Annotated in this window: 61 protein-coding genes, 1 rRNA gene and 2 other annotated features; all 62 genes read left to right on the top strand. The window is 41.9% G+C overall.

Annotation, left to right across the window (positions count from 1 at the left end; all coding sequences use genetic code 11):
• Window positions 1-75 (top strand): 5S ribosomal RNA (rrf, locus tag M2369_RS19500); the annotation flags it as partial.
• A 177-nt stretch (window positions 76-252) separates the two neighbouring features.
• Window positions 253-717 (top strand): CtsR family transcriptional regulator, encoded by a 465-nt coding sequence (locus M2369_RS18930; protein ID WP_003217184.1) that lies wholly within the window; start codon window positions 253-255, stop codon window positions 715-717.
• A gap of 14 nt (window positions 718-731) precedes the next feature.
• Complete coding sequence (mcsA, locus tag M2369_RS18925) at window positions 732-1,289, top strand: protein-arginine kinase activator protein McsA (RefSeq protein WP_007496258.1); 558 nt, start codon at window positions 732-734, stop codon at window positions 1,287-1,289.
• Between the two features lie 4 nt (window positions 1,290-1,293).
• Window positions 1,294-2,385 carry a protein-arginine kinase McsB gene (gene mcsB / locus M2369_RS18920; protein WP_008345444.1) on the top strand — a complete coding sequence of 364 codons (1,092 nt, stop codon included), beginning with the start codon at window positions 1,294-1,296 and terminating at the stop codon, window positions 2,383-2,385.
• The gene (gene clpC, locus M2369_RS18915) at window positions 2,382-4,817 is read left to right on the top strand and encodes an ATP-dependent protease ATP-binding subunit ClpC (RefSeq protein ID WP_007496263.1); all 2,436 of its coding nucleotides are present in this window, start codon (window positions 2,382-2,384) and stop codon (window positions 4,815-4,817) included. Before mcsB ends, clpC begins: the two co-directional genes overlap by 4 nt.
• A gap of 93 nt (window positions 4,818-4,910) precedes the next feature.
• Window positions 4,911-6,290, top strand: coding sequence for a DNA repair protein RadA (radA, locus tag M2369_RS18910; protein WP_017359160.1), 1,380 nt, complete (start codon window positions 4,911-4,913; stop codon window positions 6,288-6,290).
• 2 nt (window positions 6,291-6,292) lie between these two features.
• Window positions 6,293-7,372, top strand: coding sequence for a DNA integrity scanning diadenylate cyclase DisA (disA, locus tag M2369_RS18905; protein WP_007496267.1), 1,080 nt, complete (start codon window positions 6,293-6,295; stop codon window positions 7,370-7,372).
• Between the two features lie 153 nt (window positions 7,373-7,525).
• A complete protein-coding gene (locus M2369_RS18900; protein ID WP_047946821.1) occupies window positions 7,526-8,626 on the top strand; it encodes a PIN/TRAM domain-containing protein in 1,101 nt (366 codons plus the stop codon).
• A 13-nt stretch (window positions 8,627-8,639) separates the two neighbouring features.
• Window positions 8,640-9,329 carry a 2-C-methyl-D-erythritol 4-phosphate cytidylyltransferase gene (gene ispD, locus M2369_RS18895; protein WP_008345432.1) on the top strand — a complete coding sequence of 230 codons (690 nt, stop codon included), beginning with the start codon at window positions 8,640-8,642 and terminating at the stop codon, window positions 9,327-9,329.
• Window positions 9,330-9,332: 3 nt separating this feature from the next.
• A complete protein-coding gene (gene ispF / locus M2369_RS18890; RefSeq protein ID WP_007496273.1) occupies window positions 9,333-9,809 on the top strand; it encodes a 2-C-methyl-D-erythritol 2,4-cyclodiphosphate synthase in 477 nt (158 codons plus the stop codon).
• 94 nt (window positions 9,810-9,903) lie between these two features.
• Window positions 9,904-11,355 carry a glutamate--tRNA ligase gene (gltX, locus tag M2369_RS18885; protein WP_039169429.1) on the top strand — a complete coding sequence of 484 codons (1,452 nt, stop codon included), beginning with the start codon at window positions 9,904-9,906 and terminating at the stop codon, window positions 11,353-11,355.
• Window positions 11,356-11,585 (top strand) — a binding site (T-box leader).
• Window positions 11,586-11,666: 81 nt separating this feature from the next.
• The gene (cysE, locus tag M2369_RS18880) at window positions 11,667-12,320 is read left to right on the top strand and encodes a serine O-acetyltransferase (protein WP_017366453.1); all 654 of its coding nucleotides are present in this window, start codon (window positions 11,667-11,669) and stop codon (window positions 12,318-12,320) included.
• Window positions 12,317-13,717: a cysteine--tRNA ligase gene (cysS, locus tag M2369_RS18875; protein WP_024718297.1), complete on the top strand. Its 1,401-nt coding sequence runs from the start codon at window positions 12,317-12,319 to the stop codon at window positions 13,715-13,717. The genes cysE and cysS overlap by 4 nt, the downstream gene beginning before the upstream one ends.
• Window positions 13,718-13,720: 3 nt before the next feature.
• Window positions 13,721-14,152, top strand: a complete 432-nt coding sequence (locus tag M2369_RS18870) for a Mini-ribonuclease 3 (protein ID WP_008345428.1) — start codon at window positions 13,721-13,723, stop codon at window positions 14,150-14,152.
• Window positions 14,136-14,885 carry a 23S rRNA (guanosine(2251)-2'-O)-methyltransferase RlmB gene (gene rlmB / locus M2369_RS18865; protein WP_017359163.1) on the top strand — a complete coding sequence of 250 codons (750 nt, stop codon included), beginning with the start codon at window positions 14,136-14,138 and terminating at the stop codon, window positions 14,883-14,885. The genes M2369_RS18870 and rlmB overlap by 17 nt, the downstream gene beginning before the upstream one ends.
• Before the next feature lie 2 nt (window positions 14,886-14,887).
• The gene (gene rae1 / locus M2369_RS18860) at window positions 14,888-15,400 is read left to right on the top strand and encodes a ribosome-dependent mRNA decay endonuclease Rae1/YacP (protein WP_007496285.1); all 513 of its coding nucleotides are present in this window, start codon (window positions 14,888-14,890) and stop codon (window positions 15,398-15,400) included.
• A 63-nt stretch (window positions 15,401-15,463) separates the two neighbouring features.
• Entirely contained in the window at window positions 15,464-16,120 is a 657-nt protein-coding gene (gene sigH, locus M2369_RS18855; protein ID WP_008345424.1) for an RNA polymerase sporulation sigma factor SigH, read from the top strand.
• A gap of 76 nt (window positions 16,121-16,196) precedes the next feature.
• Window positions 16,197-16,346: a 50S ribosomal protein L33 gene (rpmG, locus tag M2369_RS18850; protein ID WP_008356502.1), complete on the top strand. Its 150-nt coding sequence runs from the start codon at window positions 16,197-16,199 to the stop codon at window positions 16,344-16,346.
• Between the two features lie 34 nt (window positions 16,347-16,380).
• Window positions 16,381-16,557, top strand: a complete 177-nt coding sequence (gene secE, locus M2369_RS18845; RefSeq protein ID WP_008345422.1) for a preprotein translocase subunit SecE — start codon at window positions 16,381-16,383, stop codon at window positions 16,555-16,557.
• 171 nt (window positions 16,558-16,728) lie between these two features.
• Window positions 16,729-17,262, top strand: coding sequence for a transcription termination/antitermination protein NusG (gene nusG / locus M2369_RS18840; protein ID WP_003217197.1), 534 nt, complete (start codon window positions 16,729-16,731; stop codon window positions 17,260-17,262).
• 171 nt (window positions 17,263-17,433) lie between these two features.
• Window positions 17,434-17,859: a 50S ribosomal protein L11 gene (gene rplK / locus M2369_RS18835; protein WP_003216956.1), complete on the top strand. Its 426-nt coding sequence runs from the start codon at window positions 17,434-17,436 to the stop codon at window positions 17,857-17,859.
• 99 nt (window positions 17,860-17,958) lie between these two features.
• A complete protein-coding gene (rplA, locus tag M2369_RS18830; protein ID WP_017359164.1) occupies window positions 17,959-18,657 on the top strand; it encodes a 50S ribosomal protein L1 in 699 nt (232 codons plus the stop codon).
• Window positions 18,658-18,703: 46 nt separating this feature from the next.
• Window positions 18,704-18,844 (top strand) — a sequence feature (ribosomal protein L10 leader region).
• A 70-nt stretch (window positions 18,845-18,914) separates the two neighbouring features.
• A complete protein-coding gene (rplJ, locus tag M2369_RS18825) occupies window positions 18,915-19,415 on the top strand; it encodes a 50S ribosomal protein L10 (RefSeq protein WP_003217048.1) in 501 nt (166 codons plus the stop codon).
• A gap of 41 nt (window positions 19,416-19,456) precedes the next feature.
• Window positions 19,457-19,822 (top strand): 50S ribosomal protein L7/L12, encoded by a 366-nt coding sequence (rplL, locus tag M2369_RS18820; protein WP_008345418.1) that lies wholly within the window; start codon window positions 19,457-19,459, stop codon window positions 19,820-19,822.
• 96 nt (window positions 19,823-19,918) lie between these two features.
• Complete coding sequence (locus M2369_RS18815; protein ID WP_007496296.1) at window positions 19,919-20,524, top strand: class I SAM-dependent methyltransferase; 606 nt, start codon at window positions 19,919-19,921, stop codon at window positions 20,522-20,524.
• 255 nt (window positions 20,525-20,779) lie between these two features.
• Complete coding sequence (gene rpoB, locus M2369_RS18810) at window positions 20,780-24,361, top strand: DNA-directed RNA polymerase subunit beta (RefSeq protein ID WP_024425866.1); 3,582 nt, start codon at window positions 20,780-20,782, stop codon at window positions 24,359-24,361.
• A gap of 61 nt (window positions 24,362-24,422) precedes the next feature.
• Window positions 24,423-28,022: a DNA-directed RNA polymerase subunit beta' gene (gene rpoC / locus M2369_RS18805; protein ID WP_007496298.1), complete on the top strand. Its 3,600-nt coding sequence runs from the start codon at window positions 24,423-24,425 to the stop codon at window positions 28,020-28,022.
• 146 nt (window positions 28,023-28,168) lie between these two features.
• Window positions 28,169-28,417, top strand: coding sequence for a 50S ribosomal protein L7ae-like protein (locus M2369_RS18800; RefSeq protein ID WP_008345416.1), 249 nt, complete (start codon window positions 28,169-28,171; stop codon window positions 28,415-28,417).
• Between the two features lie 113 nt (window positions 28,418-28,530).
• Entirely contained in the window at window positions 28,531-28,950 is a 420-nt protein-coding gene (gene rpsL / locus M2369_RS18795) for a 30S ribosomal protein S12 (protein WP_003216962.1), read from the top strand.
• Between the two features lie 121 nt (window positions 28,951-29,071).
• Window positions 29,072-29,542, top strand: coding sequence for a 30S ribosomal protein S7 (gene rpsG / locus M2369_RS18790; protein WP_003216884.1), 471 nt, complete (start codon window positions 29,072-29,074; stop codon window positions 29,540-29,542).
• Between the two features lie 54 nt (window positions 29,543-29,596).
• The gene (gene fusA, locus M2369_RS18785; RefSeq protein ID WP_007496301.1) at window positions 29,597-31,675 is read left to right on the top strand and encodes an elongation factor G; all 2,079 of its coding nucleotides are present in this window, start codon (window positions 29,597-29,599) and stop codon (window positions 31,673-31,675) included.
• Window positions 31,676-31,792: 117 nt separating this feature from the next.
• Window positions 31,793-32,983, top strand: a complete 1,191-nt coding sequence (tuf, locus tag M2369_RS18780; protein WP_259255620.1) for an elongation factor Tu — start codon at window positions 31,793-31,795, stop codon at window positions 32,981-32,983.
• Between the two features lie 108 nt (window positions 32,984-33,091).
• A complete protein-coding gene (locus M2369_RS18775; protein WP_039169445.1) occupies window positions 33,092-34,051 on the top strand; it encodes an alpha/beta fold hydrolase in 960 nt (319 codons plus the stop codon).
• Between the two features lie 218 nt (window positions 34,052-34,269).
• Entirely contained in the window at window positions 34,270-34,578 is a 309-nt protein-coding gene (rpsJ, locus tag M2369_RS18770) for a 30S ribosomal protein S10 (protein ID WP_003156464.1), read from the top strand.
• Between the two features lie 37 nt (window positions 34,579-34,615).
• Window positions 34,616-35,245 (top strand): 50S ribosomal protein L3, encoded by a 630-nt coding sequence (rplC, locus tag M2369_RS18765; RefSeq protein ID WP_007496311.1) that lies wholly within the window; start codon window positions 34,616-34,618, stop codon window positions 35,243-35,245.
• A 27-nt stretch (window positions 35,246-35,272) separates the two neighbouring features.
• A complete protein-coding gene (rplD, locus tag M2369_RS18760; protein WP_007496312.1) occupies window positions 35,273-35,896 on the top strand; it encodes a 50S ribosomal protein L4 in 624 nt (207 codons plus the stop codon).
• Complete coding sequence (gene rplW, locus M2369_RS18755) at window positions 35,896-36,183, top strand: 50S ribosomal protein L23 (protein WP_003217016.1); 288 nt, start codon at window positions 35,896-35,898, stop codon at window positions 36,181-36,183. The genes rplD and rplW overlap by 1 nt, the downstream gene beginning before the upstream one ends.
• Window positions 36,184-36,211: 28 nt before the next feature.
• The gene (gene rplB / locus M2369_RS18750; protein WP_007496314.1) at window positions 36,212-37,045 is read left to right on the top strand and encodes a 50S ribosomal protein L2; all 834 of its coding nucleotides are present in this window, start codon (window positions 36,212-36,214) and stop codon (window positions 37,043-37,045) included.
• A gap of 57 nt (window positions 37,046-37,102) precedes the next feature.
• Window positions 37,103-37,381 carry a 30S ribosomal protein S19 gene (rpsS, locus tag M2369_RS18745; protein ID WP_003216920.1) on the top strand — a complete coding sequence of 93 codons (279 nt, stop codon included), beginning with the start codon at window positions 37,103-37,105 and terminating at the stop codon, window positions 37,379-37,381.
• A gap of 17 nt (window positions 37,382-37,398) precedes the next feature.
• On the top strand, window positions 37,399-37,740 hold the full coding sequence (rplV, locus tag M2369_RS18740) for a 50S ribosomal protein L22 (protein WP_007496316.1): 342 nt from the start codon (window positions 37,399-37,401) through the stop codon (window positions 37,738-37,740).
• A gap of 3 nt (window positions 37,741-37,743) precedes the next feature.
• On the top strand, window positions 37,744-38,400 hold the full coding sequence (gene rpsC / locus M2369_RS18735) for a 30S ribosomal protein S3 (protein WP_003217241.1): 657 nt from the start codon (window positions 37,744-37,746) through the stop codon (window positions 38,398-38,400).
• 1 nt (window position 38,401) lies between these two features.
• Window positions 38,402-38,836 (top strand): 50S ribosomal protein L16, encoded by a 435-nt coding sequence (gene rplP, locus M2369_RS18730; protein ID WP_003225801.1) that lies wholly within the window; start codon window positions 38,402-38,404, stop codon window positions 38,834-38,836.
• Entirely contained in the window at window positions 38,826-39,026 is a 201-nt protein-coding gene (gene rpmC / locus M2369_RS18725) for a 50S ribosomal protein L29 (RefSeq protein WP_003217155.1), read from the top strand. The genes rplP and rpmC overlap by 11 nt, the downstream gene beginning before the upstream one ends.
• A gap of 25 nt (window positions 39,027-39,051) precedes the next feature.
• Window positions 39,052-39,315 (top strand): 30S ribosomal protein S17, encoded by a 264-nt coding sequence (rpsQ, locus tag M2369_RS18720; protein WP_003216906.1) that lies wholly within the window; start codon window positions 39,052-39,054, stop codon window positions 39,313-39,315.
• Window positions 39,316-39,354: 39 nt separating this feature from the next.
• Complete coding sequence (rplN, locus tag M2369_RS18715) at window positions 39,355-39,723, top strand: 50S ribosomal protein L14 (RefSeq protein ID WP_003216882.1); 369 nt, start codon at window positions 39,355-39,357, stop codon at window positions 39,721-39,723.
• A 35-nt stretch (window positions 39,724-39,758) separates the two neighbouring features.
• Window positions 39,759-40,070, top strand: a complete 312-nt coding sequence (rplX, locus tag M2369_RS18710) for a 50S ribosomal protein L24 (RefSeq protein ID WP_007496325.1) — start codon at window positions 39,759-39,761, stop codon at window positions 40,068-40,070.
• A 25-nt stretch (window positions 40,071-40,095) separates the two neighbouring features.
• Window positions 40,096-40,635, top strand: coding sequence for a 50S ribosomal protein L5 (gene rplE, locus M2369_RS18705; RefSeq protein ID WP_003217159.1), 540 nt, complete (start codon window positions 40,096-40,098; stop codon window positions 40,633-40,635).
• A gap of 22 nt (window positions 40,636-40,657) precedes the next feature.
• Complete coding sequence (rpsN, locus tag M2369_RS18700; protein WP_008356542.1) at window positions 40,658-40,843, top strand: 30S ribosomal protein S14; 186 nt, start codon at window positions 40,658-40,660, stop codon at window positions 40,841-40,843.
• A 31-nt stretch (window positions 40,844-40,874) separates the two neighbouring features.
• Window positions 40,875-41,273, top strand: a complete 399-nt coding sequence (gene rpsH, locus M2369_RS18695; RefSeq protein WP_007496327.1) for a 30S ribosomal protein S8 — start codon at window positions 40,875-40,877, stop codon at window positions 41,271-41,273.
• A gap of 31 nt (window positions 41,274-41,304) precedes the next feature.
• A complete protein-coding gene (gene rplF, locus M2369_RS18690) occupies window positions 41,305-41,841 on the top strand; it encodes a 50S ribosomal protein L6 (protein ID WP_008345395.1) in 537 nt (178 codons plus the stop codon).
• Window positions 41,842-41,873: 32 nt separating this feature from the next.
• Window positions 41,874-42,236 (top strand): 50S ribosomal protein L18, encoded by a 363-nt coding sequence (rplR, locus tag M2369_RS18685; RefSeq protein ID WP_003216951.1) that lies wholly within the window; start codon window positions 41,874-41,876, stop codon window positions 42,234-42,236.
• Window positions 42,237-42,260: 24 nt separating this feature from the next.
• Entirely contained in the window at window positions 42,261-42,761 is a 501-nt protein-coding gene (rpsE, locus tag M2369_RS18680) for a 30S ribosomal protein S5 (protein ID WP_007496332.1), read from the top strand.
• Window positions 42,762-42,774: 13 nt separating this feature from the next.
• Window positions 42,775-42,957 (top strand): 50S ribosomal protein L30, encoded by a 183-nt coding sequence (rpmD, locus tag M2369_RS18675; protein ID WP_003217067.1) that lies wholly within the window; start codon window positions 42,775-42,777, stop codon window positions 42,955-42,957.
• Window positions 42,958-42,987: 30 nt separating this feature from the next.
• The gene (gene rplO / locus M2369_RS18670; protein WP_003216888.1) at window positions 42,988-43,428 is read left to right on the top strand and encodes a 50S ribosomal protein L15; all 441 of its coding nucleotides are present in this window, start codon (window positions 42,988-42,990) and stop codon (window positions 43,426-43,428) included.
• 1 nt (window position 43,429) lies between these two features.
• Window positions 43,430-44,722, top strand: coding sequence for a preprotein translocase subunit SecY (gene secY, locus M2369_RS18665; RefSeq protein WP_061417652.1), 1,293 nt, complete (start codon window positions 43,430-43,432; stop codon window positions 44,720-44,722).
• A 55-nt stretch (window positions 44,723-44,777) separates the two neighbouring features.
• Window positions 44,778-45,431 carry an adenylate kinase gene (locus tag M2369_RS18660; RefSeq protein WP_007496336.1) on the top strand — a complete coding sequence of 218 codons (654 nt, stop codon included), beginning with the start codon at window positions 44,778-44,780 and terminating at the stop codon, window positions 45,429-45,431.
• Window positions 45,428-46,174: a type I methionyl aminopeptidase gene (map, locus tag M2369_RS18655; RefSeq protein WP_017359166.1), complete on the top strand. Its 747-nt coding sequence runs from the start codon at window positions 45,428-45,430 to the stop codon at window positions 46,172-46,174. Before M2369_RS18660 ends, map begins: the two co-directional genes overlap by 4 nt.
• A gap of 310 nt (window positions 46,175-46,484) precedes the next feature.
• Window positions 46,485-46,703 carry a translation initiation factor IF-1 gene (gene infA, locus M2369_RS18645; RefSeq protein WP_003217190.1) on the top strand — a complete coding sequence of 73 codons (219 nt, stop codon included), beginning with the start codon at window positions 46,485-46,487 and terminating at the stop codon, window positions 46,701-46,703.
• Window positions 46,704-46,734: 31 nt separating this feature from the next.
• Window positions 46,735-46,848, top strand: a complete 114-nt coding sequence (gene rpmJ / locus M2369_RS18640) for a 50S ribosomal protein L36 (protein ID WP_003156543.1) — start codon at window positions 46,735-46,737, stop codon at window positions 46,846-46,848.
• Window positions 46,849-46,869: 21 nt separating this feature from the next.
• Window positions 46,870-47,235: a 30S ribosomal protein S13 gene (gene rpsM / locus M2369_RS18635; protein ID WP_003217023.1), complete on the top strand. Its 366-nt coding sequence runs from the start codon at window positions 46,870-46,872 to the stop codon at window positions 47,233-47,235.
• 20 nt (window positions 47,236-47,255) lie between these two features.
• The gene (gene rpsK / locus M2369_RS18630; RefSeq protein WP_003217231.1) at window positions 47,256-47,651 is read left to right on the top strand and encodes a 30S ribosomal protein S11; all 396 of its coding nucleotides are present in this window, start codon (window positions 47,256-47,258) and stop codon (window positions 47,649-47,651) included.
• Window positions 47,652-47,826: 175 nt separating this feature from the next.
• On the top strand, window positions 47,827-47,913 hold an 87-nt coding region (locus M2369_RS18625; RefSeq protein WP_259255623.1), incomplete at its 3' end, for a hypothetical protein.

Raw genomic sequence — 47,913 nt, 5'->3', positions numbered from 1 at the left:
GAACACGGAAGTTAAGCTCTTCAGCGCCGATGGTAGTTGGGGGTTTCCCCCTGTGAGAGTAGGACGCCGCCAAGCTTTTCAAAGGATCAGTTCCAATCGGAACTGGTCTTTTTTGTGTTTTTGGGACGTTTGGCACCAGATAAATGTGGAAATAATATTGTTAGTTGAGCGATTATCTTGAAAAATCGATCGAAAAAATTTATAGTAAGATTAAAGTCAAATATAGTCAAAGTCAATGGAGGAGGAGGCGGAGTGGCACAAAATATTTCTGATATCATCGAGCAGTATTTGAAGGAAGTCTTGGATCAGAATGGTCGAGAAATATTAGAAATTAAACGCAATGAAATTGCAGATAAGTTTCAATGCGTACCTTCACAAATTAACTATGTTATCAATACACGCTTTACGAGCGAAAGAGGTTATATCGTCGAAAGTAAGCGTGGCGGCGGTGGCTATATCCGTATCATTAAAGTCAAAATGAATGATGAAGTCGATTTATTGAACAACATTATTTCCCAAATATATCATCGTTTATCACAGGCTGCATCTGATCATATCATTATGCGTCTTGTTGAGAACAACATTTTATCCGAAAGAGAAGCAAAGATGATGATTAGTGTCATGGACCGTTCTGTTTTACACATTGATTTACCTGAACGAGATGAACTGCGGGCTCGGATGATGAAAGCGATGTTAAATGCTTTGAAATTAAAGTAAAGCGGGTGAAAAGATTGATTTGTCAAGAATGCAATGAGAGACCAGCCACTTTTCACTTTACGAAAGTAATAAATGGAGAAAAACAAGAAATGCATATATGTGAACAATGTGCAAAAGAAAACAGTGATTCATATGCTATGAGTGGAAACCAAGGTTTCTCGATTCACAACTTATTATCAGGATTATTGAATATTGATCCTAGCTTTACCACAAGTGCGAATAAAGGATCATCTATTTTTCAAGAGGCAAGAGAAGTGGATCAATGTCCTAAGTGTGGCTTAACTTTTCAGCAATTCAGGAAAACAGGCCGTTTTGGCTGTGCAGAATGTTATCGAACCTTTGATCAGTATTTAAATCCTGTTTTAAGGAAAGTCCATAGTGGAAATACAGTCCATAATGGAAAAGTCCCTAAACGAATTGCCGGCAGTCTGCATGTTCGCCGGAAACTTGAGTTAATGCAGCAAGAACTGAAGCAGCTGATTGAACAGGAAGAGTTTGAAAAAGCAGCGGAAGTTCGAGATCAAATTCGTGCATTAGAGCATGAGCAATCTCAGCAGAGGGAGGGAGATTAACGACATGTCGCTCCAGCATTTTATTCAAGACGCATTAAGTCAATGGATGAAACAGAAAGGACCAGAAAGTGACATTGTTCTAAGCAGTCGTATTCGGCTGGCACGCAATCTAGAGCATGTTCGTTTCCCAACTCAGTTTTCTCAAGAGGAGGCTGAAGCTGTTCTTCAGCAATTCGAGCAAAAGTTTGCGAGCCAGGAAGTGAAGGACATTGGAAACTTTGTTCTGATTCGAATGAATGACACGCAGCCTTTGGCTAAAAGGGTACTTGTTGAAAAGCACTTGATTAGCCCCAATTTAGCAGAATCAAGATTTGGCGGCTGTTTGCTTTCAGAAAATGAAGAAATCAGTGTCATGCTGAATGAGGAAGACCATATTCGTATTCAATGCTTGTTCCCAGGATTTCAGCTGGCTAATGCACTAAAAGCAGCTAACCAAATAGATGACTGGATTGAAGAGCAAGTGGATTATGCGTTTTCAGAAAAGCGAGGATACTTAACGAGCTGTCCGACCAATGTAGGTACAGGTATTAGGGCTTCAGTCATGATGCACTTACCAGCACTAGCCCTGACAAGACAAATGAATCGCATTATTCCTGCAATTAATCAATTAGGTCTTGTGGTCAGAGGAATTTATGGTGAGGGTAGCGAAGCAATAGGAAACATCTTTCAAATTTCAAATCAAATGACACTGGGTCAATCAGAAGAAGATATTGTAGATGACTTGAATAGTGTGACAGCGCAGCTCATTGAACAAGAGCGATCTGCACGTAAGGCATTATATCAGACGTCTAAAATTGAACTTGAAGACAGAGTGTACCGTTCCTTGGGGATTTTGGCTAATTGTCGCATGATTGAATCTAAGGAAACGGCTAAGTGTTTGTCAGATGTGCGACTTGGAATTGATTTAGGTATCATTAAGGGACTTTCAAGTAATATACTGAATGAACTCATGATTTTGACACAGCCTGGCTTCCTTCAGCAATATTCAGGAGGAGCCTTGGAACCAAATGAAAGAGATATAAAACGAGCAGCAATTATCAGAGAAAGGCTGCGCTTAGAAATGCATAGGAATGGACAGGAGGATGAAACGATATGATGTTTGGAAGATTCACTGAAAGAGCTCAAAAGGTATTAGCACTTGCACAAGAAGAAGCCATTCGCCTAGGCCATAAGAACATCGGAACAGAGCATATTTTACTTGGTCTTGTACGTGAAGGTGAGGGCATCGCCGCAAAAGCATTAGAAGCACTGGGCCTTGTTTCAGATAAAATCCAAAAAGAAGTCGAGAGCTTGATTGGAAGAGGGCAAGAGGTGTCTCAAGCTATTCCTCATTACACACCTAGAGCGAAGAAGGTTACGGAGCTTTCTATGGATGAAGCGAGAAAGCTTGGTCATTCCTATGTAGGGACAGAACATATTCTTTTAGGTCTTATTCGTGAGGGAGAGGGTGTAGCTGCCCGTGTCTTAAATAACCTCGGAGTGAGCTTAAATAAAGCACGCCAGCAAGTATTGCAGCTTCTAGGCAGCAATGAAACGGGTGCATCTGCGGCAGGATCTAATAGCAATGCCAATACACCAACTTTAGATAGCTTGGCAAGAGACTTAACGGCTATTGCGAAAGAGGACAGCTTGGACCCTGTGATTGGCCGCAGCAAAGAAATTCAGCGTGTCATAGAGGTCCTAAGTAGAAGAACAAAGAATAACCCTGTCTTGATTGGAGAGCCTGGTGTTGGTAAAACAGCGATCGCAGAAGGTCTCGCACAGCAAATTATTCACAACGAAGTGCCTGAAATTCTGCGTGATAAACGAGTCATGACACTTGATATGGGAACCGTTGTAGCGGGAACGAAATATCGTGGTGAATTCGAGGATCGTTTGAAAAAAGTCATGGACGAAATCCGTCAGGCTGGAAATATCATTCTCTTCATTGATGAGCTTCATACACTGATTGGTGCAGGTGGAGCAGAGGGTGCGATTGATGCCTCTAATATTCTAAAACCATCTTTAGCACGTGGTGAGCTTCAATGTATCGGGGCAACAACGTTAGATGAGTACCGTAAATATATTGAAAAAGATGCTGCACTTGAACGTCGATTCCAGCCAATTCAAGTGGACCAGCCATCTGTCGATGAAAGTATTCAAATTTTAAGAGGGCTTAGAGACCGTTATGAAGCACATCACCGTGTGTCTATTACAGATGAAGCCATTGAGGCGGCGGTAAAGCTTTCTGATCGTTATATCTCCGATCGTTTCCTTCCAGATAAGGCGATCGACTTAATTGATGAGGCGGGTTCAAAAGTTCGCTTACGTTCTTTCACAACACCGCCTAATCTAAAGGAACTTGAGCAAAAGCTGGATGAAGTACGCAAGGAAAAGGATGCAGCTGTTCAAAGTCAAGAATTTGAAAAAGCCGCTTCTCTTCGTGATACGGAGCAACGTTTGCGTGAAAAGGTAGAAGTGACGAAGAAATCTTGGAAAGAAAAGCAGGGACAAGAGAATTCAGAGGTTTCTGTGGATGATATCGCAATGGTTGTTTCTAGCTGGACGGGAGTACCTGTTTCAAAAATTGCTCAAACAGAAACAGATAAGCTTCTAAACATGGAACAATTGCTCCACTCTCGCGTCATTGGACAGGATGAAGCAGTTGTTGCTGTTGCAAAAGCTGTAAGACGTGCCCGTGCTGGACTAAAAGATCCGAAACGTCCGATTGGCTCCTTTATTTTCTTAGGGCCAACAGGTGTTGGTAAGACTGAGCTTGCAAGAGCACTCGCCGAGTCTATCTTCGGTGATGAAGAAGCGATGATTCGTATTGATATGTCTGAGTACATGGAAAAACACTCGACTTCAAGACTTGTTGGATCACCTCCAGGCTATGTGGGCTATGATGAGGGCGGTCAGCTGACTGAAAAAGTGAGAAGAAAGCCGTATTCTGTCGTGCTTCTAGATGAGATTGAAAAGGCGCACCCTGATGTGTTTAACATCTTACTTCAAGTGTTAGAAGATGGTCGTCTCACTGATTCTAAAGGTCGTACTGTTGACTTTAGAAATACGATTTTGATTATGACTTCAAACGTTGGAGCTAGTGAGCTGAAGCGCAATAAATATGTTGGCTTTAACGTGCAGGATGAAAGTCAAAATTACAAAGATATGAAAGGCAAAGTTATGGGTGAGCTGAAACGTGCGTTTAGACCGGAGTTCATCAACCGTATTGATGAAATCATTGTCTTCCACTCACTCGAAAAGAAACATCTAAAAGAGATTGTGTCTCTCATGTCTGATCAATTGACAAAACGACTAAAAGAGCAGGACCTTTCAATTGAATTGACGGAAGCAGCAAAAGCCAAGATTGCCGACGAAGGCGTAGATCTTGAGTATGGTGCTCGTCCGTTAAGAAGAGCGATTCAAAAGCACGTCGAGGATCGACTTTCTGAGGAATTGCTGAAAGGCAATATTGAAAAGGGCCAACATATCGTATTAGATGTAGAAGATGGAGAAATTGTCGTAAAAGCAACGGCTGCTACGAACTAATATAGTAAGAAAAAAGTGTGAGGCATACCAGTAAGTTGGATGCCTCCCTTTACTTATTTTCTGACCAGTATAAGGAGTTGTATTCTTCAATCTATGGCTAAGTCAAAATCAAAATTTATATGCCAATCGTGCGGTTATGAGTCAGCCAAATGGATGGGGAAATGTCCCGGCTGCGGCACTTGGAACAGTATGACAGAAGAGGTCGTTCGTAAAGAGCCGGCAAATCGTCGAAGTGCGTTTAATCATTCTGTTCAAACCATTCAAAAACCTTCACCTATATCTGCAATTGAAACATCCGAAGAACCCCGAATTAAAACGAATTTAGAAGAATTTAACCGAGTATTAGGAAGTGGAATTGTCAAAGGTTCACTCGTTCTTATTGGCGGTGATCCTGGGATTGGGAAGTCCACACTATTATTACAAGTTTCAGCACAGCTATCAGATCAAAATCAGAATGTGTTGTACATATCTGGTGAGGAATCAATCAAACAAACGAAGCTTAGGGCGGACCGTCTCGGTATTGAAAGTGCCTCTTTACATGTTTTGGCTGAAACCGATATGGAGTATATAACGTCTGCTATACAAGAGATGAAACCCGCTTTTGTTGTGGTCGATTCAATTCAAACCGTTTATCAAAGCGATATCACGTCAGCTCCTGGATCTGTTTCTCAGGTGAGGGAATGCACTGCCCAGCTGATGAAAATTGCCAAGACGAATGGTATTCCTATTTTTATCGTTGGTCACGTGACGAAGGAGGGCTCGATTGCTGGGCCGCGCCTTTTAGAGCATATGGTAGATACAGTTCTTTATTTTGAAGGGGAGCGTCATCATACGTTTCGTATTTTAAGGGCAGTGAAAAACCGTTTTGGTTCAACGAATGAATTAGGAATTTTTGAAATGAGAGAGGAAGGGCTCACAGAGGTATTAAACCCATCAGAAATCTTCTTAGAAGAGCGGTCAGCAGGTGTATCTGGATCGTGTGTTGTTGCCTCAATGGAAGGAACAAGACCTGTTCTAGTGGAGATACAAGCACTTATTTCACCGACGAGCTTTGGGAATCCACGGAGAATGGCTACTGGCCTTGATCATAACCGAGTGTCATTGCTTATGGCCGTTTTAGAAAAACGGGTAGGGCTGCTACTGCAAAACCAAGATGCCTACTTAAAGGTCGCAGGTGGTGTGAAACTTGATGAACCAGCGATTGACTTGGCTATTGCCGTCAGTATTGCATCAAGCTTTAAAGATGCAGCGCCGCATCAAGCAGATTGCTTTATAGGAGAAGTGGGTCTGACGGGAGAAGTCAGAAGAGTATCAAGAATTGAACAGCGTGTGCAGGAAGCTGCTAAACTAGGATTTAAGCGAATGTTTATTCCTCAGGCGAATATAGATGGATGGAAAAAACCGAGAGGGATTGAGTTAGTCGGTGTAGAAAATGTAGCAGAGGCACTTCGTATTTCACTAGGGGGATCATAGAAATGGAAAAAGAGAAAAAAGGAGCGAGAGAAGTCGATCTCTTAGATATTGTCCAGTTTGTGGCACCGGGGACACCCCTGCGGGCAGGGATTGAAAACGTCCTAAGAGCCAATACTGGAGGGCTCATTGTTGTTGGTTATAACGATAAAGTGAAAAGTGTGGTAGATGGAGGATTTCATATTAATTCTGCTTTCTCCCCAGCACATTTATATGAATTGGCGAAAATGGATGGGGCGATTATTTTAAGTGACTCTGGTCAAAAAATCTTGTATGCGAATACACAGCTCATGCCGGATGCAACCATTCATTCATCAGAAACAGGCATGAGACACCGAACGGCTGAACGTGTAGCAAAGCAGACAGGTTGCTTAATCATTGCCATTTCTGAACGTCGGAACGTCATTACCTTATACCAAGGGAATCGACGATATACGTTGAAAGATATTGGTTTTATTTTGACGAAGGCCAACCAAGCGATACAAACACTTGAGAAATATAAAACCATTTTAGATCACGCCATTTCTGCGTTAAGCGCCTTAGAATTTGAAGAGCTTGTGACCTTTGGTGATGTATTATCCGTGCTACATCGTTATGAAATGGTACTTAGAATCAAAAATGAAATCAATATGTATATCAAAGAGCTTGGGACAGAAGGACACTTGATCCGTCTGCAAGTCAATGAGCTGATTACAGATATGGAGCAGGAAGCGGCGTTATTTATTAAAGATTACGTGAAAGAAAAGATCAAAGATCCATATGTGCTGCTGAAACAGCTCCAAGATATGTCGAGCTTTGAACTTTTAGATGATTCCATTTTGTACAAGTTACTCGGCTATCCAGCATCTACAAATATTGACGAATATGTGTACACTAGAGGATACAGATTACTTCATAAAATCCCTAGACTGCCTATGCCAATCGTTGAAAACGTGGTCGAAGCATTTGGTGTGCTAGATCGAATTATGGAAGCAGATGTACAAGATTTGGATGAAGTAGAAGGAATTGGAGAAGTAAGAGCGAAAAAGATAAAAAAAGGATTAAAAAGACTGCAAGAAAAACATTATATCGACCGTCAGCTATAAAAAGAGAAATTTTTCTTAAATACGGTTAAAAATGGATGAATATGGGTATATTAATGATGGTTTTGTTTTCTGTTCATGATGATAGGAAACTTAAGCATATATCAATGTCAGATGAAGGTGGATTGACAGATGAAAAATAAAGGAGGTGAAGGTATGTTAAAAAGAATCGTTCAGGCGTTTTTTATCATTTTCGGTGCAGTTGTAGGGATTTTTATCATTCCAGAGTTATTTCTGCTGTTAAATTTGAAGGACATACCTTTCATAACAAATGCTTACTCTTCAGCACTAATAGGAGCCGCTGTGTTCTTTATCATTGGTAAATGGTGCACAGGCTATGTGGTTAATTGGGTGAAATGGATCGAGGATTCTCTATTGAAGGCGCCTCTTCCTGATCTTATATCTGGAAGTTTCGGTTTAGTATTTGGACTTATTCTAGCATATCTTATTGTAAACGTGATCCCGCTAAACAATATCCCATATCATATTTTTGGTACCATTATTCCGATTTTCCTGGCTTTCTTTTTAGGATACCTTGGATTTCAGGTAGGGTTTAAGAAGAAGGATGAAATGATGGGGCTGTTCTCCCGATCTGCAAAGGTCACAAAGAAAAAAGGAGCAGCTGATGATGAACCTGAAATAGAAGATAAAAAGCTGAAAATTTTAGACACAAGTGTTATCATTGATGGAAGAATCGCAGATATTTGTCAAACTGGATTCCTAGAAGGTGTGATGGTCATTCCTCAATTTGTACTCGAGGAATTACAGCATATTGCAGACTCTTCTGATGTATTAAAGAGAAATAGAGGCCGAAGAGGTCTTGATATTTTAAATCGTATCCAAAAAGAACTGGATATTAAAGTTGAAATTTACGAAGGTGACTTTGAAGATATTCAAGAGGTTGACAGCAAGCTTGTGAAACTCGCTAAGTTAACTTCAGGTGTTGTTGTGACAAATGATTTTAATTTAAATAAAGTATGCGAACTTCAAAAAGTAGCAGTGTTAAACATCAATGATCTAGCCAATGCAGTCAAACCGGTTGTGCTGCCTGGGGAAGAAATGAAGGTACAGGTCATTAAAGATGGGAAAGAGCATAACCAAGGTGTTGCTTACTTAGATGACGGTACGATGATTGTGGTCGAAGAAGGACGCAATTATATTGGAAAAGACATTGATGTGCTCGTCACGAGTGTGCTGCAAACTGCTGCTGGAAGAATGATTTTTGCGAAGCCAAAACTTCTGGAGAAGGCGCTCTAAAGGGAGAACGAACATGTATTATGAAGTAGTTATTCCGGCTGCGGGGCAGGGGAAGCGAATGAAGGCCGGCCGCAATAAACTTTTTATTGAATTGAAAAGAATGCCGGTCATCATCCACACACTGAAGGTGTTTGACGCTCATTCACAATGCAGACGCATGATCTTAGCGATCAATGAAGAAGAGCGTCGTGACTTTGAAAGGCTACTGAAGGTACACGCTTTTCAAACGCCTGTTTCACTTGTCACTGGCGGTGAAGAACGGCAGCAAAGTGTATACGAAGGATTGAAGGCTGTGCAAGATGCGGACATCGTGCTTGTTCATGATGGCGCAAGGCCTTTTATTAAGCATACACAGATTGACTTGCTCGTTAAAGCAGCGATTGAAAAAGGCTCCGCAGTCGTAGCGGTACCAGTGAAAGACACAATCAAACGCGTTCAAGAAGGCAAAGTGGAACAAACCATTGAACGTCAGAGCTTGTGGGCAGTCCAGACCCCACAAGCTTTTCGTCATTCTATTTTAAAAGAAGCGCATGAACATGCGGAGCGGACAGGCTTTCTTGGAACAGATGACGCCAGTCTTGTGGAACAATTACACGGTGAGAGTGTGTATATTGTTCAAGGAGACTATACCAATATTAAACTGACAACACCGGATGATTTATTGGTTGCCAAGGCAATTATGGATGCGGAAAGAGGGTACTAGAACATGTTTAGAATAGGACAAGGTTTTGATGTGCATCAATTAACAGAGGGAAGACCTCTTATTATTGGCGGTGTGACGATCCCTTATGAAAAGGGTCTACTTGGGCATTCAGATGCGGATGTACTGCTTCATACTGTGGCGGATGCCTGCCTAGGTGCGATTGCAGAAGGAGATATCGGCAGACATTTCCCAGACACGGATCCAGAGTTTAAAGATGCAGACTCTTTTAAATTACTTCAACACGTGTGGGCACTTGTAAAAGAAAAAGGCTATACACTGGTGAATATCGATTGCACGATCATGGCGCAAAAACCAAAGATGGCACCATACATTCAGCCAATGTGTGAGAAAATCGCAGAAGCCCTTGAGGCAGATGTCACACAGGTGAATGTCAAAGCAACAACAACAGAGAAACTTGGATTTACAGGAAGAGGCGAAGGAATTGCCTCTCAAGCAACCGTACTTCTTCAGAAAAAGTAAAATCCGTTTTGATGAGAATGGGTTTTGATGATAAAATACGTTTATAAAAAATTGGTGTCAGACAACATGATGCAGATGAAAGGAAGTTAAACTCATGGGAAATGAAGTGCGTGTTCGTTATGCACCGAGTCCAACTGGTCATTTACATATTGGGAATGCTAGAACGGCTCTTTTCAATTATTTGTTCGCACGCAGCCAAGGCGGCAAATTTATTATTCGAATCGAGGATACGGATCAAAAGCGTAATGTAGAAGGCGGAGAAGAAAGCCAGCTTCGCCACCTGCAATGGCTCGGGATTGATTGGGACGAGAGCATTGATAAAGATGGTGGCTACGGTCCTTACAGACAATCAGAGCGTAATGATATTTACAAAAAATATTATGACGAGCTGCTAGCGAAAGACTTGGCGTATAAGTGCTATTGTACGGCTGAAGAACTAGAAGAAGAGCGTGAAGCACAAATTGCCCGCAGTGAAATGCCTCGATATTCTGGTAAATGCAGTCATTTATCAAAAGAAGAAGAGGACAAGCTGATTGCTGAAGGAAGAGAGCCAAGCATCCGCTTCCGAGTGCCTAAAGGAGAAATCATCAAATTTGACGATATGGTCAAAGGCGAGATTTCATTTGAAACAGACGGCATCGGTGACTTTGTTATTGTGAAGAAAGATGGTACGCCAACGTATAACTTCGCTGTAGCGGTGGATGATCATTTGATGAAAATGACTCACATTCTTCGTGGTGAGGATCACATCTCGAATACACCTAAACAAATTATGGTCTTCAATGCATTTGGCTGGGATGTTCCGCTGTTCGGACATATGACGCTGATTGTAAACGAGAACCGCAAGAAATTAAGCAAGCGTGATGAATCAATTATCCAGTTCATCGAACAGTATAAGAACTTGGGCTATTTACCAGAAGCTTTGTTTAACTTCATTGCACTGCTTGGATGGTCTCCAGTTGGTGAAGAGGAACTATTTACAAAAGAGCAGTTCATCGATATTTTCGATGTCAATCGACTTTCTAAGTCACCAGCTCTATTTGATATGCATAAACTAAAATGGGTGAATAACCAATACGTGAAAGCACTTGATCTTGATCAAGTTGTGGCACTTACACTTCCACATCTTCAAAAGGCAGGCAAGGTAAGTGAGCAGCTGACAGAAGAAGAAAACACGTGGGTGCGCAAACTCATTTCTCTATACCACGAGCAATTGAGCTACGGAGCAGAAATTGTTGAGTTAACAGAGTTGTTCTTTAAGGAACAAATTGAGTATAATCAAGAGGCAAAGGAAGTTCTTGCAGAAGAGCAAGTACCAGAAGTGATGGCTTCGTTTGCAGGTCAGCTTGAACGTCTTGAGTCTTTCACACCTGATGAAATCAAAGCTGCCATTAAAGCGGTACAAAAAGAAACAGGGCATAAAGGTAAGAAACTATTCATGCCAATTCGTGTGGCTGTCACTGGACAAACGCATGGCCCAGAGCTTCCGCAAAGTATTGAACTACTAGGTAAAGAGACGGTATTAAACCGCATTAAACAAATATAAGGAAAATCGTTGCGAGGGAGAAGTACAATGTTATCGTCCATCACAGAAAGAGTCTTCACCGGCTGAAAGAGACTTATGGGCAGACGTTGGAAATGCACCCTCAAGACCCTTGAGGAACACGTATGTTAGTATGCAAGGGCGGTACCCTCCGTTATGGGATGAAGTTGAGAAGGCTGCGAAATGAGGGCTTTCTAAACAGAGTGGAACCGCGTTTTCAAAACGTCTCTGTCATATGGCAGAGGCGTTTTTTATTTGTCCAAAAAAGAGAGTAAGTCCTAAGAGAGATTGATGGGGAAGAACGGGGGGAGCATGTGTTTTTCAAAATGCTGAAAGAAGATATTGATACTGTGTTTGATCAAGATCCTGCTGCTAGAAGCTATCTTGAAGTAGTGCTAACCTATTCAGGGCTTCATGCGATTTGGGCTCATCGTGTTGCGCATGCATTTTACAAGCGTAAGCTGTATTTTCTTGCGCGGATCATTTCTCAGGTCAGCCGGTTTTTCACAGGGGTTGAGATTCACCCAGCAGCAACCATCGGCCGGCGGTTCTTTATTGATCACGGCATGGGCGTCGTGATTGGGGAAACATGTGAAATTGGCGATAACGTCACTGTTTTCCAAGGCGTGACATTAGGGGGAACAGGGAAAGAAAAGGGAAAGCGGCATCCAACTATTTTGGACGATGCCCTGATTGCGACTGGTGCTAAGGTGCTCGGTTCCATTACCGTAGGAAAAGGGTCCAAGATTGGTGCGGGGTCTGTTGTGTTAAAAGACGTACCAGACCATTCCACTGTTGTAGGTATACCTGGGCGAGTGGTCGTTCAAAATGGAAAGAAAATCAATCGTGATCTCAATCATCAAGATTTGCCAGATCCAGTTTCTGATCGTTTCAAAGAATTGGAGCGAGAAATGGAAAAGCTAAAACGTGAGCTGGCTTCATTGAGCAGAAAGGAAGAACAATCATGACAATCAATATTTATAATACATTGACACGTAAGAAGGAAGAGTTTGTCCCACTTGAACCAGGAAAGGTCAAAATGTATGTATGCGGACCAACCGTGTATAACTACATTCATATCGGGAATGCAAGACCGGCCATTGTATATGACACGGTACGTAAGTATTTAGAATATAGCGGCTATGATGTGAATTTCGTATCCAACTTTACTGATGTGGATGATAAACTCATCAAAGCAGCAAATGAATTAGGCGAGGATGTCCCAACGATTGCTGATCGATTTATCCAAGCATACTTTGAGGACGTCAGTGCATTAGGCTGCAAAAAAGCAGACCTTCACCCGCGAGTGACAGAAAATATGGATGATATCATTGCGTTTATCGCCACATTGATTGAAAAAGGCTACGCCTATGAAGCAGATGGTGACGTGTATTACAGCACACGCTCATTTGAAGGCTACGGAAAACTGTCTCACCAATCGATTGATGAATTAAAGACAGGTGCCCGTATTCGTGTAGGTGAGAAGAAACGAGATGCGCTGGACTTTGCTTTATGGAAGGCTGCAAAGGACCAAGAAATCTCATGGGATAGCCCGTGGGGCGAAGGACGCCCAGGCTGGCACATCGAGTGCTCTGCGATGGTCAAAAAGTATTTAGGCGATACGATTGACATTCATGCTGGCGGACAGGATTTAACGTTCCCTCATCACGAGAATGAGATCGCTCAATCTGAGGCTTTGACAGGCAAACCTTTTGCAAAGTATTGGATGCATAACGGATATATTAATATTGAGAATGAAAAAATGTCAAAATCACTAGGCAACTTTGTGCTCGTGCATGACATTGTGAAAGAACAAGATCCTGACGTACTTCGATTCTTTATGTTGTCGGTTCACTACCGTCATCCAATTAACTACTCAATGGACTTACTAGAGAGTACAAAGAGTGCGTTTAACCGACTCAAAACGTCGTATGCTAATTTACATCATCGCCTTGAAAGCAGCACGAATATCACAGAAGATAACACTGAATGGTTGACAAAGATTGAAGAGCAGCGTGCGACATTTATTTCTGAAATGAATGATGACTTCAATACGGCAAATGCCATCTCTGTTTTATTTGAACTAGCGAAACAAGCGAATTACTATATGGAAAATGATCATACTTCCGAGGAAGTGATCAAGGCATTTATTGGCTTGTTCCAAGAAATCACATCCGTCCTCGGCTTCTCACTAGAAGAAAAGCACACGCTTGACGAAGAGGTAGAAGCATTAATTGAGAAGCGGAATGAAGCTAGAAGGAATCGTGACTTCGCATTGTCTGATCAAATTCGTGACCAGTTAAAGAGCATGAATATTGTATTGGAGGACACTCCTCAAGGTACGCGCTGGAAAAGAGGAGAATAGGTCATGTTGAATTTTGAAAAGCTGAAAGACGGAAAACAGTTGAACGGACTTGCGCTTGCTTATATGGGTGATGCCATTTTTGAAGTATACGTGAGGCATCACCTCCTCCAAACGGGGGCGACCAAACCAAATGAGCTTCATAAACGTGCAAGTAAGATCGTTTCAGCTAAATCTCAGGCCGCTATTTTATTTGAGCTTCAGCAGAAGGGCTTTTTCACAGAAGCGGAAGAAGCGGTGCTGAAAAGAGGAAGAAATGCAAAATCAGGCACAGTGCCTAAAAACACAGACGTTCAAACGTATCGTTATAGTACAGCGTTTGAAGCGCTCATGGGTTATTTATTTATTGAGAAGCAGGACGAACGCTTAGAAGAGTTGATTAGTCAGGCGATTGAAATCGGAACGTCAGGGAGGAAGACAAATGAGTCAGCAACATGATTATGTGATTGGGAAAAATGCAGTGATTGAAACACTGAAGTCAGATCGGGAGTTATACAAGCTCTGGATGGCAGAAAACACTGTAAAAGGACAAGCCCAGCAGGTCATTGAACTCGCGAAAAAGCAAAATATCACCATTCAGTATGTTCCGAGGAAAAAGCTTGATCAGATGGTAACAGGTCAGCACCAGGGAATCGTTGCACAAGTAGCAGCATATGAATATGCAGAATTGGACGATCTGTATCAAATTGCTGAAAAGCGGAATGAACAACCATTTTTCATCATCTTAGATGAAATTGAAGATCCGCACAATTTAGGGTCGATCATGCGTACGGCCGATGCTGTTGGTGCACATGGAATCGTCATTCCAAAACGACGAGCGGTAGGCTTGACGACAACTGTTGCGAAAGCATCTACTGGAGCCATTGAACATATCCCGGTCGCAAAAGTAACCAATCTTTCCAGAGCTCTTGATGAAATGAAAGAAAGAGGAATCTGGGTCGCAGGAACAGATGCATCTGCGAAGCAGGACTACAGACAATTTGATGGCACGATGCCTCTCGCTCTTGTCATTGGCAGTGAAGGAAAAGGAATTGGCCGATTGATTAAGGAAAAATGTGATTTCTTGATTAAATTGCCAATGGCCGGGAAGGTCACTTCATTAAATGCATCAGTTGCCGCTAGTCTATTGATGTATGAAGTGTATCGAAAACGTTATCCGTTAGGAGAATAGAGATGGACATCCTCTTAGTCGATGGATACAACATGATAGGTGCATGGCCTCGTTTGCAGCACTTAAAAGAAAACAGCTTTGAAGAAGCCAGAGACGTGCTGATTCAACATTTAGCAGAATATCAAGCATATACAGGGTATCGAGTCATTGTCGTATTCGATGCCCATATGGTCAAAGGAATCGAAAAGAAGCGGACAAACCACCGAGTAGAGGTCATCTTTACAAGAGAAAATGAAACGGCTGATGAGCGGATTGAAAAACTGGCACAAGACTTGAATAACATTCGGACGCAAATTCATGTGGCGACCTCTGATTATACAGAACAATGGGCGATTTTTGGACAGGGTGCACTTCGTAAGTCAGCACGAGAGCTCTTAAGAGAGATAGAAGTGATTGAACGAAAGATTGAAACACGTGTCAAAAAGATTACTTCTGATAAACCAGCATCTAAAATTGAATTGTCAGAAGATGTATTGAAAACGTTTGAAAAATGGCGGCGGGGAAACTTGGAATAGCTTGACGATATTTCAACCATTATTGTATAATATTTCTATCTAGGTGCGGTCGGGGGGATCGAAGTGAATCTAAACAACAGCAAGGGTAAGTCCATCAGAGAGCAATTTTGCCAGTTGGAAGATGAACAAGTCATTGAAAGGGTTCATGTCGGAGATAGTGATGCGCTAGATTATTTAATAACGAAATACCGCAATTTTGTACGTGCGAAAGCAAGATCTTATTTCTTGATTGGAGCGGATCGAGAGGACATTGTCCAAGAGGGGATGATCGGACTTTATAAGTCTATCCGCGATTTCAGAGAGGACAAGCTTACTTCATTTAAGGCTTTTGCAGAATTATGTATTACCCGCCAAATTATCACCGCAATTAAAACAGCTACTCGCCAAAAACATATCCCGTTAAATTCCTATGTATCATTAGACAAGCCGATATACGATGAAGAATCGGACAGAACATTATTGGACGTCATTTCCGGTGCTAAAGCGCTTAACCCAGAAGATTTAATCATTAGCAAAGAAGAATTTGATGATATTGAAATGAAAATGGGTGAATTACTAAGCGAGCTGGAAAGAAAGGTACTTGTGCTTTATCTTGATGGCAGGTCCTATCAGGAGATTTCTGAAGATTTAAACCGTCATGTGAAATCAATTGATAACGCACTCCAAAGAGTAAAGAGAAAATTAGAGAAATATTTAGAGCTGCGCGAGATCAGTCTCTAATCAAACCTATATTGACAGCTTTTTCGACACTGTGATAAGGTACTAAGGAAATGATGTCGAGAAAATAGGTGTAAATATGAGGAAAAAGATTACTCTAGCCTGTAAAGACTGCGGAAGCCGCAATTATACGACAATGAAAAGTGTTGCTTCAGCAGCTGAAAGATTAGAAGTTAAGAAATATTGCAAGACTTGTAATTCACATAAAACACATTTAGAAACGAAGTAGGATTTGCGTTCTTTAATCTGTGGAGGTCTTTTACATGCGTATTATCAGTTTCTTAAAAAGTGTCGGGAAAGAAATGAAAAAGGTCAGCTGGCCAAAGAAAAACGAAATGGTCCGCTACACGATCACTGTTATTTTAACAGTCGTATTTTTTGCCATCTTTTTCTCTTTTCTTGATATAGGAATCTCACAATTAATCGAATTAATTCATTAATACTTGAATAATGGTCTGCTGAACGTGCTATAATAGATCATAATATGACTTGCCAAAAAACCCGTTTTACGGGTTTTTTCAATTGCTTGAAAATATTTACCGGTACTCGAGATTCGTCAAATAGACATTACGAAATGTGGGGAGGGAAGGACTAAATAGTCCTGAACGAAAATGGAAAAGAATTGGTATGTTGTGCATACGTACTCTGGCTATGAGAACAAAGTGAAAGCGAACTTGGAAAAGCGTGTTGAATCAATGGGCATGCAGGATAAAATTTTCCGCGTTGTTGTACCAGAAGAAGAAGAAACGGACATTAAAAACGGTAAGAAAAAAGTAGTGAAAAAGAAAGTATTCCCTGGATATGTGCTAGTAGAAATCGTCATGACTGACGATTCTTGGTATGTCGTTCGTAATACACCAGGTGTGACAGGATTCGTTGGATCAGCTGGATCAGGCTCTAAGCCGACAGCGTTATTACCTGGCGAAGCGGAAACCATTCTGAAGAGAATGGGACTTGAAGAGCGCAAGACAGAAATCGACTTTGAACTAAAAGAAACAGTCAAGGTCATCGATGGACCATTTGCTAACTTCACAGGCTCTATCGAAGAGATTGATTATGATAAAAGCAAAGTCAAAGTATTCGTTAATATGTTTGGTAGAGAAACTCCTGTGGAACTTGAGTTCACACAGATCGATAAATTGTAATTTAAAAGAGCTTGAAATGAGTGTATAGAAGTGGTAATATAGCAAAGGTACGTCTTGAGTTCGCTCAAGATCGCTAGCTAGTTATTTCGTCATTCATATAAAGAATGAAGTTGTTGAGTGGGAGGGGGATTCCCCTATTACCACATCACGGACTTTAAGGAGGTGTGTCTCGTGGCTAAAAAAGTAGTAAAAGTTGTTAAATTGCAAATTCCTGCTGGAAAAGCTAACCCAGCTCCACCAGTTGGACCTGCACTAGGTCAAGCCGGTGTTAATATCATGGGATTCTGTAAGGAGTTTAACGCTCGTACAGCTGACCAAGCTGGTCTTATCATTCCTGTTGAAATTTCGGTTTTTGAAGACCGTTCATTTACATTTATTACTAAAACTCCACCTGCTGCAGTATTACTTAAAAAAGCAGCTGGTATTGAGTCTGGTTCTGGTGAACCTAACCGTAATAAAGTGGCAACTGTTAAGCGTGATAAAGTACGCGAAATCGCGGAAACAAAAATGCCTGACTTAAACGCTGCTAGCGTTGAATCAGCTATGCGCATGGTTGAAGGTACTGCACGCAGTATGGGTATTGTCATCGAAGATTAATTTTTTGTCTTGTTGGGTTGCGAGTTTGGTTTTGACAAGTTCGCAACCCTTATTCGTGGGAGGTTATTCCGCTAAAACCACATAAGGAGGATTTTTATAATGGCTAAAAAAGGTAAAAAGTATGTAGAAGCTGCTAAGCTGATCGATCGTACAAAAGCGTATGATGTTGCTGAAGCTGTTTCTCTTACAAAAAAAGCAAATACAGCGAAATTTGATGCGACTGTAGAAGTTGCTTTTCGTTTGGGCGTAGACCCTCGTAAAAACGATCAACAAATCCGCGGTGCAGTTGTACTTCCTAATGGAACTGGTAAAACTCAACGCGTTCTTGTGTTCGCTAAAGGCGAAAAAGCAAAAGAAGCAGAAGCTGCTGGAGCAGACTACGTTGGAGATTCTGATTACATCACTAAAATCCAACAAGGCTGGTTCGAATTCGATGTAATCGTTGCGACACCTGACATGATGGGTGAAGTTGGTAAGATCGGTCGTGTACTTGGACCAAAAGGTCTTATGCCAAACCCTAAAACAGGAACTGTAACTTTCGAAGTAGAAAAAGCAATCAATGAAATCAAAGCTGGTAAAGTAGAATACCGCGTTGATAAAGCTGGTAACATCCACGCGCCAATCGGAAAGGTTTCTTTCGAGGACGAAAAGCTTGTTGAGAACTTTGCAACAATCTATGACACAATCCTTAAAGCAAAACCTGCAGCGGCTAAAGGTGTATACGTGAAAAACGTTTCTGTTACATCTACTATGGGCCCTGGCGTGAAAGTGGACCCATCTTCTTTCTCTGCAAAATAATTCTTGACTTGTCACAACCGTTTTGATAATATCAAAATGTTGTAAAATAGAATAATCATTTATACCGTAGACAGCAGGGGCCTTATGGCTTAATTAACCCGCCGAGGTGTATATGTCACAGTCTTACGTTAACGTATGCTTGTATATACAGCCTCCATGTCTTAATGGAGGCTTTTTATATGGAGAACCGTTCGTTAGGAACGTGATGGCCTGATCGGTATAAGTGTTACACAAAGAATTGTACAGGAGGTGTAACCATGAGCAATGCAATCGATACTAAAAAAGTTGTCGTTGATGAAATTACTTCTAAATTTAAAGACAGTATGTCTACTGTAATCGTAGATTACCGCGGTCTTTCAGTTTCTGAAGTGACTGAACTTCGTAAACAGCTTCGTGATGCTGGCGTAGAATTCAAAGTTTACAAAAATACTTTGACTCGCCGTGCAGTTGAACAAGTTGAACTAACGGGTTTAAACGATTTCTTAACAGGTCCAAACGCTATCGCATTCAGTAACGAAGATGTTATCGCACCTGCGAAAATCATCAACGAATTTGCGAAAAGCCACGAAGCTTTAGAAATCAAAGCTGGTGTTATCGAAGGAAACGTAGCGACTGTAGAAGAAGTGAAGGCTCTTGCGGAACTTCCGTCTCGCGAAGGCTTACTTTCTATGTTGCTTAGCGTTCTTCAAGCTCCAGTTCGTAACCTTGCTCTTGCTACTAAAGCAGTTGCAGATCAAAAAGAAGAACAAGGCGCTTAATGCGTACTTGACGTAAAAAACTTAAAATGGAGGAATTACAAATGGCTTTAAATATCGAAGAAATCATTGCTTCAGTTAAAGAAGCAACTGTACTTGAGTTAAACGACTTAGTAAAAGCAATCGAAGAAGAATTTGGCGTAACTGCTGCTGCTCCTGTAGCTGTAGCTGCTGGTGGCGGTGCTGCTGCTGAAGAAAAAACTGATTTTGATCTAGTACTTGCTGGTGCTGGAGACCAAAAAATCAAAGTTATCAAAGTGGTTCGTGAAATCACTGGTCTTGGCTTGAAAGAAGCTAAAGAACTTGTTGACAACACTCCAAAACCACTTAAAGAAGGTATTGCTAAAGAAGAAGCTGAAGAACTTAAAGCTAAGCTTGAAGAAGTTGGCGCTTCTGTAGAAGTTAAGTAATCTTCGCCTAATCTTTTGGGAAAGCTCGCTTTTACTGGCGGGCTTTTTCTTTTCTTATCTCCTGAAACGATTGAATCCAGAGGAGGTCCATTCACCATGAGTGACCACTATTATACGGAAAAGCCATCAGTGAAAAGCAATAAACAGACATGGGACTTCACCTTGAGAAACCGTAGCTTTACTTTTACAAGTGACAGTGGAGTGTTTTCTAAGAAAGAAGTCGACTATGGTTCGAGGCTTTTAATTGAAGCTTTTGAAGAACCTGACTTGGATGGCGACGTCTTAGATGTCGGTTGCGGTTATGGACCGATCGGCTTATCGTTAGCAAACGAAATGACAGGCCGCACCATTCATATGATTGATGTGAACGAAAGAGCAGTCGAACTTTCAAAGGAAAACGCTAAGCATAATCGCATTGATAATGTCCGCATCTATCAAAGTGATTTGTTCTCGAATGTTCATTCATCAGCTGCTTTTGCCTCTATACTGACCAATCCCCCAATACGGGCAGGGAAGAAAGTAGTACATGCGATCTTTGAAAAAAGTGCTGATCATTTATTGCCGGAAGGTGAGTTGTGGGTGGTTATTCAGAAAAAACAAGGTGGGCCATCTGCGATTGAGAAATTAGAGCAACTTTTTGGAGAAGTGACGGTCGTTATGAAAAAAAAGGGCTACTATATTATCAAAGCTAAAAAAGTTTGACGCAGTTTCCTAGCTGTGTTAACATTATAAAATGCCAATGTGTATATTTTGCTTGATAGGCTTAAAAAACAACTATTTTGTATAAATTATGCATACTTGGGAAAACTAATAAAATCGGTATTTGTTTTTGGATGTGGTTTTCTTATTTTAGAAACCCTTTTTTCTTTTGTCTTGTAAAAGTATTTCTTTACTGACATTTGAAAGACAGAAATACTTTTTACACATATAATACGCATGATTTGAGGGGTGAATCAGTTGACAGGTCAACTAGTTCAGTATGGACGACACCGCCAGCGCAGAAGCTACGCACGCATAAGCGAAGTGTTAGAATTACCAAATCTCATTGAAATTCAAACCTCTTCTTATCAGTGGTTTCTTGATGAGGGTCTTAGAGAGATGTTTCAAGATATATCCCCAATTGAGGATTTTACTGGTAACCTTTCTCTTGAATTCATTGATTACAGCCTAGGGGATCCTAAGTATCCTGTAGCAGAATCAAAAGAACGTGATGTAACTTACTCTGCTCCACTAAGAGTAAAAGTTCGTTTAATTAACAAAGAAACTGGAGAAGTAAAAGACCAAGATGTGTTTATGGGTGATTTCCCAATCATGACAGACACAGGTACTTTTATCATTAATGGTGCGGAACGTGTAATCGTTTCTCAGTTAGTACGTTCTCCAAGTGTATATTTCAGTGGTAAAGTAGACAAAAACGGTAAAAAAGGTTTTACTGCGACTGTCATTCCAAACCGTGGCGCATGGTTAGAATACGAAACTGATGCGAAGGATGTAGTCTATGTACGCATCGATCGCACACGTAAGTTGCCGGTTACGGTTCTTTTGCGTGCTCTCGGCTTCAGCTCTGATCAAGAGATTCTTGACCTCATTGGCGAGAATGAATACTTACGCAACACGTTGGAAAAGGACAATACAGAGAATGCCGATAAAGCACTTCTCGAAATCTACGAGCGTCTTCGTCCCGGAGAGCCGCCAACTGTTGAAAATGCGAAAAGCTTGCTAGACTCTCGCTTCTTTGATCCGAAGAGATATGACTTAGCAAATGTTGGACGCTACAAGATTAATAAGAAGCTTCATATTAAAAATAGACTATTCAATCAAAAATTGGCTGAAACGCTAGTTGATCCTGAAACAGGTGAAATCCTAGCAGAAAAAGGTCAAATTTTAGATAGAAGAGTGCTTGATAAAGTTCTTCCATACTTAGAAAACGGCATCGGATTTAGAAAGCTTTATCCAAATGGTGGCGTAGTAGAGGATGAAGTAGAACTTCAATCTATCAAGATTTATGCACCAACTGATCAAGAAGGCGAGCAAGTGATCAACGTGATTGGTAATGCATATGTAGAGGAAGCTGTGAAGAACATCACGCCTTCTGACATCATTGCTTCAATCAGTTACTTCTTTAACCTGCTTCATGGAGTAGGTGACACAGATGATATCGATCACCTTGGTAACCGTCGTCTGCGTTCTGTAGGTGAACTTCTGCAAAACCAATTCCGTATTGGTTTAAGTAGAATGGAGCGTGTTGTTCGTGAAAGAATGTCGATTCAAGACACGAACACGATCACACCTCAGCAGCTGATCAACATCCGTCCTGTGATCGCTTCTATCAAAGAGTTCTTTGGTAGCTCTCAGCTTTCTCAGTTCATGGATCAAACAAACCCGCTTGCTGAATTGACACACAAACGTCGTCTATCAGCGCTTGGACCGGGTGGTTTGACACGTGAGCGTGCAGGAATGGAAGTTCGTGACGTTCACTATTCTCACTATGGTCGTATGTGTCCGATTGAAACACCAGAGGGTCCAAACATTGGTTTGATCAACTCTCTATCTTCATTTGCGAAAGTGAACCGCTTCGGATTTATCGAAACACCTTACCGTCGGGTTGATCCTGAAACAGGTAAAGTGACGCCGAGAATCGATTACTTAACCGCTGATGAAGAGGATAACTACGTTGTAGCACAAGCGAACGCTCAGCTAGCTGATGATGGTTCGTTTATCGATGATAACATTATCGCTCGTTTCAGAGGGGAAAACACCGTTGTTCCTCGAAACCGCGTTGACTACATGGACGTTTCGCCGAAGCAGGTTGTTTCTGCAGCGACAGCATGTATCCCATTCTTAGAAAACGATGACTCTAACCGTGCTCTAATGGGAGCGAACATGCAACGTCAGGCTGTGCCTTTGATGCAGCCGGAATCACCGATTGTTGGTACAGGTATGGAGTATGTATCAGGTAAAGACTCTGGTGCTGCTGTGATCTGTCGTTACCCAGGTGTTGTAGAACGTGTTGAAGCGAAGAATATTTGGGTTCGCCGTTATGAAGACGTTGACGGACAACAAGTCAAAGGAAACCTAGACAAATACAGCTTGCTGAAATTTGTCCGCTCTAACCAAGGGACTTGCTACAACCAGCGCCCAATTGTAAGTGTTGGAGATGAAGTCGTCAAAGGAGAAATCCTTGCAGACGGTCCTTCTATGGAAAAAGGTGAATTGGCTCTAGGACGTAACGTCATGGTCGGCTTCATGACTTGGGACGGTTACAACTATGAGGATGCGATCATTATGAGTGAGCGCCTTGTAAAAGATGACGTCTACACTTCTATTCATATTGAAGAATATGAATCAGAAGCTCGTGATACAAAGCTTGGACCAGAAGAAATTACGCGTGATATTCCAAACGTTGGGGAAGATGCTTTACGCAACCTTGACGAGCGTGGAATCATCCGTATTGGTGCAGAAGTAAAAGACGGAGACCTTCTTGTCGGGAAAGTAACGCCTAAAGGTGTAACAGAACTAACAGCTGAAGAACGTCTATTACATGCAATCTTCGGTGAAAAGGCTCGTGAAGTACGTGATACCTCTCTACGTGTACCACACGGCGGCGGCGGAATCATCCATGATGTCAAAGTCTTTAACCGTGAAGATGGAGATGAATTACCACCAGGTGTTAACCAGTTAGTCCGTGTATACATCGTTCAGAAGCGTAAAATTTCTGAAGGTGACAAAATGGCCGGACGACATGGTAACAAAGGGGTTATCTCTAAGATTCTTCCAGAAGAAGATATGCCGTATCTTCCAGATGGAACACCGATTGATATCATGTTAAACCCTCTAGGGGTACCATCTCGTATGAATATCGGTCAGGTACTTGAGCTTCATATGGGTATGGCTGCACGTTACCTAGGCATCCACATTGCGTCACCAGTATTTGATGGTGCGCGTGAGGAAGATGTTTGGGAAACGCTTGAAGAAGCAGGTATGTCCCGTGATGCGAAAACAGTCCTTTATGACGGTCGAACTGGTGAACCATTCGATAACCGTGTATCAGTCGGAATCATGTACATGATCAAACTGGCTCACATGGTTGACGATAAACTTCACGCTCGTTCAACTGGACCATACTCACTTGTTACGCAGCAGCCACTGGGCGGTAAAGCACAGTTTGGTGGACAGCGTTTCGGAGAGATGGAAGTATGGGCACTTGAAGCTTACGGTGCAGCATATACACTTCAAGAAATCTTAACTGTAAAATCGGATGACGTTGTGGGTCGTGTGAAAACATACGAAGCGATCGTCAAAGGGGATAACGTACCTGAACCAGGTGTCCCTGAATCATTCAAAGTATTAATTAAAGAACTTCAAAGTTTAGGTATGGATGTGAAAATCCTATCTGGCGATGAAGAAGAGATAGAAATGAGAGATTTAGAAGACGATGAGGAAACGAAGAAAGCAGACGGATTAGCGTTATCTAATGACGAAGATGCTGCAGACCTCGCACCTGTCGATCTTGAACGTGACGCAGTCACAAAAGAATAGCAGAAACGATTAGAGCAAGTGACTAGGGTATAACCCGAAGATTAAAAGGGAGGTAGGCCCCTTGCTAGATGTGAACAATTTTGAGTATATGAACATCGGTCTCGCATCACCTGATAAAATCCGTTCTTGGTCTTTTGGTGAAGTGAAAAAGCCTGAAACGATTAACTATCGTACACTGAAACCGGAAAAAGATGGTCTCTTTTGTGAACGTATCTTCGGACCGCAAAAAGACTGGGAATGTCATTGTGGAAAGTATAAACGCGTTCGTTATAAGGGTGTTGTATGTGACCGTTGTGGTGTAGAAGTAACACGGGCAAAAGTCCGTCGTGAGAGAATGGGGCATATCGAACTGGCTGCCCCAGTTTCCCACATTTGGTATTTCAAAGGTATCCCAAGCCGTATGGGTCTTGTTCTAGATATGTCACCACGTGCGTTAGAAGAAGTGATTTACTTCGCTTCTTACGTCGTGACTGATCCGGGCAACACACCGCTTGAGAAGAAACAACTTCTTTCTGAGAAAGAATTCCGTGCTTATTTAGATAAATACGGTAACACCTTCCAAGCAGCTATGGGTGCAGAAGCAATTAACAAACTTCTTCAAGATATCGATCTTGTGAAAGAAGTAGATACACTCAAAGAAGAACTAAAAACAGCTCAAGGACAGCGTCGTACACGTGCGATCAAACGCCTTGAAGTGTTGGAAGCTTTCCGTAACTCAGGAAACAAACCGTCTTGGATGATCCTTGATGTACTTCCGGTTATTCCACCAGAATTACGTCCAATGGTTCAGCTTGATGGCGGACGTTTTGCTACTTCTGACTTGAACGACCTTTATCGTCGTGTCATCAACCGTAACAACCGTCTGAAACGTTTATTAGATCTTGGCGCGCCAAGCATCATCGTTCAGAACGAGAAGCGTATGCTTCAAGAAGCTGTCGATGCCTTGATTGATAATGGACGTAGAGGCCGACCAGTAACAGGACCAGGAAATAGACCATTGAAATCTCTTTCTCACATGCTGAAAGGGAAACAAGGGCGTTTCCGTCAAAACTTGCTTGGTAAACGTGTTGACTATTCTGGACGTTCCGTTATCGTCGTTGGACCACATTTGAAAATGTATCAGTGTGGACTTCCGAAAGAAATGGCTCTTGAACTATTCAAACCATTCGTGATGAAGGAGCTTGTTGAAAAAGGATTAGCTCACAACATTAAGAGCGCGAAACGTAAGATTGAGCGCGTGCAGCCGGAAGTTTGGGATGTTTTAGAATCAGTGATTCGTGAGCATCCAGTCTTACTAAACCGTGCACCAACTCTTCACAGACTTGGTATTCAAGCGTTTGAACCTACACTTGTGGAAGGACGCGCAATTCGTCTGCATCCACTTGTATGTACTGCCTACAACGCTGACTTTGATGGTGACCAAATGGCGGTTCACGTACCATTATCTGCTGAAGCTCAAGCTGAAGCTCGTATCTTAATGCTTGCTGCTCAAAACATTTTGAACCCGAAAGATGGAAAACCTGTTGTTACGCCATCTCAGGATATGGTGCTAGGTAACTACTACCTTACACTTGAGCGTAAAGGTGCTATCGGAGAAGGTATGGTCTTCAAAGATACGAACGAAGCCCTTCTAGCTTATCAAAATGGGTATGTGCATCTTCATACACGTGTAGCTGTTGCAGCTAACTCGTTGAAGAATGTGACATTCACTGATGAACAGCGTTCTAAATTGTTGATTACAACAGTTGGAAAACTAATCTTTAACGAAATCTTACCGGAATCATTCCCTTACATGAATGAGCCGACAAAGAGCAATATTGAAGAAAAAACGCCTGACCGCTTCTTCCTTGAAAAAGGTGAAGATGTCAAAGCTGCGATCGAGAAACAAGAAATCAATGCGCCGTTCAAAAAAGGTATTTTAGGTAAAATCATTGCGGAAATCTTTAAGAGATTCCATATCACTGAAACATCTAAAATGCTTGACCGCATGAAAAATCTTGGTTTCAAATACTCTACTAAAGCGGGTATTACGGTTGGGGTGTCTGATATCGTCGTATTAGATGATAAACAGAAGATCCTCGAAGAAGCGCAAGCAAAAGTAGATAACGTCATGAAGCAATTCAGACGTGGTTTGATTACTGAAGAAGAGCGTTACGAGAGAGTCATTTCGATCTGGAGTTCTTCTAAAGATGTCATCCAAGGTAAACTGATGAAGTCCCTTGATGAAGTCAACCCTATCTACATGATGAGTGACTCTGGAGCGCGTGGTAACGCATCTAACTTCACTCAGCTGGCTGGTATGCGTGGTCTGATGGCCAACCCGGCTGGACGTATCATTGAACTTCCGATCAAATCTAGTTTCCGTGAAGGTTTAACCGTATTGGAATACTTTATTTCCACTCACGGAGCGCGTAAAGGTCTTGCCGATACAGCTCTTAAAACAGCTGACTCAGGTTACCTCACGCGTCGTCTCGTTGACGTTGCACAGGATGTTATCATCCGTGAAACAGATTGCGGTACAGACCGTGGAATCTTGGCGAAGTCCATTAAAGAAGGAAATGAAATTATTGAGAAACTTGAAGAACGTCTTATCGGACGTTTTGCAAGAAAACCAATTGTTCATCCTGAAACGGGCGAAGTCATTGTTGGCGAAAACGAACTAATTGATGAAGATAAAGCACTTGAAGTAGTTGAAGCAGGAATCGAGGAAGTATGGATCCGTTCTGCATTTACATGTAACACGCCTCATGGTGTATGTAAACGATGCTACGGCCGTAACCTTGCAACTGGTACTGACGTTGAAGTCGGTGAAGCAGTTGGAATCATCGCTGCACAATCGATCGGTGAGCCAGGAACACAGCTTACAATGCGTACGTTCCATACCGGTGGGGTAGCAGGAGACGATATCACTCAAGGTTTACCTCGTATCCAAGAGTTATTTGAAGCGCGTAATCCGAAAGGGCAGGCAACCATTTCTGAAATTGATGGTGTCGTTGCTGAAATTAACGATGTTCGTGACAAGCAACAGGAAATTGTGGTTCAAGGCGAAGTTGAAACTCGCTCTTACACAGCTCCTTACAATGCACGTCTGAAAGTTGTTGAAGGTGACAAAGTCACTCGTGGTCAAGTACTGACAGAAGGTTCAATCGATCCGAAAGAACTTCTTAAAGTGACTGATATGACAGCTGTTCAAGAATATCTGCTTCATGAAGTACAAAAAGTATACCGTATGCAAGGGGTAGAAATCGGAGATAAGCACGTAGAAGTAATGGTTCGCCAAATGCTTCGTAAAGTGCGTGTCGCTGATGCAGGGGATACAGATGTATTACCAGGCACACTTCTTGATGTACACCAATTCACAGAAGCGAACAAAAAAGTACTATTCGAAGGCAAACGTCCTGCAACAGGCCGTCCAGTTCTTCTTGGTATTACAAAAGCATCGCTTGAAACAGACTCATTCTTGTCTGCAGCATCCTTCCAAGAAACGACTCGTGTCCTAACAGATGCGGCGATCAAAGGAAAACGTGATGAACTGCTTGGCTTGAAAGAGAATGTCATCATCGGTAAACTTGTTCCTGCTGGAACTGGAATGCCAAACTACCGTAAAGTTAAGCCGGTTTCACAAGTGCAGCCGTCTGACGATATGGTTCCTGTAGAGTAATCTTTCTCTTAAGATTTCTATAAAAATCATCAAAAAATGGTGAAGGATGTCAAGATTATCTGTCAAACGATATTGACATCCTTCTGCCATGATGATAATATAACCAAGGTGCTCAAAATAAAACCTGTTACTTTGGAGGATATTCGATGTCTTATGATAAAGTATCACAGGCTCAATCCATTATTATTGGTACGAAGCAAACAGTAAAAGCTCTGAAACGAGATTCAGTGAAGGAAATCGTCGTAGCGAAAGATGCTGATCCTGCTTTAACCGCTAGTGTAATGAAACTAGCGCAAGAGAAGGGTGTAGACATTTTAGTGGTAGATTCCATGAAAAAGCTCGGCAAGGCCTGCGGAATTGAAGTTGGGGCAGCAGCTGTTGCCATTATGTTATAGCGTACTTGTTTTGTTTTTGCATGCTTAAAATGCAAAAGCATTGTTTTTTGCCTTTTGATGAACCACCTGGGTATGTGGGTTATAAAAAAAGTAATGAAGGGAGGAATAACAACATGCCTACAATTAATCAGCTAATACGCAAAGGACGCGTGAGTAAAGTTGAAAACTCAAAGTCTCCTGCACTTAACAAAGGATACAACAGTTTCAAAAAAGAGCACACTAACGTAACATCTCCACAGAAGCGCGGGGTTTGTACTCGTGTCGGTACAATGACACCGAAAAAACCAAACTCAGCACTACGTAAATATGCTCGTGTACGTTTGTCTAACCTGATTGAGGTAACAGCTTACATTCCTGGTATCGGACATAACCTACAAGAGCACAGTGTAGTACTTATCCGTGGCGGACGTGTAAAAGACTTACCGGGTGTACGTTACCACATCGTTCGTGGTGCGCTTGATACTGCCGGAGTTGACGGTCGTATGCAAGGACGTTCTAAATACGGAACAAAACGCCCTAAACAAAGCAAATAATATAAACAAACATAAGGGTTTTTAGAAGTTGAGTTCAGATCAGTGGAGTCAGACAGCTGACAATGAAATTGAGATGAAAGACAGATAGAAATCCTTTTAAAAGAGAAGGGAGGCTATTCAGATGCCACGTAAAGGTCCTGTAGCAAAAAGAGACGTTTTGCCAGATCCAATTTACAATTCTAAACTTGTATCTCGTTTGATCAACAAAATGATGATCGACGGTAAAAGAGGAAAGTCACAAACTATTCTCTACAAGTCATTTGATATCATCAAAGAACGTACTGGTAATGAAGCGATGGAGGTTTTCGAACAAGCCTTGAAAAACATCATGCCAGTTCTTGAAGTTAAAGCACGTCGTGTAGGTGGAGCTAACTACCAAGTTCCTGTAGAAGTTCGCCCAGATCGTCGTACGACTTTAGGTCTTCGCTGGTTAGTAAACTACGCTCGTCTTCGTGGAGAAAAAACGATGGAAGAGCGTCTTGCTAACGAAATCCTTGACGCAGCTAACAACACTGGTGCTGCTGTTAAGAAACGTGAAGATACACACAAAATGGCAGAAGCGAACAAAGCATTCGCTCACTACCGCTGGTAGGATTTATACCAAACTAAAAAAACTATTCCCTAATAAGGAAGGAGAAATTACCCAATGGCAAGAGAGTTCTCCTTAGACAAAACTCGTAATATTGGTATCATGGCTCACATCGATGCCGGTAAAACGACAACGACTGAGCGTATCTTGTACTACACTGGTCGTATCCATAAAATTGGTGAAACTCACGAAGGAGCTTCACAAATGGACTGGATGGAGCAGGAGCAAGAACGTGGTATTACAATCACTTCTGCTGCTACTACAGCACAATGGAAAGGTTACCGTGTAAACATCATTGATACACCAGGACACGTAGACTTCACTGTTGAAGTTGAACGTTCTTTGCGTGTACTTGATGGTGCGGTTGCTGTTCTTGATGCACAATCAGGTGTAGAGCCTCAAACTGAAACAGTTTGGCGCCAAGCAACAACTTACGGAGTACCTCGTATCGTATTCGTTAACAAAATGGATAAAACTGGTGCGGACTTCCTTTACTCTGTAAGCACATTAAGAGATCGTCTTCAAGCGAACGCTCATGCAATTCAATTGCCGATCGGCGCTGAAGATCAATTCGAAGGAATCATCGACCTTGTAGAAAACGTAGCATACTTCTACGAAGATGACCTTGGAACTCGCTCTGATGCACAAGAAATCCCTGCTGAGTATAAAGACAAAGCTGAAGAGCTTCGCAGCAGCTTGATTGAAGCTGTCGCTGAGCTTGATGAAGAGCTTATGGAAAAATACCTTGAGGGTGAAGAAATCACAATTCCTGAATTGAAAGCTGCAATCCGTAAAGGAACTTTGAATGTTGAATTCTACCCAGTTCTTGTTGGATCTGCTTTCAAAAACAAAGGTGTTCAGCTTGTACTTGACGCTGTGCTTGACTACCTTCCTGCACCAACTGATGTTGCTGCAATCAAAGGTACATTGCCAGATACAAATGAAGAGGTTGTACGTGAGTCTACTGATGACGCACCATTCGCAGCTCTTGCATTTAAAGTTATGACTGACCCTTATGTTGGGAAACTAACTTTCTTCCGCGTATACTCTGGAACACTTGATTCTGGTTCTTACGTGAAGAACTCTTCTAAGAACAAGCGTGAGCGTGTTGGACGTATCCTTCAAATGCACGCAAACAGCCGTGAAGAAATCTCTACTGTATATGCAGGGGATATCGCAGCAGCTGTTGGTCTTAAAGATACATCTACTGGTGATACTCTTTGTGACGAGAAAAATCTTGTTATCCTTGAGTCTATGGAATTCCCAGAGCCAGTTATCGATGTAGCTATCGAGCCTAAATCTAAGGCTGACCAAGATAAAATGGGTATCGCTTTAGCTAAACTAGCTGAAGAGGATCCAACATTCCGTACACAAACAAACACTGAAACTGGTCAAACGATCATCTCTGGTATGGGTGAGCTTCACCTTGATATCATTGTTGACCGTATGAAGCGTGAGTTCAAGGTTGAAGCTAACGTAGGAGCTCCTCAAGTTGCGTACCGTGAAACATTCCGTTCTAGTGCAAAAGTTGAAGGTAAATTCGTACGTCAGTCTGGTGGACGCGGTCAGTTCGGACACGTTTGGATCGAATTCGAACCAAACGAAGAAGGCGCAGGCTTCGAATTCACAAATGCAATCGTCGGTGGGGTTGTTCCACGTGAATACATTCCAGCAATTCAAGCAGGTCTTGAAGATTCACTAGAAAATGGTGTATTAGCTGGATTCCCATTAATCGACATCAAAGCAAAATTATTCGATGGATCTTACCACGATGTTGACTCTAACGAAATGGCGTTTAAAATTGCTGCATCTATGGCATTGAAAAATGCTGTCAGCAAATGTAACCCAGTTCTACTTGAGCCAATGATGAAAGTAGAAGTCGTTATCCCAGAAGAATACATGGGAGACATCATGGGTGATATCACATCTCGTCGTGGACGTGTAGAAGGTATGGAAGCTCGCGGTAACGCTCAAGTTGTTCGCGCTATGGTTCCACTTTCTGAAATGTTCGGATATGCAACTGCACTCCGTTCTAACACACAAGGACGCGGTACTTTCACTATGCACATGGATCACTACGAAGAAGTGCCTAAGAGCATCAGTGAAGAAATCATCAAAAAAAATAAAGGTGAATAATTGATTTTGCCTTTAAACTAAAGTATAACTACTATTGAAGATCAGAAAGTGAGAGGTAACTCTTCACTTTCTATCACTCATACCAAATACAATGAACCTTTAAGGAGGATTTTTAGAATGGCTAAAGAAAAATTCGACCGTTCCAAATCGCATGCTAACATTGGTACAATTGGACACGTTGACCATGGTAAAACAACTCTAACTGCTGCTATCTCAACAGTTCTTCATAAGAAATCTGGTAAAGGTACAGCTATGGCTTATGACCAAATCGATGGTGCTCCAGAAGAGCGCGAGCGTGGAATCACAATCTCAACTGCACACGTTGAGTATGAAACTGAAACTCGTCACTATGCACACGTAGACTGCCCAGGACACGCTGACTATGTTAAAAACATGATCACTGGTGCTGCTCAAATGGACGGCGCGATCTTAGTAGTATCTGCTGCTGATGGTCCAATGCCACAAACACGTGAGCACATCCTACTTTCTCGTAACGTAGGTGTTCCTTACATCGTAGTATTCCTTAACAAATGTGACATGGTTGACGATGAAGAGTTACTTGAACTTGTTGAAATGGAAGTTCGTGACCTTCTTTCTGATTATGACTTCCCTGGTGACGATGTACCAGTTATCAAAGGTTCTGCTCTTAAAGCTCTTGAAGGTGATGCTGATTACGAAGCAAAAATCTTCGAACTTATGGATGCGGTTGATGAGTACATCCCAACTCCAGAGCGTGACACTGAGAAGCCATTCATGATGCCAGTTGAGGACGTATTCTCAATCACTGGTCGTGGAACAGTTGCTACTGGTCGTGTTGAGCGTGGACAAGTTAAAGTCGGTGACGAAGTTGAAATCATCGGTCTTCAAGAAGAAAACGGTAAAACAACTGTTACAGGTGTTGAAATGTTCCGTAAACTTCTTGACTATGCTGAAGCTGGTGACAACATCGGTGCACTACTTCGTGGTGTATCTCGTGAAAATATCCAACGTGGTCAAGTACTTGCTAAACCAGGTACAATCACTCCACATAGCCGTTTCAAAGCTGAAGTTTATGTACTTTCTAAAGAAGAGGGTGGACGTCACACTCCATTCTTCACTAACTACCGTCCGCAGTTCTACTTCCGTACAACTGACGTAACTGGTATCGTACATCTTCCAGAAGGTACTGAAATGGTAATGCCTGGCGATAACACTGAGATGGAAGTTGAACTTATCTCTACTATCGCTATCGAAGAAGGAACTCGTTTCTCTATCCGTGAGGGTGGACGTACTGTAGGTTCTGGCGTCGTTTCTACTATCATTAAGTAATAACAGTTAAAAGAGACTCCTTGCAAAAGGGTCTCTTTTTTTGCTTTTCCAGTGCATAACGGCTACTATAAGCTATAGAATCTAAATGGAACCGAGAGGATCACTGGAATGGCGAAGACAATGTTGAAAAAGTGGCCGATTGGCGGGCTTGATCAATGGATTATGATAAAAGAAGATCAAGCAGAAAAAACAAAACCTGTTTTATTATTTTTACACGGTGGCCCAGGCTCAGCTCAAATGAGTTATATCGATTCCTTTCATAAGGAACTTGATCAAGACTTCACTGTTGTTCATTGGGACCAGCGCGGTGCAGGACTGTCTTATCAAAAAAACATTCCTGAGTCTTCTATGACCATTGGGCAATTCGTAGAGGATACGATTGAGCTTACAGAAAAACTACTTTCTTATAATGATCAAACGAAATTATACATTGCGGGTTATTCATGGGGATCATTAATTGCGATACAAGCTGTACATAAACGACCAGATTTGTATCATGCCTATTATGGAATTAGTCAGGTGGTTGATGTATTAAAAGAGGATATTGTATCGTACGAACTTCTTCTAAAAAAATATCAAGGCAAGCATTTCTTCACTAGATGTCTAAGATTGCTGACACCACCCCCTTGGAAACGCACCTCTGCTCATGCTTTGTTCTCTCTATACAAAGAGTTCGCAAAAGTAGGGCTCACGCATAGGTGGAAGCCACTTTTTCAAATGCTGTATGCATTTCTCGTTAGTAAGCATTATCAGCTAAAAGATAAGTGGAAATTCCTTATGGGACAGAAGTATAGCCAGGATATGCTGTGGGACGAGCTGATGAACGAAAGCATTCAATACCGAGTTTCTTCTATATTAATACCCTGCTACTTTATCATCGGGGAACATGACATGATTACACCAGCTGCTGTATCAAAACCATATGTTGATCAACTTACAGCACCAATAAAAGAGTGGTTTACTTTTAAAGAATCTGCGCATTCTCCGCATATTGAAGAGCCAGAAGAATTTATTCGTATCGTCAGGAAGACAGCTACACATCATCTTCAGGGAAAGCTTGATTTATAGGCTGAACCCCTGTATAATATGAAAAGTGTGCAAATCATAAATTTATCCGATTTATTATTGCAACACGCAGGCCAATTTGGTACAATAGTGCATGTTGGTCTTTGACTGCGATGAAGTGAGAGGTTGCTGACACACCCGGCCGCTTTGCCATGGCAAGGTGATCAGGTTTTTCTCACGGAGAACTGTCTAACGTAAGTAGGCGAAAAGGAGGGAAAATAATGGCAAAACAAAAAATTCGTATTCGTTTAAAAGCATATGATCATAGAATTCTTGATCAATCTGCTGAGAAGATTGTTGAAACGGCTAAGCGTTCTGGTGCTAGTGTATCTGGTCCAATCCCGCTTCCAACTGAAAAATCAGTTTACACAATCCTTCGTGCGGTGCATAAGTACAAAGATTCTCGTGAGCAATTCGAGATGCGTACTCACAAACGTCTAATCGACATCGTGAATCCAACTCCGCAAACAGTTGATGCACTTATGCGTTTAGATTTACCATCCGGTGTAGATATCGAAATCAAACTTTAATTCAAATAGAAAACACATATTATAGGAGGTGTGACGAATGACCAAAGGAATCTTAGGTAGAAAAATTGGTATGACGCAAGTATTCGCAGAAAACGGTGATCTTATCCCTGTAACTGTTGTTGAGGCTGCTGCTAACGTTGTTCTTCAGAAGAAGACTACTGACACGGATGGCTATGAAGCAATCCAAATCGGTTTTGACGACAAACGTGAGAAGCTTTCTAACAAACCAGAGAAAGGCCACGTTGCTAAAGCGGAAACTGCTCCTAAGCGCTTCGTAAAAGAATTACGCGGTGTGGAGTTAGATGCGTATGAAGTTGGTCAGGAAGTCAAAGTTGATATTTTCGCAAATGGAGATATCGTAGATGTAACAGGAACATCAAAAGGTAAAGGATTCCAAGGGGCTATCAAACGCCACGGACAATCACGCGGACCAATGACTCACGGTTCACGTTACCACCGTCGTCCTGGTTCAATGGGACCTGTTGATCCAAACCGAGTATTCAAAGGTAAACTTCTTCCAGGACGTATGGGCGGAGAGCAAATCACTGTCCAAAACCTTGAGATCGTTAAAGTTGATGCAGAACGCAATCTTCTATTGATCAAAGGAAACGTACCAGGAGCTAAAAAATCTCTAGTAACTGTAAAGAGTGCAGTTAAAACTAAATAACTCTCTTAGGAAAGGAGGAAACAAGTCATGCCAAAAGTAGCATTATTTAACCAAAACGGTTCTACTAACGGTGAAATCGAATTAAACGCTTCTGTGTTTGGAATTGAGCCAAACGAAAGCGTAGTATTCGATGCTATTCTTATGCAAAGAGCTTCCTTACGTCAAGGAACTCACAAAGTAAAAACTCGTTCTGAAGTACGTGGCGGAGGTCGTAAACCTTGGAGACAGAAGGGTACAGGTCGTGCTCGTCAAGGTTCTATCCGTTCACCACAATGGCGCGGAGGCGGTATCGTATTCGGTCCAACACCACGCAGCTATTCTTATAAATTACCTAAAAAAGTTCGCCGCTTGGCTATCAAGTCAGTATTGTCTTCTAAAGTAATCGACAACAACATCATCGTTCTTGAGGATCTTACTCTTGATGCAGTGAAAACGAAAGAATTCGCAGGCATCCTTAAAGGGTTATCTGTTGAGAAGAAAGCGTTGATCGTCACTGCGGATGCAAACGAAACAGTTGCTTTATCTGCTCGTAACATCCCTGGAGTAACAGTTGTTGAAGCTAACGGTATCAACGTTCTTGACGTTGTCAACCACGACAAACTTCTGATCACTAAAGCAGCGGTTGAAAAAGTAGAGGAGGGACTTGCATAATGAAAGATCCTCGTGATGTTCTAAAGCGCCCTATCATTACTGAACGTTCTGCTGATCTAATGACAGAGAAGAAGTACACGTTCGAAGTTGATGTCAGAGCTAACAAGACAGAAGTGAAAGACGCTGTTGAAGAAATCTTTGGAGTGAAAGTTGAGAAAGTCAACGTTCAAAACTACAAAGGTAAATCAAAACGCGTTGGACGCTACACTGGTATGACTAGCCGTCGCAGAAAAGCGATCGTGAAATTAACTGCTGACAGCAAAGAAATCGAAATTTTTGAAGCGTAAATCTTAAAAAGAAGGAGGGAAATTCAAAATGGCGATTAAAAAGTATAAACCAACCAGTAATGGTCGTCGTGGCATGACTACTTCAGATTTTGCTGAAATCACGACTGACAAACCAGAAAAATCGTTGCTTGCACCGCTTCACAGAAAAGGCGGACGTAACAACCAAGGTAGATTGACTGTTCGTCATCAAGGTGGCGGTCACAAACGTCAATACCGTATCATCGACTTTAAGCGTGATAAAGACGGTATACCTGGACGCGTTGCTACAATCGAGTATGATCCAAACCGTTCAGCGAACATCGCTCTTGTAAACTATGCAGATGGTGAGAAACGTTACATTCTTGCTCCGAAAGGAATCCAAGTTGGTACTGAAGTTACTTCTGGACCAGAAGCTGACATCAAACCAGGTAATGCTCTTCCACTTATCAACATTCCAGTTGGTACAGTTGTGCATAACATTGAATTAAAACCAGGTAAAGGTGGACAATTAGTTCGTTCTGCTGGTACTTCTGCTCAAGTTCTAGGTAAAGAAGGTAAATACGTTCTTGTACGTTTGAACTCTGGTGAAGTACGCATGATCCTTTCTGCTTGCCGTGCGACTATCGGTCAAGTTGGAAACGAACAACACGAACTAATCAACATCGGTAAAGCTGGACGTTCTCGCTGGAAAGGCGTACGCCCAACAGTTCGTGGTTCTGTAATGAACCCTAACGATCACCCACACGGCGGTGGTGAAGGACGCGCTCCAATCGGACGTAAATCACCAATGTCTCCATGGGGTAAACCGACTCTTGGATTCAAGACTCGTAAGAAAACCAACAAGTCTGATAAATTCATTGTACGTCGTCGTAAAAACAAGTAACGGGGTTGTCTACGGTTCATTTAGGACCGTAGTTCAATCACGAAGGGAGGTTCCACAATGGCTCGCAGCTTAAAAAAAGGACCATTTGTTGATGATCATTTGATGGCTAAAGTCGAGAAATTGAATGAAACTGACAAAAAGCAAGTCGTAAAAACTTGGTCTCGTCGTTCTACAATTTTCCCACAATTCATCGGTCACACAATCGCTGTCTATGACGGACGCAAACATGTACCTGTTTTCATTTCTGAAGATATGGTAGGTCACAAATTGGGCGAATTCGCACCAAGCCGTACTTACAAAGGTCATGCTAGTGACGATAAAAAAACAAGACGCTAATGAGAGGAGGCTTTTAAATGCAAGCTAAAGCTGTCGCAAGAACAGTCCGTATTGCTCCTCGTAAAGCACGTCTAGTAATGGACCTGATCCGAGGTAAGCAAGTAGGAGAAGCAGTTTCTATCTTAAACCTTACGCCTAAGGCTGCTTCACCAATTATTGAAAAAGTATTAAAATCTGCTATCGCAAATGCTGAGCACAACTACGAGTTGGACGCTAACAGCCTAGTGATTACTCAAGCATTCGTTGACGAAGGTCCAACACTTAAGAGATTCCGTCCACGTGCTATGGGTCGTGCGAGCGCAATTAATAAACGTACTAGCCACATTACAATCGTTGTATCAGAAAAGAAGGAGGGATAATCCGTGGGTCAAAAGGTAAATCCAGTAGGTCTTCGTATTGGCGTCATTCGTGATTGGGAATCTAAATGGTTCGCAGGAAAAGATTACGCTGACTTCTTACATGAAGACTTGAAAATCCGTGAATTCATCAGCAAGCGTTTGTCTGACGCGTCTGTTTCTAAAGTAGAAATCGAACGTGCTGCAAACCGCGTAAATATCACAATCCACACGGCTAAACCAGGTATGGTAATTGGTAAAGGCGGATCTGAAGTTGAAGCACTTCGTAAAGCTCTTAACAGCCTAACTGGCAAACGTGTACACATCAACATTCTTGAAATCAAGAGAGCAGATCTTGATGCTCAGCTAGTTGCTGAAAACATCGCTCGTCAACTTGAAAATCGTATTTCATTCCGTCGTGCACAAAAACAAACAATCCAACGCACAATGCGTGCTGGAGCACAAGGAATCAAAACAATGGTTTCTGGTCGTCTTGGCGGTGCAGATATTGCTCGTTCTGAATATTACAGTGAAGGTACTGTTCCATTGCACACACTTCGTGCTGACATCGACTATGCTACTGCTGAAGCTGATACTACTTATGGTAAGCTTGGCGTAAAAGTATGGATCTATCGTGGAGAAGTCCTTCCAACTAAGAAGAATACTGCGGAAGGAGGAAAATAATATGTTATTGCCAAAACGCGTGAAGTATCGCAGAGAACATCGTGGAAAAATGCGTGGTCGTGCAAAAGGCGGCACTGAAGTACATTTCGGTGAGTTCGGTATCCAAGCTCTTGAAGCTTCTTGGATCACTAACCGTCAAATCGAAGCTGCTCGTATTGCTATGACTCGTTACATGAAACGTGGCGGTAAAGTTTGGATCAAAATTTTCCCTTCTAAGCCATACACAGCAAAACCTCTAGAGGTCCGCATGGGTTCCGGTAAAGGTGCTCCAGAAGGCTGGGTAGCTGTAGTAAAACCGGGCAAAGTTTTATTTGAAATTTCTGGTGTGTCTGAAGAAGTTGCTCGTGAAGCTCTTCGTCTTGCATCTCACAAATTGCCAATTAAAACGAAGTTCGTAAAACGTGAAGAAATTGGTGGTGAATCAAATGAAAGCTAATGAAATTCGTGACCTTACCACTGCTGAAATTGAACAAAAAGTAAAGTCTCTTAAAGAAGAACTTTTCAATCTTCGTTTCCAATTAGCGACTGGGCAGCTTGAAAACACTGCTCGCATTCGTGAAGTGCGTAAATCAATCGCACGCATGAAAACTGTGATTCGTCAAAGAGAAATCGCTGCTAATAAATAATAATTAGAGGGGAGGCCCCGCAAACATGAGCGAACGTAACCAACGTAAAGTGTATCAAGGTCGTGTTGTTTCTGACAAAATGGATAAAACCATCACTGTTGTAGTTGAAACATACAAAAAGCATTCACTTTATGGCAAACGTGTAAGATACTCTAAAAAGTTCAAAGCACATGATGAAAACAACCAAGCAAAAATCGGAGACATCGTAAAGGTCATGGAAACTCGTCCATTATCTGCGACTAAACGCTTTCGTCTAGTTGAAGTTGTCGAAGAAGCTGTTATTATCTAATAAAGTTCGGATTTCTTTTTCCGAAGGGAGGTAACATTAATGATTCAACAGGAGACTCGTTTAAAAGTAGCTGACAACTCTGGCGCACGCGAAGTACTAACGATTAAAGTTCTTGGTGGCTCTGGACGTAAGACGGCTAACATCGGTGATGTCATTGTTTGTACGGTTAAACAAGCAACACCAGGAGGCGTTGTCAAAAAAGGTGAAGTTGTGAAAGCAGTTATCGTTCGTACTAAGAGCGGAGCTCGCAGAAACGATGGATCTTACATCAGTTTTGATGAAAATGCATGTGTCATCATCCGTGACGACAAGAGCCCACGTGGAACTCGTATCTTCGGACCAGTAGCACGTGAACTTCGTGAAAACAACTATATGAAAATTGTTTCTTTAGCACCAGAAGTACTTTAATGAATACAATCCGCGACTCAAGGAGGTGCGATTAAATGCATGTTAAAAAGGGCGATAAAGTAGTGGTTATCTCTGGTAAAGATAAAGGTAAACAAGGTGTCATCCTTGCTGCTTTCCCTAAAAAGGACCGTGTTTTAGTAGAAGGTATTAACCTTGTGAAAAAACACTCTAAACCAACCCAAGCTAACCCTCAAGGCGGAATTTCTGAACAAGAAGCGCCGATCCACGTATCAAACGTAATGCCGCTTGATCCTAAAACGGGTGAAGTGACACGTATTGGATATAAAGTTGAGGACGGAAAGAAAGTCCGTGTAGCGAAAAAATCTGGGCAAGTTCTAGATAAATAGTAAATAAGGAAGGGAGGTCTTTCTCATGAACCGCCTTAAAGAAAAGTATGTAAAAGAAATTACACCTGCATTAGTTTCTAAGTTTGAATACAAATCAGTAATGCAAGTGCCAAAAATCGAAAAAATCGTGATCAACATGGGTGTTGGTGACGCCGTTCAAAACGCTAAAGCAATCGATACTGCTGTTGAAGAATTAACGTTTATCGCTGGTCAAAAACCTGTCGTTACTCGTGCGAAGAAGTCTATTGCTGGATTCCGTCTACGTGAAGGAATGCCAATCGGTGCGAAAGTAACACTTCGCGGAGAGCGCATGTACGATTTCCTTGATAAACTTATTTCTGTATCTTTACCACGTGTACGTGACTTCCGCGGGATTTCTAAGAAATCTTTCGACGGTCGTGGAAACTACACGCTTGGTATTAAAGAACAGTTAATCTTCCCAGAAATTGATTACGATAAAGTAACAAAAGTCCGCGGTATGGATATCGTTATCGTTACGACTGCCAACACGGATGAAGAAGCACGTGAGTTATTAACTCAAGTAGGTATGCCGTTCCAGAAATAATCAATGAAAGGGAGGCGAAATCGTGGCTAAAAAGTCTATGATTGCGAAACAACAACGCAAACAAAAGTTTAAAGTTCAAGAGTATACGCGCTGCGAACGTTGTGGACGTCCACATTCAGTAATTCGCAAGTTTAAACTTTGCCGTATTTGTTTCCGCGAACTTGCATATAAAGGACAAATTCCTGGCGTTAAAAAAGCCAGCTGGTAATCCCCATAAATGGGAAGGAGGTTATTAAATAATGGTTATGACAGATCCGATTGCAGATTTGCTGACTCGTATTCGCAATGCGAACATGGTACGTCATGAGAAGCTAGAAGTACCGGCTTCAAAAATCAAAAGAGAAATTGCTGAAATCTTAAAGCGTGAAGGTTTTATCCGTGACGTTGAGTACGTCGAAGACAGCAAACAAGGAATTATCCGTTTGTTCCTTAAATACGGCCAAAACAACGAACGTGTTATCACTGGTCTTAAAAGAATCAGTAAACCTGGTTTACGCGTATATGCGAAATCAAATGAAGTACCACGTGTACTTAACGGACTTGGAATCGCAATTATTTCTACATCACAAGGTGTTTTATCGGACAAAGAAGCCCGTGCTAAACAAGCTGGTGGAGAAGTACTTGCTTACGTATGGTAAAAATAGTTTAAGATGAATGGAGGTGCTTGGTATGTCTCGTATAGGTAAAAAGCTAATCGAGATCCCTTCAGGAGTAACTGTGACAAACAACGATAACACAGTGACAGTAAAGGGACCAAAAGGTGAACTAACTCGTGCATTTCACCCTGATATGGAAATTAAAATTGAGGACAACGTCTTAACTGTAAGCCGTCCGTCTGAAAATAAAGAACACCGTGCATTACATGGTACAACACGTAGCTTAATTGCAAACATGGTTGAAGGTGTATCTAAAGGTTTCGAAAGAGGTTTAGAACTAATCGGTGTCGGTTACCGTGCAGCTAAATCTGGAAACAAACTTGTTCTTAACGTTGGATACTCTCACCCAGTTGAAATCGTTCCTGAGGCTGGAGTTGAAGTAGAAGTTCCATCTCAAACGAAAGTAATCGTTAAAGGTATCGATAAAGAGCGTGTAGGAGCTCTAGCTTCTAACATCCGCGCTGTCCGTGCTCCAGAGCCTTACAAAGGTAAAGGAATTCGTTACGAAGGTGAATTCGTTCGCCGTAAAGAAGGAAAAACTGGTAAGTAAGATCGCTTAATGTGAAGAAAGGAGTGACTCGGATGATTACGAAAACTAGCAAAAACGCTACTCGTCTTAAAAGACACGCTCGTGTTCGTGCGAAACTTTCAGGTACTGCTGAAAGACCTCGCCTTAACGTTTTCCGTTCTAACAAGAACATCTACGCTCAAGTAATTGATGATGTTAACGGTGTAACACTTGTAAGTGCTTCTACTCTTGATAAAGAGTTAAAGATCGAGAATAGTTCTGACGCTGCAGCTGCTACTAAAGTTGGCGAACTTGTTGCAAAACGTGCTGTTGAAAAAGGCATCTCTAACGTGGTATTTGACCGCGGAGGATACTTATATCATGGACGTGTAAAAGCTCTAGCTGAAGCTGCTCGTGAGGCTGGACTTAAATTTTAATAAAAGAAGGAGGGACACATCCGAATGAGTCGTATTGACCCAAGCAAATTAGAGTTAGAAGAACGCTTAGTTACGGTTAACCGGGTAGCGAAAGTTGTTAAAGGTGGACGTCGTTTCCGTTTTGCAGCTTTAGTTGTTGTCGGTGACAAAAACGGTCATGTAGGATTCGGTACTGGTAAAGCACAAGAAGTACCAGAAGCGATCCGCAAAGCTGTTGAAGACGCGAAAAAGAATTTAATTGAAGTACCAATGGTTGGAACTACAATTCCACATGAAATCATCGGTCGATTCGGTGCAGGAAACGTTCTATTGAAGCCTGCTTCAGAAGGTACAGGAGTTATCGCTGGAGGCCCAGTGCGTGCGGTACTTGAGCTTGCTGGTCTAGCTGATATCCTTTCTAAATCTCTAGGTTCTAATACACCGATCAACATGATCCGCGCAACACTTCAAGGTTTAAGTGAACTTAAACGTGCTGAAGATGTAGCGAAGCTTCGTGGAAAATCTGTAGAAGACCTGTTAGGATAAGGAGGGAACAATAATGGCAAATAAATTAGAAATTACCCTCAAACGCAGTGTAATCGGTCGCCCGGAAGATCAGCGTGTCACTGTTCGTACTCTTGGTCTAAAGAAAACAAACCAAACAGTCGTACATGAAGACAATGCAGCGATCCGCGGCATGATTAACAAGGTGTCTCATTTAGTTTCTGTTAAAGAACAATAAAACATTTTTAATCGATAAGGAGGTGCCCAAATGAAACTTCATGAATTGAAGCCTTCAGAAGGTTCACGTAAAGTACGCAACCGTGTTGGTCGTGGTATTGGATCAGGTAACGGTAAAACTTCTGGTAAAGGTCATAAAGGTCAAAACGCTCGTTCTGGTGGCGGTGTACGCCCTGGATTCGAAGGTGGTCAAATGCCTTTATTCCAACGCCTTCCAAAACGTGGTTTTACAAACATCAACCGTAAAGATTACGCGGTAATCAACTTAGACAGATTAAACAGTTTTGACGAAGGAACGGAAGTCACTCCTGAACTTCTTCTAGAGACTGGTGCAATAAGCAAGTTAAAAGCAGGAGTAAAAATTCTTGGCAACGGTAAATTAGAAAAAAAATTAACTGTAAAAGCCAATAAATTCTCTGCTTCTGCTAAAGAAGCGATTGAAGCTGCTGGCGGTACAGCCGAGGTGATCTAACTTGTTTAAGACAATCTCCAATTTTATGCGCGTGAAAGATATACGGAATAAGATTATATTTACACTTTTAATGTTAGTCGTCTTTCGTATAGGTGCTTTCATCCCTGTGCCTAATGTGAACGCCGAAGTTCTCCAGGCACAGGATCAAATGAGTGTTTTCGGAATCCTCAACACGTTTGGGGGCGGGGCACTTTTCCAATTCTCCATTCTTGCAATGGGGATTATGCCGTATATCACTGCTTCGATCATCATCCAGCTCTTGCAGATGGATGTTGTACCGAAGTTTACTGAGTGGTCAAAGCAAGGAGAGGTTGGCCGCCGAAAATTAGCACAATTCACAAGGTATTTTACAATTGTTCTAGGATTTATCCAGGCGTTAGGAATGTCATATGGATTTAACAATATGGCAGGAGGCATGCTGATTGAAAACCCAGGTGTTTCAACGTATCTCTTAATTGCGGTCGTACTCACTGCGGGAACAGCATTTTTAATGTGGCTGGGAGAGCAGATTACTGCTCACGGTGTTGGTAACGGTATTTCGATTATTATCTTTGCCGGTATCATCGCAGGTATCCCTCAAACATTAAAGCAAGTGTACGCTCAGCAATTTGTAGGTGGAGATGGACAGCTGTTCATGCAAATCCTGAAAATTGCCCTTATTGTGATTGCTATTCTTGTCATTGTTATCGGTGTTATTTACATTCAAATGGCAGTGAGAAAGATTGCAATTCAATATTCAAAAGGAACTGGCCGTGCACAAATGTCTGCTAGTCAAGCAACGCACCTTCCATTGAAAGTGAATCCAGCAGGGGTGATTCCAGTCATCTTTGCCGTTTCTTTCATTATTACTCCGCAGACGGTCGCATCGTTCTTCGGAACTAATAATGTGACAACCTGGATAACTAACAACTTTGACTATACTAAGCCAATCGGTATGACGATTTATGTAGCACTGATTGTTGCTTTCACATATTTTTATGCCTTTGTCCAAGTAAACCCTGAACAAATGGCTGAAAATCTGCAAAAGCAGGGTGGCTATATCCCGGGAGTTCGTCCAGGGAAAATGACTCAAGATAGAATTACGAGCATTTTGTACCGACTCACGTTTGTGGGCGCCATTTTCTTAGCCGTGATTTCAATACTTCCTATCTTTTTCATTCAATTCGCTGGATTACCTTCCGCTGCACAAATTGGCGGCACAAGTCTTCTCATTGTTGTAGGTGTTGCACTTGAAACAATGAAACAGCTTGAAAGCCAATTAGTGAAACGAAACTACCGTGGATTTATGAAATAAAACAGAGGGCTGGGCTCCTGCCCAACCTCTCTAAGTAAGGAAGGGGAAATCCGAAATGAACTTAGTCTTAATGGGGCTTCCGGGTGCTGGTAAAGGCACTCAGGCAGAACGAATTGTTGATGATTATGGGATCCCTCATATCTCAACAGGAGATATGTTCCGTGCTGCTATGAAAGAGGAGACACAACTTGGACTCGAAGCAAAATCCTTTATCGATAAAGGAGAGCTTGTTCCTGATGAGGTCACAATCGGTATTGTTAGAGAAAGACTTGGCAAGAATGATTGTGAACAAGGTTTTCTTCTGGACGGATTTCCGCGAACAGTCGCTCAAGCTGAAGCTTTAGAAGACATTCTAAAGGACCTTGGCAGAACGATTGATTATGTCATTAATATTAAAGTCGATAAAGATGCTTTGATGGAGCGTCTGACTGGCCGAAGAATTTGCAAAGATTGCGGAGCAACATATCATTTAGTATTCAATCCACCTGCGAAAGAAAATGTTTGTGACAAGTGTGGAGGCGAGCTTTATCAACGTGCAGATGATAATGCAGAAACCGTTTCGACAAGACTTGAAGTGAACTTAAAGCAGACTGAACCTTTACTGAACTTCTATTCAGAAAAAGGATATCTTGCAAACATTGATGGTGCGAAGCACATTAACGATGTTTACGCTGATATCAAGGACCTGCTTGGGGGATTAAATAAATGATTATCTGTAAAACTCCTCGCGAGCTTGAGATTATGAGAGAAGCTGGACGCATTGTCGCACTGACTCATGAAGAGCTGAAGAAACATATAAAACCAGGTATTTCGACAAAAGAATTGGATCAAATTGCCGAACGTTTTATTACAAAGCAGGGTGCAATCCCATCTTTTAAAGGGTATAATGGTTTTCGCGGGAGCATTTGCGTTTCGGTGAATGAAGAACTCGTTCACGGTATTCCTGGTAAACGGGTTTTACGTGATGGAGACATCATTAGTATCGATATCGGCGCAAAGTTAAATGGCTATCATGGTGACTCTGCTTGGACTTATCCAGTTGGGGTAATCAGTGATGAGGACCGCAAACTACTGGAAGTCACAGAGGAATCTCTATATAAGGGCTTACAGGAAGCAAAGCCAGGTGAACGTCTGTCAAACATTTCCCATGCCATACAAACGTATGTTGAAGATGAGAATTTCTCAGTTGTTAGAGAATATGTTGGACATGGGGTCGGACAGGATCTTCATGAGGACCCTCAAATTCCTCATTATGGTCCGCCGAACAAAGGCCCACGGCTCAAACCTGGAATGGTGTTGGCCATCGAACCGATGGTGAACGCAGGCAGCCGATATGTGAAAACACTGGCTGATAACTGGACGGTTGTAACGGTTGATGGGAAAAAGTGTGCTCACTTTGAGCATACGATTGCGATTACAGATACAGGTTTTGATATACTGACTAAGATTTAGGTCTTCACTGAAGCCTTTCAGGCCCAAATCGGGCAGGTTGTCTGTATAGTCCAAGGAAAGAACAAGATCAGTATACAGTTGTCATCGGCGTGTTCGATGGCTGCCATGTACTAATCGCAGACGGAGAAAAGCGTAAATTCATTCTCCTAAGAAAAAATATCAATCATTTAACCTTTTATGATTGCGTATCTCCGGAAGTTCAGAACAGTATATTCAAAACAGGTCGGGTGATAGATGGACAATTGAGAACATCTCATTTGGACATTTATCAGAGAGCAAGTTACTGATTTGAAGAAGGGAGAACACTTGAATGGCGAAAGACGATGTAATTGAAGTGGAAGGTACTGTAGCAGAAACTTTGCCAAATGCAATGTTCAAAGTTGAACTAGAGAATGGTCATACAGTTTTGGCTCATGTATCAGGAAAAATCCGTATGCACTTCATTCGCATTTTACCTGGAGACAAAGTTACGGTAGAATTATCTCCATATGACTTAACTCGTGGTAGAATTACGTACCGTTACAAATAAAGCAACTCCGGAAGAAGGAGGTTGGAAACACATGAAAGTGAGACCATCTGTTAAACCTATCTGTGAAAAATGTAAAGTGATTCGCAGAAAAGGAAAAGTAATGGTGATCTGTGAAAACCCAAAACATAAACAAAAACAAGGCTAATAACAAGGAGGTGCCCAAATCATGGCTCGTATTGCTGGTGTAGATATTCCACGTGATAAGCGTGTTGTCATTTCTTTAACATATGTTTTTGGAATTGGTCGTACGACGGCTCAACAAGTCCTTAAAGAAGCAGGTGTTTCTGAAGACACTCGCGTTCGCGATCTAACTGAAGACGAACTAGGTAAAATCCGTGATATCATTGACAAACTTAAAGTAGAAGGTGACCTTCGTCGTGAAGTTTCACTTAACATTAAGCGTCTAATTGAAATCGGAAGCTACCGCGGAATCCGTCATCGTAGAGGACTTCCTGTTCGTGGACAAAACACAAAAAACAACGCGCGTACTCGTAAAGGTCCGCGTCGTACTGTAGCTAACAAGAAAAAATAAGTAAAGGAGGTAGTTAAAGAATGGCTGCTGCTCGTAAACAAAATACGCGTAAACGTCGCGTGAAAAAGAATATTGAAGCTGGAATCGCTCATATCCGTTCCACTTTCAACAACACGATTGTAACGATTACTGATGTTCATGGAAACGCAATTTCTTGGTCAAGTGCTGGTGCATTAGGATTCAGAGGTTCTCGTAAATCTACTCCTTTCGCTGCACAAATGGCTGCTGAAACTGCTGCTAAAGGTTCTATCGAACATGGTCTTAAAACACTTGAAGTAACTGTTAAAGGTCCTGGTTCTGGTCGTGAAGCTGCAATTCGTGCGCTTCAAGCTGCAGGTCTTGAAGTTACTGCAATCAGAGACGTAACTCCAGTTCCTCATAACGGATGCCGTCCACCAAAACGTCGCCGCGTGTAATTTGTTTGTATAGATTTTGTGTCCCTGTCAATAATGGGTTATGATACAGTTATTTATGAGACGAATACACGACTCGTTGCCTGAGCACATACGGGACTAAACAATGAGGAATTTCGGATGGAATCTCATATGATTCTATTCGAGGTTTCGACGTTTTGAAGGAGGGTTTTATTAGATGATCGAAATTGAAAAACCAAACCTCGAACCGGTTGAAATCAGCGACGATGCCAAGTATGGCAAGTTTGTCGTAGAGCCACTTGAG

The sequence above is a fragment of the Bacillus sp. JUb11 genome (genome assembly GCF_024807925.1).
Lineage (GTDB): Bacteria > Bacillota > Bacilli > Bacillales > Bacillaceae > Bacillus > Bacillus altitudinis.
The sequence above is the reverse complement of the archived record's forward strand: the minus strand, read 5'-3'. Positions and strand labels throughout refer to the sequence as shown.

Excerpts from the sequence above, each read along its gene's own strand:
- mcsB (WP_008345444.1), top strand. The coding sequence starts at position 1,294 with ATGTCGCTCCAGCATTTTATTCAAGACGCATTAAGTCAATGGATGAAA.
- clpC (WP_007496263.1), top strand. The coding sequence starts at position 2,382 with ATGATGTTTGGAAGATTCACTGAAAGAGCTCAAAAGGTATTAGCACTT.
- radA (WP_017359160.1), top strand. The coding sequence starts at position 4,911 with ATGGCTAAGTCAAAATCAAAATTTATATGCCAATCGTGCGGTTATGAG.
- disA (WP_007496267.1), top strand. The coding sequence starts at position 6,293 with ATGGAAAAAGAGAAAAAAGGAGCGAGAGAAGTCGATCTCTTAGATATT.
- M2369_RS18900 (WP_047946821.1), top strand. The coding sequence starts at position 7,526 with ATGTTAAAAAGAATCGTTCAGGCGTTTTTTATCATTTTCGGTGCAGTT.
- ispD (WP_008345432.1), top strand. The coding sequence starts at position 8,640 with ATGTATTATGAAGTAGTTATTCCGGCTGCGGGGCAGGGGAAGCGAATG.
- ispF (WP_007496273.1), top strand. The coding sequence starts at position 9,333 with ATGTTTAGAATAGGACAAGGTTTTGATGTGCATCAATTAACAGAGGGA.
- gltX (WP_039169429.1), top strand. The coding sequence starts at position 9,904 with ATGGGAAATGAAGTGCGTGTTCGTTATGCACCGAGTCCAACTGGTCAT.
- cysS (WP_024718297.1), top strand. The coding sequence starts at position 12,317 with ATGACAATCAATATTTATAATACATTGACACGTAAGAAGGAAGAGTTT.
- M2369_RS18870 (WP_008345428.1), top strand. The coding sequence starts at position 13,721 with ATGTTGAATTTTGAAAAGCTGAAAGACGGAAAACAGTTGAACGGACTT.
- rlmB (WP_017359163.1), top strand. The coding sequence starts at position 14,136 with ATGAGTCAGCAACATGATTATGTGATTGGGAAAAATGCAGTGATTGAA.
- rae1 (WP_007496285.1), top strand. The coding sequence starts at position 14,888 with ATGGACATCCTCTTAGTCGATGGATACAACATGATAGGTGCATGGCCT.
- rpmG (WP_008356502.1), top strand. The coding sequence starts at position 16,197 with ATGAGGAAAAAGATTACTCTAGCCTGTAAAGACTGCGGAAGCCGCAAT.
- secE (WP_008345422.1), top strand. The coding sequence starts at position 16,381 with ATGCGTATTATCAGTTTCTTAAAAAGTGTCGGGAAAGAAATGAAAAAG.
- nusG (WP_003217197.1), top strand. The coding sequence starts at position 16,729 with ATGGAAAAGAATTGGTATGTTGTGCATACGTACTCTGGCTATGAGAAC.
- rplA (WP_017359164.1), top strand. The coding sequence starts at position 17,959 with ATGGCTAAAAAAGGTAAAAAGTATGTAGAAGCTGCTAAGCTGATCGAT.
- rplJ (WP_003217048.1), top strand. The coding sequence starts at position 18,915 with ATGAGCAATGCAATCGATACTAAAAAAGTTGTCGTTGATGAAATTACT.
- rplL (WP_008345418.1), top strand. The coding sequence starts at position 19,457 with ATGGCTTTAAATATCGAAGAAATCATTGCTTCAGTTAAAGAAGCAACT.
- M2369_RS18815 (WP_007496296.1), top strand. The coding sequence starts at position 19,919 with ATGAGTGACCACTATTATACGGAAAAGCCATCAGTGAAAAGCAATAAA.
- M2369_RS18800 (WP_008345416.1), top strand. The coding sequence starts at position 28,169 with ATGTCTTATGATAAAGTATCACAGGCTCAATCCATTATTATTGGTACG.
- rpsL (WP_003216962.1), top strand. The coding sequence starts at position 28,531 with ATGCCTACAATTAATCAGCTAATACGCAAAGGACGCGTGAGTAAAGTT.
- rpsG (WP_003216884.1), top strand. The coding sequence starts at position 29,072 with ATGCCACGTAAAGGTCCTGTAGCAAAAAGAGACGTTTTGCCAGATCCA.
- fusA (WP_007496301.1), top strand. The coding sequence starts at position 29,597 with ATGGCAAGAGAGTTCTCCTTAGACAAAACTCGTAATATTGGTATCATG.
- tuf (WP_259255620.1), top strand. The coding sequence starts at position 31,793 with ATGGCTAAAGAAAAATTCGACCGTTCCAAATCGCATGCTAACATTGGT.
- M2369_RS18775 (WP_039169445.1), top strand. The coding sequence starts at position 33,092 with ATGGCGAAGACAATGTTGAAAAAGTGGCCGATTGGCGGGCTTGATCAA.
- rpsJ (WP_003156464.1), top strand. The coding sequence starts at position 34,270 with ATGGCAAAACAAAAAATTCGTATTCGTTTAAAAGCATATGATCATAGA.
- rplC (WP_007496311.1), top strand. The coding sequence starts at position 34,616 with ATGACCAAAGGAATCTTAGGTAGAAAAATTGGTATGACGCAAGTATTC.
- rplD (WP_007496312.1), top strand. The coding sequence starts at position 35,273 with ATGCCAAAAGTAGCATTATTTAACCAAAACGGTTCTACTAACGGTGAA.
- rplW (WP_003217016.1), top strand. The coding sequence starts at position 35,896 with ATGAAAGATCCTCGTGATGTTCTAAAGCGCCCTATCATTACTGAACGT.
- rplB (WP_007496314.1), top strand. The coding sequence starts at position 36,212 with ATGGCGATTAAAAAGTATAAACCAACCAGTAATGGTCGTCGTGGCATG.
- rpsS (WP_003216920.1), top strand. The coding sequence starts at position 37,103 with ATGGCTCGCAGCTTAAAAAAAGGACCATTTGTTGATGATCATTTGATG.
- rplV (WP_007496316.1), top strand. The coding sequence starts at position 37,399 with ATGCAAGCTAAAGCTGTCGCAAGAACAGTCCGTATTGCTCCTCGTAAA.
- rplP (WP_003225801.1), top strand. The coding sequence starts at position 38,402 with ATGTTATTGCCAAAACGCGTGAAGTATCGCAGAGAACATCGTGGAAAA.
- rpmC (WP_003217155.1), top strand. The coding sequence starts at position 38,826 with ATGAAAGCTAATGAAATTCGTGACCTTACCACTGCTGAAATTGAACAA.
- rpsQ (WP_003216906.1), top strand. The coding sequence starts at position 39,052 with ATGAGCGAACGTAACCAACGTAAAGTGTATCAAGGTCGTGTTGTTTCT.
- rplN (WP_003216882.1), top strand. The coding sequence starts at position 39,355 with ATGATTCAACAGGAGACTCGTTTAAAAGTAGCTGACAACTCTGGCGCA.
- rplX (WP_007496325.1), top strand. The coding sequence starts at position 39,759 with ATGCATGTTAAAAAGGGCGATAAAGTAGTGGTTATCTCTGGTAAAGAT.
- rplE (WP_003217159.1), top strand. The coding sequence starts at position 40,096 with ATGAACCGCCTTAAAGAAAAGTATGTAAAAGAAATTACACCTGCATTA.
- rpsH (WP_007496327.1), top strand. The coding sequence starts at position 40,875 with ATGGTTATGACAGATCCGATTGCAGATTTGCTGACTCGTATTCGCAAT.
- rplF (WP_008345395.1), top strand. The coding sequence starts at position 41,305 with ATGTCTCGTATAGGTAAAAAGCTAATCGAGATCCCTTCAGGAGTAACT.
- rplR (WP_003216951.1), top strand. The coding sequence starts at position 41,874 with ATGATTACGAAAACTAGCAAAAACGCTACTCGTCTTAAAAGACACGCT.
- rpsE (WP_007496332.1), top strand. The coding sequence starts at position 42,261 with ATGAGTCGTATTGACCCAAGCAAATTAGAGTTAGAAGAACGCTTAGTT.
- rpmD (WP_003217067.1), top strand. The coding sequence starts at position 42,775 with ATGGCAAATAAATTAGAAATTACCCTCAAACGCAGTGTAATCGGTCGC.
- rplO (WP_003216888.1), top strand. The coding sequence starts at position 42,988 with ATGAAACTTCATGAATTGAAGCCTTCAGAAGGTTCACGTAAAGTACGC.
- M2369_RS18660 (WP_007496336.1), top strand. The coding sequence starts at position 44,778 with ATGAACTTAGTCTTAATGGGGCTTCCGGGTGCTGGTAAAGGCACTCAG.
- map (WP_017359166.1), top strand. The coding sequence starts at position 45,428 with ATGATTATCTGTAAAACTCCTCGCGAGCTTGAGATTATGAGAGAAGCT.
- infA (WP_003217190.1), top strand. The coding sequence starts at position 46,485 with ATGGCGAAAGACGATGTAATTGAAGTGGAAGGTACTGTAGCAGAAACT.
- rpmJ (WP_003156543.1), top strand. The coding sequence starts at position 46,735 with ATGAAAGTGAGACCATCTGTTAAACCTATCTGTGAAAAATGTAAAGTG.
- rpsM (WP_003217023.1), top strand. The coding sequence starts at position 46,870 with ATGGCTCGTATTGCTGGTGTAGATATTCCACGTGATAAGCGTGTTGTC.
- rpsK (WP_003217231.1), top strand. The coding sequence starts at position 47,256 with ATGGCTGCTGCTCGTAAACAAAATACGCGTAAACGTCGCGTGAAAAAG.